General features: G+C 72.8%; 46 protein-coding genes, 1 pseudogene and 1 riboswitch. Of the genes and pseudogenes, 27 read left to right on the plus strand and 20 right to left on the minus strand.

Translation table 11 applies throughout. The annotated features are described in order from the left end of the window. Positions 1 to 65 precede the first annotated feature (65 nt). On the plus strand, positions 66 to 524 hold the full coding sequence (locus IE217_RS23830) for a DoxX family protein (protein WP_190179974.1): 459 nt from the start codon (positions 66 to 68) through the stop codon (positions 522 to 524). Between the two features lie 18 nt (positions 525 to 542). Here the strand turns inward: IE217_RS23830 and IE217_RS23835 are convergent, their stop codons facing one another. After that, a complete protein-coding gene (locus IE217_RS23835; protein ID WP_229865549.1) occupies positions 543 to 1406 on the minus strand; it encodes a helix-turn-helix transcriptional regulator in 864 nt (287 codons plus the stop codon). A gap of 101 nt (positions 1407 to 1507) precedes the next feature. On the opposite strand from IE217_RS23835, the gene IE217_RS23840 reads away from it, so the two are divergent. Then, positions 1508 to 2059 (plus strand): GNAT family N-acetyltransferase, encoded by a 552-nt coding sequence (locus IE217_RS23840; RefSeq protein ID WP_190179976.1) that lies wholly within the window; start codon positions 1508 to 1510, stop codon positions 2057 to 2059. Positions 2060 to 2165: 106 nt separating this feature from the next. Here IE217_RS23840 and IE217_RS23845 read toward each other — a convergent pair whose 3' ends face one another. The 7 genes from IE217_RS23845 to IE217_RS34905 all read right to left on the minus strand — a co-directional run bounded on the left by IE217_RS23845 (position 2166) and on the right by IE217_RS34905 (position 9865). Beyond that, entirely contained in the window at positions 2166 to 2948 is a 783-nt protein-coding gene (locus IE217_RS23845) for an ABC transporter permease (RefSeq protein WP_190179977.1), read from the minus strand. Continuing rightward, positions 2945 to 3982, minus strand: coding sequence for an ATP-binding cassette domain-containing protein (locus tag IE217_RS23850; protein ID WP_373298122.1), 1038 nt, complete (start codon positions 3980 to 3982; stop codon positions 2945 to 2947). Before IE217_RS23850 ends, IE217_RS23845 begins: the two co-directional genes overlap by 4 nt. 71 nt (positions 3983 to 4053) lie before the next feature. After that, positions 4054 to 4896, minus strand: coding sequence for a DUF4097 family beta strand repeat-containing protein (locus IE217_RS23855; protein WP_190179978.1), 843 nt, complete (start codon positions 4894 to 4896; stop codon positions 4054 to 4056). A gap of 125 nt (positions 4897 to 5021) precedes the next feature. After that, a complete protein-coding gene (locus IE217_RS23860; protein WP_190179979.1) occupies positions 5022 to 5543 on the minus strand; it encodes a hypothetical protein in 522 nt (173 codons plus the stop codon). A gap of 370 nt (positions 5544 to 5913) precedes the next feature. Next, positions 5914 to 7437 (minus strand): chitinase, encoded by a 1524-nt coding sequence (locus tag IE217_RS23865; RefSeq protein WP_190179980.1) that lies wholly within the window; start codon positions 7435 to 7437, stop codon positions 5914 to 5916. A 261-nt stretch (positions 7438 to 7698) separates the two neighbouring features. Beyond that, positions 7699 to 8556 carry a dioxygenase family protein gene (locus IE217_RS23870; protein WP_190179981.1) on the minus strand — a complete coding sequence of 286 codons (858 nt, stop codon included), beginning with the start codon at positions 8554 to 8556 and terminating at the stop codon, positions 7699 to 7701. A gap of 40 nt (positions 8557 to 8596) precedes the next feature. After that, positions 8597 to 9865 carry a helix-turn-helix domain-containing protein gene (locus IE217_RS34905; RefSeq protein WP_229865552.1) on the minus strand — a complete coding sequence of 423 codons (1269 nt, stop codon included), beginning with the start codon at positions 9863 to 9865 and terminating at the stop codon, positions 8597 to 8599. Positions 9866 to 10037: 172 nt separating this feature from the next. Here IE217_RS34905 and IE217_RS23885 point away from each other — a divergent pair, with 172 nt between their 5' ends. From IE217_RS23885 to IE217_RS23895, 3 genes are all read left to right on the plus strand, one after another. Then, positions 10038 to 10997 carry a LysR family transcriptional regulator gene (locus tag IE217_RS23885; RefSeq protein WP_190179982.1) on the plus strand — a complete coding sequence of 320 codons (960 nt, stop codon included), beginning with the start codon at positions 10038 to 10040 and terminating at the stop codon, positions 10995 to 10997. Positions 10998 to 11130: 133 nt separating this feature from the next. Beyond that, positions 11131 to 12483 carry an alpha-lytic protease prodomain-containing protein gene (locus IE217_RS23890; RefSeq protein WP_190179983.1) on the plus strand — a complete coding sequence of 451 codons (1353 nt, stop codon included), beginning with the start codon at positions 11131 to 11133 and terminating at the stop codon, positions 12481 to 12483. A gap of 331 nt (positions 12484 to 12814) precedes the next feature. Further along, a complete protein-coding gene (locus IE217_RS23895) occupies positions 12815 to 14098 on the plus strand; it encodes a phosphatase PAP2 family protein (RefSeq protein WP_190180118.1) in 1284 nt (427 codons plus the stop codon). Positions 14099 to 14274: 176 nt separating this feature from the next. On the opposite strand, the gene IE217_RS23900 is transcribed toward IE217_RS23895, so the two are convergent. The 5 genes from IE217_RS23900 to IE217_RS23920 form a co-directional block, all read right to left on the minus strand. Next, on the minus strand, positions 14275 to 16077 hold the full coding sequence (locus IE217_RS23900; protein ID WP_190179984.1) for a carbamoyltransferase family protein: 1803 nt from the start codon (positions 16075 to 16077) through the stop codon (positions 14275 to 14277). Beyond that, the gene (locus IE217_RS23905) at positions 16074 to 17027 is read right to left on the minus strand and encodes a TauD/TfdA family dioxygenase (protein ID WP_190179985.1); all 954 of its coding nucleotides are present in this window, start codon (positions 17025 to 17027) and stop codon (positions 16074 to 16076) included. Before IE217_RS23905 ends, IE217_RS23900 begins: the two co-directional genes overlap by 4 nt. Positions 17028 to 17121: 94 nt before the next feature. Continuing rightward, on the minus strand, positions 17122 to 18468 hold the full coding sequence (locus tag IE217_RS23910; protein WP_190179986.1) for a KamA family radical SAM protein: 1347 nt from the start codon (positions 18466 to 18468) through the stop codon (positions 17122 to 17124). Then, positions 18465 to 24266: a non-ribosomal peptide synthetase gene (locus IE217_RS23915; protein ID WP_190179987.1), complete on the minus strand. Its 5802-nt coding sequence runs from the start codon at positions 24264 to 24266 to the stop codon at positions 18465 to 18467. Before IE217_RS23915 ends, IE217_RS23910 begins: the two co-directional genes overlap by 4 nt. A gap of 46 nt (positions 24267 to 24312) precedes the next feature. Further along, positions 24313 to 27372: a non-ribosomal peptide synthetase gene (locus tag IE217_RS23920; protein WP_190179988.1), complete on the minus strand. Its 3060-nt coding sequence runs from the start codon at positions 27370 to 27372 to the stop codon at positions 24313 to 24315. 245 nt (positions 27373 to 27617) lie between these two features. On the opposite strand from IE217_RS23920, the gene asnB reads away from it, so the two are divergent. The 10 genes from asnB (at position 27618) to IE217_RS23970 (ending at position 39928) form a co-directional block, all read left to right on the plus strand. Next, positions 27618 to 29489 carry an asparagine synthase (glutamine-hydrolyzing) gene (gene asnB, locus IE217_RS23925; protein ID WP_190179989.1) on the plus strand — a complete coding sequence of 624 codons (1872 nt, stop codon included), beginning with the start codon at positions 27618 to 27620 and terminating at the stop codon, positions 29487 to 29489. 61 nt (positions 29490 to 29550) lie between these two features. Further along, on the plus strand, positions 29551 to 31563 hold the full coding sequence (locus IE217_RS23930; protein ID WP_190179990.1) for an SGNH/GDSL hydrolase family protein: 2013 nt from the start codon (positions 29551 to 29553) through the stop codon (positions 31561 to 31563). Between the two features lie 30 nt (positions 31564 to 31593). Next, on the plus strand, positions 31594 to 32679 hold the full coding sequence (locus tag IE217_RS23935) for a MupA/Atu3671 family FMN-dependent luciferase-like monooxygenase (RefSeq protein WP_229865554.1): 1086 nt from the start codon (positions 31594 to 31596) through the stop codon (positions 32677 to 32679). Further along, entirely contained in the window at positions 32669 to 33928 is a 1260-nt protein-coding gene (locus IE217_RS23940) for an MFS transporter (RefSeq protein WP_229865556.1), read from the plus strand. Before IE217_RS23935 ends, IE217_RS23940 begins: the two co-directional genes overlap by 11 nt. After that, the gene (cuyB, locus tag IE217_RS23945; RefSeq protein ID WP_229865559.1) at positions 33925 to 34704 is read left to right on the plus strand and encodes a cysteate racemase; all 780 of its coding nucleotides are present in this window, start codon (positions 33925 to 33927) and stop codon (positions 34702 to 34704) included. Before IE217_RS23940 ends, cuyB begins: the two co-directional genes overlap by 4 nt. Continuing rightward, entirely contained in the window at positions 34701 to 35993 is a 1293-nt protein-coding gene (locus IE217_RS23950; RefSeq protein ID WP_190179991.1) for an ATP-grasp domain-containing protein, read from the plus strand. Before cuyB ends, IE217_RS23950 begins: the two co-directional genes overlap by 4 nt. A 202-nt stretch (positions 35994 to 36195) precedes the next feature. Continuing rightward, complete coding sequence (locus tag IE217_RS23955) at positions 36196 to 36615, plus strand: YciI family protein (protein ID WP_190179992.1); 420 nt, start codon at positions 36196 to 36198, stop codon at positions 36613 to 36615. A 44-nt stretch (positions 36616 to 36659) separates the two neighbouring features. After that, positions 36660 to 37805 carry an RNA polymerase sigma factor gene (locus IE217_RS23960; protein ID WP_190180122.1) on the plus strand — a complete coding sequence of 382 codons (1146 nt, stop codon included), beginning with the start codon at positions 36660 to 36662 and terminating at the stop codon, positions 37803 to 37805. A 271-nt stretch (positions 37806 to 38076) separates the two neighbouring features. Then, on the plus strand, positions 38077 to 38619 hold the full coding sequence (locus tag IE217_RS23965; protein WP_190179993.1) for a transglycosylase SLT domain-containing protein: 543 nt from the start codon (positions 38077 to 38079) through the stop codon (positions 38617 to 38619). A gap of 73 nt (positions 38620 to 38692) precedes the next feature. Further along, complete coding sequence (locus IE217_RS23970; protein ID WP_190179994.1) at positions 38693 to 39928, plus strand: epoxide hydrolase family protein; 1236 nt, start codon at positions 38693 to 38695, stop codon at positions 39926 to 39928. 93 nt (positions 39929 to 40021) lie between these two features. Here IE217_RS23970 and IE217_RS23975 read toward each other — a convergent pair whose 3' ends face one another. The 5 genes and pseudogenes from IE217_RS23975 to IE217_RS23995 form a co-directional block, all read right to left on the minus strand. Continuing rightward, positions 40022 to 40450 (minus strand): hypothetical protein, encoded by a 429-nt coding sequence (locus IE217_RS23975; protein ID WP_190180141.1) that lies wholly within the window; start codon positions 40448 to 40450, stop codon positions 40022 to 40024. A 187-nt stretch (positions 40451 to 40637) separates the two neighbouring features. Continuing rightward, positions 40638 to 41487: pseudogene (locus tag IE217_RS23980) on the minus strand (class I SAM-dependent methyltransferase); the annotation flags it as partial. 200 nt (positions 41488 to 41687) lie between these two features. Further along, on the minus strand, positions 41688 to 42158 hold the full coding sequence (locus tag IE217_RS23985; RefSeq protein WP_190179995.1) for an iron chaperone: 471 nt from the start codon (positions 42156 to 42158) through the stop codon (positions 41688 to 41690). Positions 42159 to 42279: 121 nt separating this feature from the next. Further along, a complete protein-coding gene (locus IE217_RS23990; protein ID WP_190179996.1) occupies positions 42280 to 42711 on the minus strand; it encodes a response regulator in 432 nt (143 codons plus the stop codon). A gap of 3 nt (positions 42712 to 42714) precedes the next feature. Further along, complete coding sequence (locus tag IE217_RS23995) at positions 42715 to 43086, minus strand: hypothetical protein (RefSeq protein ID WP_229865560.1); 372 nt, start codon at positions 43084 to 43086, stop codon at positions 42715 to 42717. 135 nt (positions 43087 to 43221) lie between these two features. Here IE217_RS23995 and IE217_RS24000 point away from each other — a divergent pair, with 135 nt between their 5' ends. Both IE217_RS24000 and IE217_RS24005 read left to right on the plus strand, forming a co-directional pair. Continuing rightward, positions 43222 to 44799, plus strand: coding sequence for a sensor histidine kinase (locus IE217_RS24000; protein WP_190179997.1), 1578 nt, complete (start codon positions 43222 to 43224; stop codon positions 44797 to 44799). After that, complete coding sequence (locus IE217_RS24005; protein ID WP_190179998.1) at positions 44796 to 46016, plus strand: PP2C family protein-serine/threonine phosphatase; 1221 nt, start codon at positions 44796 to 44798, stop codon at positions 46014 to 46016. Before IE217_RS24000 ends, IE217_RS24005 begins: the two co-directional genes overlap by 4 nt. On the opposite strand, the gene IE217_RS24010 is transcribed toward IE217_RS24005, so the two are convergent. Further along, entirely contained in the window at positions 46000 to 46314 is a 315-nt protein-coding gene (locus IE217_RS24010; RefSeq protein ID WP_190179999.1) for a DMT family transporter, read from the minus strand. The two genes, IE217_RS24005 and IE217_RS24010, sit on opposite strands and share 17 nt — an antisense overlap. 10 nt (positions 46315 to 46324) lie before the next feature. Continuing rightward, positions 46325 to 46391, minus strand: a riboswitch (guanidine-III (ykkC-III) riboswitch). 166 nt (positions 46392 to 46557) lie between these two features. Between IE217_RS24010 and IE217_RS24015 the strand changes: the two genes are divergently transcribed. The 8 genes from IE217_RS24015 to IE217_RS24050 all read left to right on the plus strand — a co-directional run bounded on the left by IE217_RS24015 (position 46558) and on the right by IE217_RS24050 (position 55693). Then, complete coding sequence (locus tag IE217_RS24015; protein WP_190180000.1) at positions 46558 to 47565, plus strand: LacI family DNA-binding transcriptional regulator; 1008 nt, start codon at positions 46558 to 46560, stop codon at positions 47563 to 47565. A gap of 250 nt (positions 47566 to 47815) precedes the next feature. Then, positions 47816 to 48385: an ATP-binding protein gene (locus IE217_RS24020; protein ID WP_190180001.1), complete on the plus strand. Its 570-nt coding sequence runs from the start codon at positions 47816 to 47818 to the stop codon at positions 48383 to 48385. A gap of 17 nt (positions 48386 to 48402) precedes the next feature. Then, entirely contained in the window at positions 48403 to 49587 is a 1185-nt protein-coding gene (locus IE217_RS24025; protein WP_190180002.1) for a helix-turn-helix domain-containing protein, read from the plus strand. After that, complete coding sequence (locus IE217_RS24030; protein WP_190180003.1) at positions 49571 to 49759, plus strand: DUF397 domain-containing protein; 189 nt, start codon at positions 49571 to 49573, stop codon at positions 49757 to 49759. The genes IE217_RS24025 and IE217_RS24030 overlap by 17 nt, the downstream gene beginning before the upstream one ends. A gap of 126 nt (positions 49760 to 49885) precedes the next feature. After that, the gene (locus IE217_RS24035; RefSeq protein ID WP_190180004.1) at positions 49886 to 51229 is read left to right on the plus strand and encodes an FAD-dependent oxidoreductase; all 1344 of its coding nucleotides are present in this window, start codon (positions 49886 to 49888) and stop codon (positions 51227 to 51229) included. A 191-nt stretch (positions 51230 to 51420) separates the two neighbouring features. Beyond that, a complete protein-coding gene (locus IE217_RS24040; RefSeq protein ID WP_229865561.1) occupies positions 51421 to 54282 on the plus strand; it encodes an AfsR/SARP family transcriptional regulator in 2862 nt (953 codons plus the stop codon). 101 nt (positions 54283 to 54383) lie between these two features. Beyond that, the gene (locus IE217_RS24045) at positions 54384 to 54728 is read left to right on the plus strand and encodes an STAS domain-containing protein (RefSeq protein ID WP_190180005.1); all 345 of its coding nucleotides are present in this window, start codon (positions 54384 to 54386) and stop codon (positions 54726 to 54728) included. Continuing rightward, positions 54725 to 55693, plus strand: coding sequence for an anti-sigma factor RsbA family regulatory protein (locus IE217_RS24050; RefSeq protein WP_190180006.1), 969 nt, complete (start codon positions 54725 to 54727; stop codon positions 55691 to 55693). Before IE217_RS24045 ends, IE217_RS24050 begins: the two co-directional genes overlap by 4 nt. A gap of 100 nt (positions 55694 to 55793) precedes the next feature. On the opposite strand, the gene IE217_RS24055 is transcribed toward IE217_RS24050, so the two are convergent. Beyond that, positions 55794 to 56261 carry a peptidoglycan-binding protein gene (locus tag IE217_RS24055; protein WP_190180007.1) on the minus strand — a complete coding sequence of 156 codons (468 nt, stop codon included), beginning with the start codon at positions 56259 to 56261 and terminating at the stop codon, positions 55794 to 55796. Positions 56262 to 56540: 279 nt separating this feature from the next. Here IE217_RS24055 and IE217_RS24060 point away from each other — a divergent pair, with 279 nt between their 5' ends. Then, positions 56541 to 56918, plus strand: a complete 378-nt coding sequence (locus tag IE217_RS24060) for an NUDIX hydrolase (protein WP_190180008.1) — start codon at positions 56541 to 56543, stop codon at positions 56916 to 56918. Positions 56919 to 57394: 476 nt separating this feature from the next. Next, positions 57395 to 57661: a hypothetical protein gene (locus IE217_RS24065; protein ID WP_190180009.1), complete on the plus strand. Its 267-nt coding sequence runs from the start codon at positions 57395 to 57397 to the stop codon at positions 57659 to 57661. Positions 57662 to 57671: the final 10 nt, after the last annotated feature.

The raw sequence follows: 57671 nt of genomic DNA on the forward strand, positions 1-57671 counted from the left end.
GACAGTCCGGACAGTCCCCGCCGGGACGAACCGGAACCGCTTACTCAAGGATTAGGAACCGATCGATGGAAGCACTGGAGAGAAGCAGAGAGCACGTGCTCGGACTCTTCCGGATCGTCGTAGGGCTGCTGTTCGCCTGCCATGGGGCGGCGACGCTGTTCGGCGTGCTCGGCGGCCCGCACGGAAGCGCTCCCCGTCCGGCCGAATGGCCCGGCTGGTGGGCGGCCGCCTTCCAACTGGTGGGCGGCGCACTGGTCCTGTGCGGCCTCGGGACCCGCGCCGCGGCCGCGCTGTGCTCGGGGTCCATGGCGTACGCCTACTTCGACGCGCACCAGCGGCACGCGGTCCTGCCCATACAGAACGGCGGCGAACCGGCCGCGATGTTCTGCTGGTCCTTCCTGCTCATCGCCGCCCTGGGTCCGGGTCGCTGGGCCGTGGCGTCCCTGGTGCGCCACCGGCGGCGGGACGGCGGACGGCCCGTCCCGGCGGCGCCCATGCCCACGGACACGCCGTCGTCGGCCTGAGCAGGCGCCGGCACCGGCTCAGTGGGCTGCCGGCCCGGTGAGGTCCTGGGTCCCCACGACCGCGAGCAGGTCCAGCAGGCCGGCGCTGTCGGTGCCGACCGCCGGCGTGAACCAGAGCAGCCGCTGACGGCCGTCCTCGCTGAACAGGTTGAGGCAGTTGACCTCGACCAGGCCGAGCGCGGGGTGGTTGAGGCGCTTGCGGTCGTCCCGCCGGAAGGCCACGTCGTGCTCGGCCCACAGCGCGGCGAACTCCTCCGAGAGCTCGAGCAGCGAGCCGATCAGCGCTCTCGCCTCCGGGTCCTTGGCGTCCCGGCGGGCCGCGGCCGCGCGCAGGTCGGCGACGAAGGCGCGGGACTGGGCCGGGTGATCGGCCTCCGGGTACAGCTCCCGGGCCCCGGGTTCGGTGAACCACCGGTACACGAAGCTCGCCCGGGCCCCGCGGAAGGCGGACTGATCTCCCAGCAGGGCCCGCGCCAAGGGGTTCTGCACGAGGGTGACGTGCAGGTCCGTGATGACCTGCGCGGGTGTCGACGTCAGCCGGTGCAGCAGGTCGAGCATGCCCGGGTGCACGTGGGAGGCGGCGTTGCCCTGCACGGGCACCGGCCGGCCGGCCAGGTGGTACAGGTGGTCGCGCTCGTCACCGGTGAGGCGAAGCGCCCTGGCAAGGGCGGCGATCATCTGCTCGGAGGGCTGGGAGCCGGCGCCGCGCTCGAGCTCGTTGTAGTAGTCCACCGACGCCCCGGCGAGCTGGGCGACCTCGTCGCGCCGGAGCCCCGGCACCCTGCGGCGGGGCCCGGTGGGCAGCCCGACGTCGGCCGGCCGGATGCGCTCGCGCCGCGACCTCAGGAAGGCGCCCAGCTCCGTGTACTTCGCAGAACCCATGACCACCATTGTGGGCTCGGCGGGCAGGCGGACACAGGGGACGCCATCCCATGTGTCCGCCGGCCGGATGCCCCGTGCGCCCGCCCCGCTAGGCTGGCGCGATGCCTGACCTGCGAACCGACCGGCTTCTGCTCCGCGAGTGGCGAGAGTCCGACCTCGGCCCCTGGGCGGCCATGAACGCCGATCCCCAGGTCCGGGAGTACTTCCCGGACGTGCTCACGCGGGAGCAGAGCGAGGCGTCCGCGGCCCGTTTCCAGGCCGGGCTCGAGCGGCGGGGCTGGGGATGGTGGGCGGTCGAGGTGAAGAAGACCGGCGCGTTCGTCGGGTTCACCGGACTTGATCCAGTGGAGGAGGACATGCCCTTCACGGGAGTGGAGGCCGGCTGGCGCCTGGCCCGGCCGGCGTGGGGGCACGGTTACGCCACCGAGGCCGCCCGCGCCGTGCTCGCCTTCGGCTTCGAGCGGCTCGGGCTGCCCGAGATCCTCGCGATCACGGTGGCCGGCAACCTCCGCTCCCAGGCGGTGATGCGCCGCCTGGGCATGACCCGCGACCCGTCCGTCGACTTCCACGACCCCACCGCCCCGGACGGCCCGCTGCGCCACAACGTGGTGTACCGCCTCCGGGCCGAAGATCACCGCCTCGCGGGGGCGTAGGGGGCGCCCTTCAGGCGGTCGTGCTTCAGGCGGGAGCCACCGGCGGCAGCCACCCGCATCGTGCGCCGGTGGCAGGCCAGGGCCTCTCTGGCCCGCCACCGCGATCTCAGCGCTTGGGGGTGCTGTCGAAGCGGGCGCGGGACCAGAGGTAGCCGGTCAGGGTGATGACGGTGCACCAGGCGAGGGAGACCCAGGCGTTGCCGCCGATCGCGGAGCCGGTGAGCAGGCCTCGCAGGGTCTCGGTCATCGGTGTGAAGGGCTGGTACTCGGCGAACCAGCGAAGGCCGGGTGACATCGAGTCGGCCGGCACGAAGGCGGAGCCGAGGAAGGGCAGGAACTGGACCAGCAGTGGCTTGTTGCTCGCCGACTCGACGGTTTTGGAGATCAGGCCGAGCGCCGCCGACAGCCATGTCACCGCGAACGCGATGGCCGTGAGCAGGCCGGCCGCCGCGAGCCACTCCAGCGGGCTCGCGTCCGAGCGGAAACCGACCGCGAGGGCCACCCCCACGACCAGGACGACGCTCGCCATGGTCTGGATGAGGCTGCCGACGACATGGCCCGTCATGAACGACGAGCGGGTGATGTCCATCGTGCGGAAGCGGTTGACGATGCCCTCGGTCATGTCGGTGCAGACCGCGATCGAGGTCGACATCGCCCCGGACGCCACCCCCATGATGATGATGCCGGGTGTCAGGTACTCCAGGTAGGCGTCCCGGCCGCCGCCCATTCCGGCGCCGATCGAGCCGCCGAAGGCGTACACGAACAGCAGCAGCATCAGGATCGGGTTCAGCGCGGCGCCGAGGGACACGGACGGGTAGCGGATCGCGTGCTTGAGGTTGCGCCGCAGCATGGTCGCCGAGTCGTGCACGGCGTGGGCGAGGGTGCTCATCGCCGGGTCTCCTTCGCGTCGAGTGGGGCTTCGCCGGCGTCGCGTCCGGTCAGGGCGAGGAACACGTCGTCGAGGTCCGGGGTGTGCACGGAGAGGCCGGCGGCCCTGATGCCGGCCGCGTCGAGCCGGTCGAGCAGGGTGCGCAGCGCGTCGAGGCCGCCGTCGCCCGCCACGCGCAGTGCGAGGCCGTCGTCGTCCCGGGCCGCGCCGGGGAAGGCGCCGACCGCACGCTCGTACTCGGCCGCGTCCGTGAACCGCACCCGTACGTGGCTGCCGGGGATCTGCGCCTTCAGTTCGTCCGCGGTGCCCTCGGCGACGATGCGGCCGCCGTCGAGGACGGCGATCCGGTCGGCCAGCTGGTCGGCCTCCTCCAGGTACTGAGTGGTGAGGAAGACGGTCGTCCCGCCCGCGACCAGTGAGCGCACCGTGTCCCACATGGTGCGGCGGCTGCGCGGGTCGAGTCCGGTCGTCGGCTCGTCCAGGAAGATCACCCGCGGGTCGCCGACCAGGGTCATGGCGATGTCGAGGCGGCGCCGCATGCCGCCGGAGAAGGTCGCGGCCCGCTGGTGCGCGGCGTCCGCGATGCCGAACCGCTCCAGCAACTCCGCCGTTCGCGAACGCCCTTGGCGCTTGCCGAGGCTCAGCAGATCTGCCATGAGGAGCAGGTTCTCCTCGGCGGTGAGGAGGTCGTCGAGCGCGGCGAACTGCCCGGTGACGCCGATCGCCGCGCGCACCCCGGCCGCGGCCGTGTGGATGTCGTGCCCGGCGACCTGGGCGTGACCGCCGTCGGCCGCGATGAGCGTGGACAGGATCTGCACGGTGGTGGTCTTGCCGGCGCCGTTGGGGCCGAGCAGCGCGAAGACGGAACCGGCCGGAATGCGCAGATCGATGCCGTCGAGCACGGTCTTGCCGCCGTAGGACTTGCGCAGGCCGATGGCGGAGACGGCGGCGGGCGGGTGTGGGGCGCCGTCCCGCCCGTGCCCCGGCCCGGATGCCGGATCCGGGGCGGACATGGGCATGACAGACGAAGGCATGGGTGCCTCCCGTTCGGATGAAGGGTGAGGTCGAAGTGGTGTGGGCGGTAAGGCGATTGAGGTGCCGGTGCTCAGACGCGGGCGCGGCGCACGTCGATGTTGCCGTAGCGGGTGCGCGCGCGGATCTTGACCGTGTCCTCGCTCTCCCCCGGCGCCTCGGACGCGGCGAGCGTGTTGCGCACCTGCCCGTGGTCGGAGCCGGCGTCGAGCCAGGCGGCGGTTCCCTCGCGGATGCCGATGTCGATGGCGCCGTAGGAGGTCTCCAACTGGACGGTCCCCTGGGCGACTTCGCCGACGCGCAGGGTGCCGTTCGCGGTGGTGGCGGTGACCGAGCTCTCGGCGCGCGCGATGTCGATGTCGCCGTGGGCGCCGCTCACCCGCAGCTCGCCGAGCGCGGCGGCGACGGCCGTGGTGCCGTGGGAGTTCTTCAGCACGGCGGAGCCCTCGACGGTGCCCACGCGCACGCTGCCGAAGCTGGCGGTGATCTCGGCGGTGCCCTCGACCCGGTCCACGGTGATCGAGCCGTGGGAGACGGCCAGTTGCAGGGGACCGGTCACGTCGAGGCGGACGTCGCCGCCGGAGGTCTTCACCCGGACCTCGCCGAGCCGGCCCTCGCCCAGTACCTGGGTCCAGGAGCCGGTGGTGTCGACGCGGGAGCCCGTGGGCAGTTCGACCGTCACGTCGACGACGCCGGACGGGCCGATCATGCGCCGCTCCTTCGTCCTGACGGTCAGCACCCCGTTCGCGTAGGTGACTTCGGTCTGCTCGGCGGCCCGTACGTCCTTGTCCCGCTCGGGGTCGCGGGGCCGCACCTCGACGACCGTCTCGGGGCGGTCGGCGGCCGTGTACCGGATGGAACCGGCGCCTACATGGGCGGTGACCGAGATCGGCGCGGGTGTGTCGAAAGAAGGCATGGCTGTACCGTCCTCTTGGCTCGTGGGGGCGTCCCCGCTGGTGGGACGCGGTGTGAGTGGAAGTGGCGTGAGCGAAGTGGTGCGGATGATGCTGGGCGGGTGAGGTGGCGCGCGCGTGGGCGCGGCTAGCGCACCCAGCCCGTGAAGCTCTGTCCGATGGTGCGGGCCCTCTCCGCCGTACGCGGCCGGGTGCCGCCGTCGACCGCCGCCGACACGGCCCGCACCAGCCACGCGTTGACCGACAGGCCTTCGCGGTTCGCGGCATCCTCGGCACGCGTCTTGAGGTGGGCCGGCAGACGCAGGTTGACGCGGGCGGTGCCACCCTCGTCGGCGTCGGCGGGCGCCGGCGCCTTGAGCGGCTCGGCGACCGGCGCGACGGCCGTTTCGGCGAAAGCGTCGCCGGCGGGCGGCGGAGTCACCACGAAGTCGGGGTCCAGGCCGCGCAGCCGTACGTCGACCGAGCCGGGGGCGAGTTCGCGGGTGATCTCGTCCATCGCGGCGGAGAGCACGTTGAGCATGGTCAGGCGGGCCGCCGACTCCAGAGGAGCGGTGAGCCGCTCGGCCAGCTCGCGGGCGTCCTTCCCGCCGGCTTCGGCGGCCACCGCGAGTTCGCGACGCAGGGTGTCGACATACGGAGTGAGGTCCATGACGCCATCATGGCACCATCATGGCGCCACGCGCAAGGCTCATAGGACCCCACGGGACAGATTCAGGAGAGCAGGCACCCTGACCTGCGACGATATCCGAGGCACGGCGTGTGCCACGCGGGGCACCACATGGCACCGGGCGGTGTCATGTGGTGCCCTGTGGCACCGGGTGGCGCCATGTGGTGCCAGCACGCACCCTCCGGTGCCACGGCGGCGGCCCCCGCCGGCCGGACACGAGGCGGCCACCCGGCGGGGGTGTTCGCCGGGTGGCCATGGACTGCGGGTGTGGTGTACGGAACTGCGGGACTACGGAGTCACGGGTCTACGGAGTCACGGGTCTACGGAGTTGCCGGTCTACGGCGCCGGAGGGTCAGCAGGCGCCGAGGTCCTGCCAGACGCCCCACTGCCCGGTGGTGCCGGGCTCCTCGCCCAGGGTCCACCACTTGGCCTTCCAGTTGTGGCCGTTGTGGGAGACCTGCTGGCCGCCGGTGTAGACCTTGTCCTTGGCCCAGGGTGCGGCGGTGCACTGGTTGCCGTTGCCGCCGGTGATGGTCAGGGCGTATGTCGCCGAGTGGCTTCCGGAGGTGCCGGCGCCGGTGACGGTGACGGTGTAGGTGCCCGAGACCGCCGCGGAGGTGGTGCTCAAGGTGAGCGTCGAGGTCCCGCCCGCCGTGACCGACGCGGGGCTGAGGGACGCGGTGGCGCCGGCCGGGGCGCCGCTGACGCTGAGGTCGACCTTCTGCGCCTGGCCCGTCGTAACCGCCGTCTTCACCGTGGCGGTGGCCGACTGGCCGGCGGTCACGGTCGCCGCGGCCGGGCTGAGCGCGACGGAGAAGTCGTTGTCAGGGGTGGTGGTGCCGCCCGTGAAGGGCGCGAAGACGTGGCTGAAGTCCCAGGTGTTCTGCTGGATGCCCGAGCAGTTGTCGGCCGCCGCGCCGCCGGGGCAGCCGCCGTTGTCGCGTTGCAGCGCCCAGAAGGAGAGGGTGTTGATGCCCTTGGCGACCGCCCAGTCGTAGACCGTACGGGCGTTTGCGAGGCTGAGGGTCTCGGCGGGGCCGAAGTCGTCGACGCCGATCATCTCGGTCACGCCGACCATGTTCCACAGCTGCGCGGAGGACTTGTCCGGGTAGAGACCGGCGAGGGTGTCGTACAGGCCCTGGGCGGCGGTCTTGGTGTCGGCCGCCATGTCGTGCGGCTGGTTGTCGTAGTAGTCGAACGTCATGAGGTTCACGACGTCGACCCGGGCGCCGTTGCTGACGGCGTTGCGCAGCAGTGCCACGCCGTTGTCCGCCAGGCCGTGGGTGGTGGTGGGCAGCGTGTAGGAGACCTCCACCTTGCGCCCGCCGGCGGCCGCCCAGTCCTGCACGAGCTTGATGGCCTTGTTGCGCCGGTCGATCCCGGCGGTGTTGTCCAGCGAGTCGACCTCGACGTCCATGTCGAGGCGCGAGATGTCGTAGGTGGTGATGACCTTCTCGTAGGCCGCGGCGATCTGCTGGACGTCGGTGCAGCTGTCGGCGATCTCGGTGCCGGTGGTGTCGGCGGTGTAGCCGCCGAAGGAGGGGATGACGTCTCCGCCGCGCTGCTGGATGGTCCTGATGTCGCTGCCGAAGGTCGCCGACGAGATCGGCATGCCGGTGTCGCCGTTCCAGTACGGCGTGCAGGATCCCTTGGACGCGGTCTGGAGGAACGCCATCGTGAGGTGCTTGGTGCCCGACTGGGCGGCCAGGTTGGCGGGGCTGTCGCCGGTCCAGGCCTCGAAGTAGGGGGCGAAGACGTGGGACGGCAGCGGTGTCGCCGCCTGGGCCGCGCCGGCGCCCGACAGGGCGAGGCCCACCGAGGCCGCGGCCGTGGTGGCCGCGACGAGGGCCGCGCGGAAGGAGCGCATGAGTCTCATGTCAGTCCCGGTGTGAGAGGGGGGTGGTTTCGCCGATTGCCGTACGGTGCTGCTTGGTTGACGCCTGTATGGGATAGCGGTCGCCGACCCGGCGGGTCAATGGTCTGGACCAAAATGGGACTAGACCAATTTCCGGGAACCTGGCGCTCATCCGCTGGACAGGCCCGCGTACGCCCCCTCGACCACGCCCGGGGAGAGCTGAGGAGCCGGTGCTGCGGACGCCCCCCGACGCCTCCCTCGCAGCACCGGCCGCATCATTCCTCAGGCGGCTCGCCACAGGGCGGGGACCGAGGGGGGTTCCCAGCCGGGCTGGGCGGTGTGGGCCTGGAGGCACACATAGGCGCTGCCCCCGTACGTCACCCGGTCCCCGGCCCGGTAGGCGGTGCCCGCGGCCCAGGTGCCCCCCGTGGGCGGCGGGGTGGTCGGGGGCGGAGTGGGGTTCTGCGGGACGTCGAGCACGAAGTCGAAGGACGCCTCGCGGCCGCCGTTGCCGTCGCGCACGTTCATCAGCAGGCGGGCGTCGAAGATCGCGTCGGTGTTGTTGCGGGGTTCGCCGGGGAAGTACAGCTGCGTCGTCAGCAGGGGGCGGCCGGGGGCCTGCACCTTGACGTGGATGTGCCGCGTGCGGCCGGGGTACAGGCCGGGGACGATCGTGGTGAGCGCGAACGCGCCGCCGGAGTCGGTGTACTGGTGTCCGCGCAGCCGGAAGCCGGTGTTGTCGTAGTCGCCGTTGTCGTCCGCCTGCCAGAAGTCCAGCAGGGCGCGGCTGACGGGCATGCAGGCGCGGCCGAAGACGTAGCCGCTCACGGTGAGTCGGGTGCCCTGCATGCCGGGTTCCAGCAGGGTGGCCCGCTCGGGCGAGTTCGGTTTGAAGTACGGGCCCTCGATCTGCTCGGGCGTGGGGTCGTCGCCGTCGTCGCAGGGCGGGGTGAGCGGGACGGGGGTGTCGGCGGAGGTGAAGGTGCGTGCGAGGGCGGGGCCGCCGATGAACGCCGCCGGGATCGCCGCTCCCACGGCGAGCGCCGCCCGCAGGACGGTCTTGCGGGGCACGAGCGTCGGCGAGTCCGGGGAAGAGGACCGGGGTGAAGACGGGGAAGAGGACTGGGCTTCGCTGTCCATGCCTGCTCCTTGTGGGGGGGTCGTCGGACCGGCAATGAACCTAGGCGCGCGTTCCCGTCGCCGCGATGGACTGGTGGTGGTGCCTGTGGTGTTTTCGGAAGTCCCCCGGGCTGGTGCCGGTCTCCCGGCGGAAGAAGCGGCAGAAGTAGGCGGGGTCGGTGAATCCGGTGCGGGCGGCGACCTGCCGTACCGGCAGGTCGGTGTGGGCGAGCAGCCGCTGGGCCTGGTACACGCGGGCCTCGATCAGCAGCCGGCCCGGGCTGCGGCCGGTGGCCGCGCGCACGGCCTGGCCGAGGTGGCCGGGCGACACCCCGAGCCGCCCGGCGCACTCCCGCACCGACCAGGCCACCGCTTCCCCGTGGGCCGTGAGGCGGGCGAACGCCTCGGCGAGCGCCGGCGGTCGGGCGGGGGCCGGGGCCGGATTCGGGGCGGATCCCTGCCCCGCCCCGGGCACTCGCCTCTTCGCGGTGTCGCGCTTCGGTTCGGGGTCCCGGCTCTGCCCCGGCCCCCGCCCCGGTCCTGACTTCCGCCTCCGCTCCGGCTCCCGCCCCGGTCCTGACTCCCGCTTCCGCCCCGGCTCTTGCCCCGGCCCCGACTCCGGCTTCCGCTCGGGCTCCTGCCCCGGTCCCGGCTTCCGGCCGGGCCCGGACTCGCCCTGCGCTGCGGACTCCCGATCCTCCCCCTCCCCCGCCCCCATCCGCGCCCCGCGCCGCCAGCCGGCTGCCCGCGTCGGACCGCCGACCGGCGCCGGCCCGCCGGCACCGCCCTGCCCCAGCATCCGTGCGGCACGCACGACGAGGACGTGCAGCAGGGCCCGTAGGACGCTCTCGTGGCCGGCCGCCCGCTGCCGGTGCTCCGCGGCCAGGTCGGTCATCAGCCGGCCGATGGCCTCGTGCTCCTCCGGGTCCAGGGCGAACCAGCACGTTCTCCCGAGCCGGCGCAGCAGTGCGCGGTCGCCGGGATGGTCCAGCAGGAAGTCCTCGGTGAACAGCGCGAGCGTGCCGTCCACTTGGCGGCCGCCCTGCCAGTGGTGGATCTGTCCGGGCAGGATCACGGCCAGGTGCGGCGGCCGCACCGGCCAGCGGGCGAAATCGACGACATGTGCGCCCGAGCCGGCGGTGACGTGCACGATCTCGTAGAAGGTGTGGCGGTGCGGGTCGCCGGTCCTGGACAGCGGGCCCATCTCCTCGAACGACCCCGCGGCGAACGGTGCCGCGCCCGGCCCGGGTAACTCCAGCCGGTGCAGGGGCGGTTCCCCGGCGGACGGGGCGGCGCAGGGGGTGCCCGGCAGGACAGTGGTGCCGCGCATGGGATCCTCCTCCAGGATTGGTCCAGACCGATCGCGTTCGGTGGGTCACCATGCCACAGCACTCCGGTGGCGAACACCGGTTCGCCCCCGCCGGGTCTGCGGACGGCCGGATCGCCCATCAGGTCCGTACCAACCCCTTGCCCCGTACTCCCCCGCGTCGCAAGCTCCCCTCATGGAGCTGGAGTTGCGTCATCTACGGACCATCAGGACGATCGCGGAGGCGGGCAGTCTCACCAAGGCCGCCTCGCTGCTGGGGCTCGCGCAGCCCGCACTGAGCGCGCAGCTCAGGCGGATCGAAGGGGCCCTGGGCGGCGCGCTGTTCGAGCGGGGGCGGCACGGTGTGCGGGCGACCGCCCTGGGCGAACTGGTGCTGGAGCGCACCCGGATCGTGCTGCCGGTGGTGAGCGAACTCCAGGAGGACGCCGTCCGGTTCGCCGGCCGGTTCGCCCGGAGCGGCCCCGCTCCGGAGCGGCTCCGGCTCGGCGGCACGCACGGGCCGCTCCTCGGCGCGCTGCTGGACCGGCTGGCGGGGGCCGTGCCCGGCTCGACGGTGACGACGTACGTGTCGTGGTCCGAACGGGAGTTGGGCGAGCTGCTGACCGAGGGGCGGCTGGACTTCGCCCTGGCGGGCACGTGCGGTTCGGCCGCGCCGCCCGGCGCCACGCGTCTGGTCTGGCGCGAGATCGCGGTGGACCCCGTGTTCGTCATGCTGCCCGAGAGCCATCCGCTCGCCGCGTGCCCGGAGGTGGAACTGTCGGCGCTGGCCGCCGAGGAGTGGGCCTGCGTGCCCGGTGACGGCTGCTTCGCGGACTGTTTCACCGCGGCCTGCGCACGGGCCGGGTTCGGCCCCCGGCGCATGTACGAGACGGACACCGCCTCCTGTGTGCACCTGGTGCAGGTCGGCCGGGCGGTGGGGCTGTGCCGGGCGACGTTCCCCACGACGCCCGGCCTCACGACCAGGCCGCTCGCCGGCACCCCGCTCGTCTGGCGGCACGTCCTCGGCTGGCATCCGACGCTTCAGCAGCCGGACACCGCGGCCACCGTGCTCGCCGAGGCACGCGGCGCGCACGCCGGCGCGGCGGCCCGCAGCGACAGTTTCACCCACTGGCTCGCGGAACGCGGTGAGCACTAGGACACGACCGGGTATGCCGCCGCGGCAAGCGCGTTCCATAACACCGGGGCAGGGGGTCGACTGGCTTCTTACGCGGGCCGATCGGTGTTCCCTACGGTTTCGGGCACCCCCACCGGAACCCGAGGAGATCCCCATGCTCCACAGACAAGCCGCCGCGTGCTGCGCCGCGTTGGCGGCCACCGGCTCGCTGCTCGTGGCCGGGCTCAGCGGCTCAGCGAGCGCGAGCGGTGGTGCCGAGGTGGCGCGGCCCCTTACCGCCGTACAGACCCTGCGTACCGCCGACGCCCCGCCCGCCCTGCTGCACGCGATGGAGCGGGATCTCGGCCTGAATCAGCGGCAGGCGCGGCACCGGCTTGCGAACGAGGCGGAAGCGGGCGCCACGGCGGGCCGGCTGCGCGCGGACCTGGGCGCGGACTTCGCGGGCGCCTGGGTCGGGGGCGCCGAGTCGGGGACGCTGACCGTGGCGACGACCGACTCCGGTGATGCGGCGGCGATACGGGCCCGCGGGGCGCGGCCCCTCGTCGTGTCCCACTCGCTGGCCTCGCTGGACGCGGCCAAGGCCGGGCTGGACCGCGCCGCGGCCCGGCACGCGACCACCGACACCCCGGTCTGGTACGTCGACGTCCGTTCCAACTCCGTGGTGGTGCAGGCGGTGCGCCCCGCCGCCGTGGGCCGCCTGCTGGCGGCGGCCGGGGTCGACCGGTCCCTCGTACGCACCGTGCGGTCGGCCGAGCGGCCGCGGCCGCTGTACGACCTGCGCGGCGGTGACGCCTACTACATCGACGGGCGCACCCGGTGCTCGATCGGCTTCCCCGTGACGCGGGGCACCCAGCAGGGATTCGCCTCGGCGGGCCACTGCGGCCAGGCCGGCAGCACCACCACCGGCTCCAACCAGGTGGCGCAGGGCACCTTCCAGGCGTCGATCTTCCCGGGCAACGACATGTCCTGGGTGGCCACCGACTCCAACTGGACGGCGACCCCGTACGTCAACGGTTCCAGCGTGCAGGTCGCCGGGTCCACGCAGGCGACGGTGGGCGCCTCGGTGTGCCGTTCCGGCTCGACCACCGGCTGGCACTGCGGCACCGTCCAGCAGCTGAACACGAGCGTGACCTACCAGGAGGGCACCGTCAGTGGTGTCACCCGCACCTCGGTGTGCGCCGAGCCCGGCGACTCCGGCGGTTCGTTCATCTCCGGCAGCCAGGCGCAGGGCGTCACCTCGGGCGGGTCGGGCGACTGCACCAGCGGCGGCACCACGTTCTTCCAGCCGGTCAACCCGATCCTGCAGACCTACGGGCTCACCCTGGCCACCGCCGGCGGCCCCGGCCCCGGCCCCGGCAACCCGGGCGGCACCTGGTCCGCCGGCACGGTGTACCAGGTGGGCGACACGGTGACGTACGGCGGCGCGACGTACCGCTGCCTCCAGGGCCACCAGGCCCAGCCCGGCTGGGAGCCGCCGACCGTACCGGCCCTGTGGCAACGCGCCTGACGTCCCTGCCCGGCACCTGAACCGCGGACACGGCCGGAATCCGTGCCCGTGCCCCTCCACCGCGGGCCGCTCCCCGAACCACGAGGGAGCGGCCCTTGGGCATGCCGTCTTACAGGAAGGCGAAATCGCGAACAGCTCTCGGATAACATACTCGAACTGACGATCACCCGTATCGCCGTCCCTTTACTGGAAAACATGTCATCCAGCACGACGAGCAGCAAATTCGACCAAAACTAACAAATCGGCCAGACAATTGACATCCACAATATCGCGGGAACATCCGCGAAAAGAAGGCGGAACAGAGCCCTCCATATGGAGGCAGCCACGGACGATCCTGTGGACCGCGGTGGGAGTGGTGGCCGTCGGGTTCCTGATCGCACTGGAGATCGCGGCGCGTCATTACGGGCAACCCGGGCCTATCACCAATCAGGCGAAAGAGGTGGTGTTCCGCCCCAAGTCGGGGCCGCTGCTGTACGGCAGCATGGCGTTGATGATGGTGGTGCTGCCCTGGCGGCAACGGCTGATCGCGGCCGGAGTCGCCGTCGGCATCGACCTGGTGTTCTGGCTCGTGCGGTGGGCGGCCGGCGTCCACTCGGCCGAGGGCCACGCCTTCGGGAACGGCGCGCTGTGGGTCATCGTCGGATGCACGGTCGTCGCGATCACGCGCCGCGCCGGTGAGGAACGCGTCCTGCTGCTCAAGGGTGTCGGGCTGGCCCTGCTGCTGGTGGCGGGACGCAAGACGGGCGACGCCTGGCTGCTGATCACGTCCAAGACGCGTCCGTCGGTGCTCGACCAGTACGCGGCGAGCGCCGATCACGCGCTGGGCGACCCCTCCTGGCTCGCGGGCCGGATCGTCGGGGCCACCGGGACCGTCGGCGCCCACGTCCTCGACTACGTCTACATCCAGCTCGCGGTCGCCGCGGTCGTCGTCACGCTGTACCAGCTGCGCAACGTGGCGGCCGAGGGGCGCTTCCCCCGCCACCACCTGGTGCGCACCTTCCTGATGATCGGCCTGCTCGGGCCGGGCATCTACATGCTCTTCCCGGTCGTCGGGCCGATCTTCGCCTACGGCGCCGACGGCGGGCACTGGGCGGTGGCCGACCTGTGGCCGAACACGCCGCCGCCCACCGGGACACCGCACCCGATGCCGTTCGACGCGATCACCCCGCGCAACTGCATGCCGAGCCTGCACACGGCGTGGGCCACGGCCATCTTCATCCACTCCCGCAAGGGCCCGAGAATCCTGCGATACGCGGGAACCTTCTGGCTGATCGCCACCCTCGGCGCGACGCTCGGCTTCGGCTACCACTACGGCACCGACATCGTGGCGGGTGTGGTGTTCACGCTCACGATCGAGGCGGCCATGCTCTCGCTCGCGCGCGGCTGGGACCGGTCGGGGGTGAACCTGGTCGCCTACGGCACGGTGGTCTTCACCGCGCTGCTGGTGTCGTACCGCTTTCTGCCGGTGCCGATGGCCAGGCATCCGTGGGTGTTCGGGCCGGTGATCCTGCTGGCGATGGCCTCGGTGATCCAGGGCTACGTGCGCACCACCAGGCAGTGGGAACCCGACGCCGCGCCCGCGCCCCAACTGGAGCCGCAGCCCGAACCGGTGTGACCGCCGCCGCCCCGAAGGCCGTCCACGGTGATGTCACCCGCGCACGCGGCGTGGCCCCGGTGCTCAGGCGCTGCCGCACCGCCTGAGCACCGGGAGCGACCGCTGACACTCGCCGATTCAGGCGGGTTCGGCCCGGGCCCGGACTCCTTGCTCGGGCAACGGAGTGCCCCTCACCGTCAAAGCAGGGTGTAGACGCTGTCGCTCACCCGGCTCCGGCGCGGTGGCCGGGTGCCCTTGAACCACGTCACCCAGGACTGCGGGAGGGCCTCGCGGTCCAGTACGAAGTCGTCGAGCACCAGGCAGTCGATGTCCGACCTCAGGAAGCAGAGGAGGGCGTCGACGGGGGTGTGGACGATCGGCTCTCCCCGGAGGTTGAACGACGTGTTCAGCAGCAGCGGGCAGCCCGTGCGGTCGGCGAACGTCCGGATGAGGCGGTAGAAACGCCCGTTCGTCGCCTCGGTGACGGTCTGCACGCGGGCCGACTTGTCGACGTGGGTGATGGCCGGCAGCGACAGCGGCGACACGACCTCGCAGGTCTCCAGCATGAACGGCGACTCGTGGTCGAGCCGGAAGTGCTCGTGCGCGTGCTCGGCCAGCACGGCGGGCGCGAACGGCCGGAAAGCCTCGCGCATCTTGACCGAGGCGTTGATCCGGTCCCGCGTGTCGTCGCCCCGCGGGTCGGCCAGGATGGACCGCCCGCCGAGCGAGCGGGGCCCGAACTCCTCCCGGCCGTGGTACCAGCCGATCACCTTGCCCTCTGCCAGTCGCCCCGCGACGGCGTCGAGCAGACCCGCCTCGTCCCCGCGGAAGTCCGCGAAGGACCGTCCGGCGTATGCGCCGAGCAGCCGGGCGATGCCGTCGGAGTCCGTGCCGGAGCCGAGGAGCACCGAGGTCAGCCGGTCCTGCCGGGGCCGCTCCCCGGTCAGGCGCTGGTGGGCCACCGCCGCGCACCCGAGGCTGCCGCCCGCGTCACCGGCGGCCGGCTGCACGAACACCCTGGCGAAGGGGCCCTCCTCGACGATGCGGCGCACGGCGACGACGTTGAGGGCCACGCCTCCGGCCATGCACAGGTTCTCGCTGCCCGACATGCGGTGGGCCTTGTCGACCATGCGGAGCAGGGTTTCCTCGGTCACCACCTGGAGGCTGCGCGCGAGGTCGTGGTGGACCTTGCCGATCTCCGACTCCGGCACCCGCGGTGGCACGCCGATCAGGGACGTGAAGCGCTCACCGAGCATGCCGTCCGGGTCGGTGAAGTCGAAGTAGTCCAGGTCGAGCCGGAACGACCCGTCCTCGGTGACGTGGATCAGCCGGCCGATCTCGTCCCGGAACCGCGGTTCCCCGTAGGGGGCGAGCCCCATCACCTTGTACTCGCCCTCGTTCACCTCGAAGCCGAGGTAGCCGGTGACCGCGCTGTAGAGCAGCCCCAGGGAGTGGGGGAACTCGACCTGCTCGACCAGTTCGAGCGACGCGCCCCGGCCGATCCCCCAGCTGGTGGTGGCCCACTCGCCGACGGCGTCGACCGTCAGCACGGCGCTGTCGTCGAAACCGGAGAAGTAGTAGGCGCTCGCCGCGTGGGAGAGGTGGTGGTCGACGAACTCGACCCGGCCCTCCCAGCCCAGCAGGTCCCGGATCTCCCGCAGCGGCCGGTCGGCGTCCAGGCGGTACAGGGCGCTCGCGCTGCTGTCGGGGAAGGCCGGCAGCCCGGTCCACAGCTGGCGGTGGAGCTTCTTCGCCGGGTCCTCGTAGTAGGCCACGCAGTCCACGTCGGTGATGCGCAGACCGGCTTGGTCCAGGCAGTCGCGCACGGCGTCGATGGGAAGGTCGGGATCCTGCTTGCGCCGGGTGTAGCGCTCCTCGTGGGAGGCGGCCACGAGCCGGCCGTCGACCAGCAGCGCCGCGGCCGAGTCGTGGAAGTGGGCCGAGATCCCGAGGACCACGGGTCCGGCGGCCGCCGGGGTACGCGTGTTCTGCGCGCTCATCGCGGGTCTCCCTGTCCGGCGGTGTGCGGTTCCGCCATCGCCACCGCGATCTTCCGGTCGCCGGTGAAGGGCTCCCGGCCGTGGCTGGACAGCATGTTGTCCACCACGAGGATGTCGTCGCGCTGCCAGTCGAAGCGGACCCGGCACTTCTCGTAGCAGCTGCGCAGGTGGGCCATCACGTCGTCGGGGATGCGTCCGCCGTCGCCGTAGTACGTGTTCGTGGGGAGGCCGTCCTCGCCGAACAGGGCGAGCAGGCCCTCCTGGACGTCCTCCGGGAGCGTGGTCACGTGGAAGAAGGTGATGTGGTTGAACCACACGTCCTCGCCGGTGCGCGGGTGGCGGTGCAGCGCCTCCCGCACCACGCGGGTGCGCAGCCCGTCCTCGCCGGTCCACTCGGGGATCAGCCCGTGCTCCTTGCAGTAGGCCTCCACCTCGGCCCGGCTGTCGGTCCCGAACACCTTGGGCCACGGGACGCCGAAGTTCGGGTGGTAGTTGCGCACCAGACTCCAGCGCCGACGCGTGAACTCCTCCCGGACGGCCACGTCGATCGCCTCGTACAGCCGCCGGGTGTCGGCCAGCGGCGTCGATCCCAGCGTCCGAGGCGCGCGCAGGCAGTAGAAGTACAGCGTCATCGGCCAGGTGTCCTGATAGGAGCACTCGTTGTGGAGGAAGATCTCCTCCTCGGCCGGGTGGTCGGTGGACGTGTACACATTGCCCTGGATCGAGGTGCGCGGTGAGGAGGCCTCGGTGTAGGTGAGCGTCTCCCCGGACAGCGCGTCGACGGTCGACTGCAGTCCGTCGACGCCGTCGATGTCGAATCCCCGGAAAAGGAGCGCTCCATGGGTGTGGAGCGCCGCGCGGAGTTCGTCCCGATCGTGCTCGATGAGGTCTACGAGGTCGGTGGTGGAACCTGCTTCCACCACCAGCGGCAGCGCTGCCGGCGCGGACATACGGTCTCCTGACATAGCGGTGTTGCGAGCGGGCACAGTGGTCGGACGGGCCGGTGCGGGACGTTCGGGGCGGCCGCCGCCACCCCGGTGGGGTTCAGGGCCCGTCCGTGATCCGGTCCGCCGGACGGGCTCCGGCCGTCTGGTCCAGGAAGGGCGCGTCCGACGGCGACAGCGGCCGCAGGTCCGTCACCCAGGTCGCCCGCGGGTCGAACCGTGCGAAGAACGGCCGCCCGACCACTTCCGGGTCCCTGGCCTGCAGATAGCGCAGTGCCAACGCGGACTGTCCGGCGACCTCCGTCACCCCGTCGACGACCACCTTGCCGCGGGTGGCGGACATGGACGGGCCGCGCACCGTGCGCGCCAGCCCGGTCACGGACGACAGGGCCTCCCGGTAGATCTGCCAGGCGCGGACGAGCGGAACCTCGAAGTACTGACGCGGGCCGGTGTCCCGCTCCACGAACATGTAGTAGGGCACGGCGTCGAGGGCGACGGCGCGCGTCCACATCTCCCGCCACACGCCGGCGTCGTCGTTGATCGACCTGATGAGGGGCGCCTGGGTGCGGATGACGGCGCCCGTCGACCGGATCCGCTCGATCGCGCGTCCCACGGGCTCCGGGTGGAGCTCGCGGGGATGCGTCACGTGGGCCATGACCGCGAGGTGCCGGCCGCCGTCGCGGACCTCCTCGAACAGGCGCATGAGGTCGTCGGCGTCCTCGTCGTCGGTGAACCGGTAGGGCCAGTAGGTCAGTGCCTTGGTGCCGATCCGGATGTTCCTGATGTGCTCCATTCCCGGGGCGAGGAAGGGCTCGAGCGCGCGCCGCAGGTTGTCGGTGCGCATGATGAGCGGGTCGCCGCCGGTCAGCAGGATGTCGGTGATGTCGGTGTGGTGGCGCAGGTAGGCGGCGAGGGCGTCGGCGTCGTCCTTCTCCGCGGCCATCTTCAGCTCGGGCACCCCGACGAACTGTGCCCAGCGGAAGCAGTAGGTGCAGTACGCGTGGCAGGTCTGGCCCTGACGCGGGAAGTAGAGCAGCGTCTCCCGGTACTTGTGCTGTACGCCCGAGAGCCGCTGCCCCTGCCAGAGGGGGACGTTCTGGTCCGTCTGGCCCGCAGGGTGCGCGTTCATCCCCGCGCGGATCTCCCGCACGGCGGGCGCGAGACGGGCGGGGCCCGCCTCCTCGCGCAGCAGGTCCGTCATGGTCTTCAGCTCGTCCGCGGCCAGCATGTCGGGCTGCGGAAACACCAGCCGGAAGACGGGGTCGTCGTGCACGTGGTCCCAGTCGATGAGCTCGTCGACCACATACTGGTTGGTCCTGAACGGCAGGATGGCGGCCACGGCCCGTATCTGGAGCTTCGTTTCGGCGTCCGCCCCGCACCGGTCCAGCAGCGCGTCAAGATCGCGTGCCGAGTACGCCCGGAAGCGCGGCGGGGTCACGGCGTTCATCCGCGCCCCTCGTCCTGGCCGACGGTGCCCGGCGCGACCGCGCGGGCGATCTCCTCGGCCGTGACCGCGGCATGGGACCGCTGGACCAGGGTGAAGTGGTCGGCGCCGGGCACGGTCCGGGTCTCCACCGGCGTGCCCAGTGCCTCCTCCCAGCCGAGGGCCGGGGGCGTCCCCTCCGGCCGCGCCTGGTCACCGGCGAGCAGCAGGGTGAGCCGGGTGTCCCTGAGGCGGGCGCGCCGCATCCGGTAGTTGACGAGCGCGGTGGCGTTGGCGTCGAAGACCGTGTACCTGCGGCGCAGCGACTGCTGTTCCTCGCCGTCCGCCGGCCGGTCGCCGCTGAGCAGCGCGGTGTCGACCCCCTCGCCGGTCATGCGCTCCAGGTCGCGAGCGAAGGACGCCACCCGGTCGGCGTCGGGTCCCGCGAAGTGCTCGAAGGCCTTCGAGCCCGGCGCGTAGCTGTCCAGCAGCACCAGGGAGGCGGTGCGCACCCCCTCGAAGGAGAGCTGGCGTGCCATCTCGTAGGCGACGGCGCCTCCCATGGACCAGCCGGCGAAGTGGTACGGCCCCTCGGGCTGCACCTTGAGCACCTCGTGGAGGTAGGCGGCCGCCATCTCCTGGACCGAGGTGAACACGGTGCCGCCGTCCAGGCCGGGAGAGCGGACCCCGATCACGGTGAACTCGGCGGGCAGCGCGGAGGCCACCTCCCGGAAGCACATCACGTCGCCGCCGACCGGGTGCACGAGGAACAACCGCGGTCCTCCCGCCGTGCCCTGACGCAATGTCAGCAGCAGTTCGCTCGCCTGGTCGTCGGACTCCTTGCGCAACTCGCGTACGGACGCGGCAAGACGGTCGATGCGCGGACCCTCCAGGAGCTTGCGCAGCGAGAGCGACAGGCCGGTCTTCTTGCGGATCCGGGTGAGCAGGATGGTGGCGAGCAGCGAGTGCCCGCCGACGGCGAAGAAGTCGTCGGTGACGCCGATGTCGTCGTGGCCGAGAAGCTCGGACCAGATGGACCAGATCAGGGTCTCGGTGTCGTCCCGGGGCGCGACGCGCTCCTGTGCGGCCGGGGACGAGGCGCCCCGCAGGGAGGAGCGGTCCAGCTTGCCGTTGGGCAGCAGCGCGAACCGGTCGACGAAGAGGAACAGCGAGGGGACGACGGCCAGCGGCAGCCGCTCGCGCGCGTGGCGGCGGAGTTCTTCCGTGGTCAGGGCGGAGCCGGGCGAGCGCAGGACGTACGCGACGAGCGAGCCGTCCGCCTCCTTGTCCTGCTCCACGTGGACCTGGCGCACCTGCGGATGGGTGGTCAGCTCGGCCGCGACCTCCGCGGGGTGCACCCGGACGCCGCGCACCTTGAGCAGATCGTCGCTGCGCCCCTCGACGTGGATCTCGCCGAAGGCGCCGACCACTGCGAGGTCTCCCGTGTGGTAGACGAGGTCGTCCGGGTCGTCGGACAGCGGGTTGGGGCGGAAGTTGGAGGCTGCGCGGGCGTCGTCGAGGTAGCCCAGGGTCCGGTACGGCGTCCGGATGACGATCTCGCCGCGTTCGCCGGGGCCGCGGACGGAGCCGTCCGCGCCCAGGACGACCGCCTGGGCGCCGGGCAGCGGGCGTCCGACGGGCACCGGTCCCGGGTCCTGCTCGGCCGTCACCCGGTGAAAGGTCTTGATCATGGTCGTCTCGGTGGGCCCGTAGAAGTTGACGACCTCGGTGTCCGGGCCCAGCAGCCGCTCACGCAGTTCCTGGACGAGCCGGCCGGTGAGGGGCTCGCCCGCGAGGCAGAGCAGCCGCAGGCCGGTGAGGGGCGCGGTGGCCCGGTCGGTGTCCCGCAGCCATGACGCCACCACGCTGGGTGTGGTGTGGACGATGGTGACGCGCTCGCGTGCCAGCCAGTCCACCATCCGTGCCGTGTCGTCCAGGGCGCTCGTCGGCGGCAGGCACACGGTGGCCCCCTGGGTGAGCGGCACGAGGACGTCGCGCAGGACCGCGTCGAAGGAGAGCGTGGTGAGCTGCGCCACGCGGTCCCCGGCGTGCACGCCGAACTCCGCGGTCTCCCAGTCGATGAAGTGGTCGAGGCCGCGGTGCGATCCGACGACCGCCTTGGCCTCGCCGGTCGTGCCGGAGGTGAAGAAGACGTACGCCGGTTCCAGGGGCCGGGCGGGGACGGGGTGGAGCGGCTCGTCCGTGCGCTTGGCGAGCTCCTCGAAGGTCAGGCGCCGCACGGTGGCGTCGCCCGGCGCCTGCGTGGCGGTCGACGGCTCGGTGAGCAGTACCTGCTGGACGCCGGCCTTGGCCACCATGGCGGCGCGCCGCGGTTGTGGCAGACCGTCGTCCAGGAGCACCGCGGTGGCGCCGGCGCCGAGCGCGGCGACGAGGGCGGCCACGGTGGCGGGCGACTTGCCGCCCAGAACACCGACGCGCTGCCCCGCCCGGAGCTCCTGCGTGGCGCCCGCCACCGCTGCGGCCAGCTGACGATAGGTCACCTCGCCTTCCGCCCAGGAGACGGCGACGGCGTCCGGGGTGGCCGCGGCCCGGCGCCGGAAGCGCTCGGCGACGGGGACGAGGTCCCGCGCGGGAAGCGGCTCGGCGAAGGGGTGGCCGGCGCGGTCGGCGTCGGCCAGCGGACTCGTCGGCTGCTCGGCGGCGAAGCGGAGCAGGCGCGTGAACCGCTCGCCGAGCGCGGCCGCGAACTCCCCCTGAACCGTGTCGGCGTCGTACTCGAAGTCCAGGACGGTGCCCGCCTCTGCGGGGCGCACCACCACGGTGAGGTCGAATTTGGCCGTCGGCGCCGAGCCGGAGCCGTCTCCGGCGGCGGCGACCACGTCGACGGGACGCAGGAGGGCGGCCTCACGCGGCAGTTCCTCGCGCGGCGGCATCCGCAGCATCACGGAGAACAGCGGACCGCGGTCCCCGTCCCGGGCGGCGGCGACGGCCTCCACGACCTGCGCGTAGGACACGTCCCGGTGCCCCGACGCCTCGACGAGCGTCGACCTGACCCGGCCGAGCGCCTCCTCGAAGGTCGGGTCGCCCGCCATGTCGAAGCTGTAGGCGTGCGTCCGGACGAAGAACCCGATGACGTCCTCGAACTCCTCGCGGTCCCGGCCCACGCTGTCGCTGCCGATGACGACCCGGTCCTGCGCCGCCGCCCGGGACAGGGCGTGGGCGAGGACGGTCATCATCGCCATGTACTCGGTGGCCCCGGACTTGGCGCACTGCTCGGCGAGGCGGTCGGTCACCTCGCGGTCGACCGGGACGCGCAGCACCCGCGCCTGGTGCGGCCGTTCGCCGGGCACGGGACGTCCCCACGGCACGTCCGGGACGGGGGTACCGGCGAGCAGGTCGCGCCAGTAGGCCAGGTCGGTCTCGGCGCGCTCGTCGGTCGTCCGGCGTGCGCGCCAGGCCGCGTAGTCACCGAACTGGAGCCGGGGCGTGTCACCGTCCAGGTGCGTGTGCCGGTCGGTGCCGGCGAGCAGCTCGTCGGCCTGCTGGGCGACGAGGCTCCACGACACCCCGTCGCAGCACAGGTGATGGATGGTCAGGCCGACGAGGAGCTCGTCGTCCGCGACCCGGACCGTCCGGACTCGCACCAGCGGGCCGGTGACCAGGTCGAAGGCGTCGGCTGCCGCCTTCGACAGGGCGGCCAGGCCTGACGGCCGGTCGGTCACGGACGGCAGGGCGGTGAAGTCGACGGCGGCCTCGCCCACGGACTGCACGGGGCGCCCGTCGACCTCGCGGAAGCGCAGCCGCAACGCCTCGTGGCGGCGGCACACTGTGAGGAAGGCCGTGCGTACGGCCTCCTCGTCGACGTCGGTGGGCAGCCGGAACACGCCGGCCATGTTGTAGGCGGAGCTGTGGGGGTCAAGCTGCTGGAGGAACCACAGGCCCTCCTGCTCGGGGGAGAGCGGCTGGTCGGCCTCGCGCGGGACGGGCGCGGGCGCCGGTTCCTCCTCGGCCCTGGCGCCCTCCCGCAGCGCGCCGTCCACGGCCTGAGCGAGCGTGGCGATCGTCGGCGACCGGTACAGGGTCGGCAGATTCAGGTCGGCCTCGAACGTCCGGCGGATCCGGGCGAGGAGCCGGGCCAGCATCAGCGAGTGGCCGCCGAGATCGAAGAAGTTGGCGTGCCGGGAGGTGATCTCCTTCTTGAACGCCTCGGACCACAGCTCGGCCACGCGCCGCTCCGTCGCGGTCCACTCGCCCTCGTCCGCCGCCTCCCGCTGCGTCTGTTCGGCGATGTCGTCGGGGTCGGGGAGCGCGGACCGGTCCAGCTTGCCGTGGCCGGTCAGCGGCAGCCGCTCCAGGAGGACCACCTGGGCCGGGACCATCGCGTTGGAGCCGGCCGCGGCCACGTGCCGCCGTACGGCGGAGGCGTCCACGCCCGCGCCCTGGACGGGCACGACGTAGGCGACGAGGGCGGGACCGTCGTCCCCGGCGCGGACTACGACGGCCGCGTCCTCGACCTCCGGCATGCGGGTGATCACCGCGCCGACCTCGGCCGGGTGGACCCGGACGCCGAAGATCTTGACCTGGTCGTCCACCCGGCCGTGGATCTCCAGGTCGCCCTGGGGGCCGATGCGGCCCAGGTCGCCGGTCCGCTGCACGAGGTCGGTGGGGTCGTCGGGGTTGAGCGGGTTCACCTCGAAGAGCGGGGCCTCTCCCGCGGCCGGGCGCCAGGTGCCCCGGGTGAGGTGCGGGGTGCGGATCAGCACGTGGCCGGGTTCGCCGACGCCGCACCGCCGGCCGCGGTTGTTGACCACGAGCAGTTCGGCGCCGTCGATGGCCTTGCCCACGGGCAGGATGCCCGCCGGGACCTCGCCGTCCGGGACGGGATACCAGGACTTGAGGATGGTGGCCTCGGTCGTCCCGTAGAGGTTGACGAACCGCGTGCCCGCGTCGCCGGTCGCCTTCCGCCAGCGGTTGACGAGGCTGCCCGCGAGCGGCTCACCGGAGAGACAGATCAGGCGCAGCGCCGGGAAGCCCGCACCGGCGGGCTGTTCGGCCAGCAGCGTGGACAGCACGCTCGGCACCGTCTGCAGGACCGTCACCTCGTCCTCGCGCAGCCAGGCGAGCACCCGCGCCACGTCGACGAAGGGCCGGTCGGTGGGCGGCAGGCACACGGTGGCGCCTCCGATGAGCGCCGGGAACAGGTCCTTGAAGACCGCGTCGAAGGTCAGCGCGGCCATCTGGGCGACGCGGTCGCCCGGGCCGATGGCGAGGGCCCGCCGTTCCCACGCGCAGAAGTGGGCGAGCGCCCCGTGCCAGCCCAGGACACCGCGGGGCTCGCCGGTGGTGCCGGACGTGAAGCACACGTACGCGTCCGCCGCGGCGTCCACCGCGGGCAGCTCCACGTCGCCCGCCGTCGACCGCTCCAGCTCGGCGAGCCGGACCACCGGCGTCGAGCCGGCGTCCGGCTGCCACGCCTGGTCGGTCGTGTCGACGAGCAGCGACGGGCTCGCCCGTTCCAGCACGTCCCGCACCCGGCCCTCCGGCTGGGTGACGTCGATCATCACCAGGACCGCACCGGCCCGCAGGACACCGAGCATGGCCACGACGGTCTCCGGCGACCGGCCGCCACGGACCGCCACCACGTCCCCAGGGGCCACCTGCCGTGTCCGCAACGCCCGGGCCGTCGCGGAGAACCGCTCCACGAGCTCCTGGTACGTGTGGGACCGCGGGCCCCGGATCAGTGCGACGGCGTGCGGGAGCCGGGAGGCCGTGGCCTCGATCAGGGCGGGGACGGTGGTGCTCTCGACCAGGTGCCGTGACGGCGTCGTCGACGCGGTGGGGTGGTCGTCGGCGTACGTCATCTCAGTGTGAGTCCAATCGTGTGGTCCGGATTGCCCCGGGGGCCGGTCAGAGGGCTATCTCGTCGACGTACGCGTCGGGCTTGTCCACCGCGGCCTCGACGAAGGAGGCGAGCTGGCCGGCCATGAGCGCGGCGCGTTCGGTCGAGATGCGGCCCCGGGCGTACACGAGACGTGCCTCGTAGCCCTCGGTGAGCGGGAAGACCTCGAACTTGAGGTCGTAGTGCGTGTGCCGGGGCGGGAACTGGTGGACGCGCACGGTGACGCCGTCGGCCCGCCGTTGCCACGCCGGCATGTTCTGGAAGGCGAACAGGTTCTGGAACAGGGGCAGCCGGTCGGCGCCCCGGGCCGCTCCGACCTCGGCGACGATGCGCTCGATGGGCACCACCGAGTGCCGCTGGCCCGTCACGACGGAGGTCCGGGCGCGGTCCAGGACCTGTGCGACCGTCGCGTCCTCGTCGATGTCCAGGCGCTGCGGGACGGTCGTGACGAAGTAGCCGGCCAACCCGGCGACCCAGGGCGGCGTCCGGTTCGCCATGGGAGTGCCGACGACCACGGTCTCCTGGCCGGAGAGCCGGGCCAGCCATGCCGTGTAACCGGCGAGCAGGGCCATGAACTCGGTGATGCCGTGCTCGCGGCACAGGCTCTTCAGCCGGGCCGGGAAGTCGGGCGACCAGCGCAGCGCGACACTGTCGGCGGGCACGCTGAGGGAGGGGCCGCGCGGTTCGTCCAGCGGCAGGTCGAGCCCGTCCGGCGCGTTCGCCAGCACGGTGCGCCAGTGCCGCAGCGACTCCTCGACGGCCGCCCGGTGCTCCCGGCGGGTCTCCCGCGTACGCTGCCAGACCGCGTGGTCGACGATCTGCGGGCGTGCGTCCTCGGGACCGGGGTCCGGTCCGGTCAGCAGCCGGCTCAGCTCGTCGGTCAGCAGCGACCAGGTCCAGCCGTCCGTGATGATCTGGTGGGTGACCATCACGAGCAGGTGGTCGGCCGGCCCGAAGCTGACTCCGTGGGCCCGCAGCGGTGGTCCGGCGGCGAGGTCGAACGGCTCGTACGCCGTCTGCGTCACCCATCGGCGCACGGCCGCGGGATCCGCCGGCACCTCGACCGTCCAGTCCAGGGGCGGGGGCTGTGCGCCGACGACGGCCCGCGGCTCACCGTCCACGGAACGGAACGTCGTCCGGAGCACCTCGTGCCGCCGCACCAGAGCGGCGAACGCCTCCGACACCCGCTCGGCGCTCACCCCGGTGATCCGGAACGCGGTGGGGGCGCTCATCGCGGTGCTTTCGGGCTCCAGCTCCTGGAGGAACCAAAGGCGTTCCTGGTAGCGGTTGAGCGGCAGCTCACCATCGCGCGGCACCCGCGACGGCATCGTGTCCGTGTCCGCGGCGGCGAGCAGGGCGCGCAGCCGGTCGAGGGTCGGTTCCGCGAAGAAGTCGGCCAGGGTGACGGTGCGGCCGAACTCCTCGGCGACGTCGGCGAGCAGCCGCACGGCGTGCAGCGACGTGCCGCCCGCGCGCAGGAAGTGCGGCTCGGTGGTGCCGAGCACGCCTGCCCACAGGCGTTCCAGTGGGTCGGCGGCGGCGGCCTGGCCGCTCCGCTCGGACCGCCGAGCCAGGATCGCGTGCAGTGCCGCCACGTCGGTCTTGCCGTGCGCGGTCTTCGGCAGGGAGTCCACGGGTGTGAGGCCGGCCGGTATCGAGCCGGCCGGCAGGATGCCCAGCAGGTCGTCGCGCCATCCGGACCACGGCACACCGGGGACCAGGACGGCGAAGGCCTCCAGGCGTGCGACGCCGGCCGCGTCCTGACGCGTGACCACGACGCACTCCTCCACACAGGGCAGCGACTGCAGGGCGGCTTCCACCTCGCCCAGTTCGATACGGACGCCGCCGATCTTCACCTGGCGGTCGTTGCGGCCGTGGTAGAGGTACGCCCCGTCCGGACGCCGGCTGGCCAGGTCGCCTGTGCGGTACATGCGCCGGGCCGGGTCGGCCGGGTGGGGGACGAAGCGCTCGGCCGTGACCTCGGGCAGATTGAGGTAGCCACGGGCGACGCCCGCGCCGGCGATGCACAGCTCACCGACCTCGCCCGCCGGCACCGGGGTGCCGTCCTCGCCGACGACGAGCAGCTCGATGCCGGTGATGGGGTGGCCGATGGGGACCGGTGCGGTGGGCGAGGCGTCCGCGGCGCACTGCCAGTGGGTGACGTCGACGGCGGCCTCGGTGGGGCCGTAGAGGTTGTGGAGTTCGGCGTGGGGCAGCCGCTCGAAGAACCGCCGGGCCAGCGACGGGCCGAGCGCCTCGCCGCTGACCATGACCGAGCGCAGGCGCGGGCAGTCCCCCGGCCGCACCTGGCGCAGGAACTCCGTGAGCATGCTCGGCACGAAGTGCGTGACGGTCACCTGGCGGTCCGTCAGGAACCGTGCCAGATAGGCGGGATCCCGGTGCCCGTCGGGAGCGGCGAAGGCCAGTTCCGCCCCGGTCATCAGGGGCCACATGAACTCCCACACCGAGACGTCGAAGGTGTACGGCGTCTTCTGTGCGACCACGTCACCGGGTCCGATCCCGAAACGATCCTGCATCCACCGCAGGCGGTTGGCGATGGCGGCGTGCTCGATCAGTACGCCCTTGGGACGGCCCGTGGAGCCGGAGGTGTAGATGACGTAGGCCAGGTGGTGCGGCTCGGCCGAGTCGATCGGCGGCGCCTGGCCGGACGCGCGGTGTCCGCGAGGAGTCAGCCGCGGCATGCCGTCGGCGAGGGACCACAGCCGGGACGAGTCCTCGGTCACGACGGCCGCGGGCGCGGCGTCCCGCAGCAGAGCGAGGATCCGCCGGTCCGGGTCGGTGGTGGACAGCGGCAGCCATGCCCCGCCCGCCCGCACTATCCCGACGATCGCCACGGCCAGGTCCACGGAGCGCTCCAGTTGCAGCGCCACGATGCGATCGGGCCCCACCCCCGCCGCCACGAGCGCCTCGGCCAGCGCGGCCGAGCGGGCGTCGAGTTCGCGGTACGTCAGGACCTGCCGGTCGTCGCGGACCGCTCGGGCGTCGGGTGTCCGGCGGAACTGCTCGACGAGCGCCGCAGCCAGCGACCCCGGACCGGTACGACACACGGTGTTGCCCCCCTCGTGAATACCCTGCCGGCGGGCCGAACAAGATCGCCCCAGCGACACACGAGACGGGACTGTGGCACATCGGAGGCGCTTTAGGAAGATTCATATTTGGTCAAGGAATCTTTCCTTGCGTTGATCAACTGGTGATGTAATCTGCCTCAGTCCCGGCCGCGGCAACCTGCCGTACCAGGGCGGGCGTTGACCTGTTGACGGAAGCCGTACCGACTCTGGAAAGGGTGTTGACGGTGTGTGGACTCGCGGGCTTCGTCGGGCCACGACACGATCCCCGGGCGGCGCGCGCAACACTCGACGCCATGAGCGCGGCCATCCAGCACCGGGGGCCGGACTCCGCCGGATTCCATGTCGACGACAGGGTGGCGTTCGCGTTCACCCGGCTGGCGATCAACGACCTCGGGGCCGGCGACCAGCCGATGTACGACGAGAGCCGGCAGATCGTCGCCATGACGACCGGCGAGATCTACAACTACCGCGAACTGCGTGACCTCCTCGTCAGCCGGGGCCACACCCTGCGCACGCGCTGCGACACCGAGGTGGTCCCGCACCTGTACGAGGAGTTCGGCCGCGACTTCGTCAGCCGACTCGACGGGCAGTTCGCGGTGGTGCTCTACGACCACCGCGAGCAGCTCTTCATCGGCGCCCGCGACCACTTCGGCGTCACGCCGCTGTTCTACGCCCACCAGGGCGGCGAGCTGGTCTTCGGCTCCGAGATCAAGGCCATGCTGGAGCACCCCGCGGTGCCGCGCCGCGTCGACCTCGTCGGCCTGGACCAGGTGTTCACCCTGCCCGGTCTGGTGAGCCCGCGGACCATGTTCGAGGGCGTCCACAGCGTGCCGCCCGGCACCGCCGTCGAGTTCCGCCCCGGCGACCGGCCCAAGGTCTGGACGTACTGGGACCTCGCGTACCCGCGCACCGACGAGGACGTCGAACGCCACGACGAGTCGTACTACGTCCGTCGGGTCGAGGACCTGCTGGTCCGTTCCGTCGAGAAGCGTCTGCAGTCGGACGTCGAGGTCGGCCTGTACCTGAGCGGTGGACTGGACTCCTCCCTGGTCGGCGCGATCATGCGGCATCTGATGCCGGACGCCGAGATCCAGTCGTTCGCGGCGGCGTTCCCCGAGCGGGAGCTCTCCGAGAGCGACTACCAGCGGCTGATGAGCGGTGTCCTCGACACCCGCCACACCGAGCGCTTCGTGCACGGCGAGGAGATAACCTCCCGGCTGCGCGCGGTCGTTCGGCACACCGAGTGCCCGCTGAAGGAGTCGTTCAACTCGGCCGCCCACGCGCTGTCCGAAGCCGTGCACCGCGCCGGGGTCAAGGTGGTGCTCACCGGGCAGGGCGCGGACGAACTGTTCGGCGGCTACATCGGCTACCGCTTCGACCAGGTCCGGCGAACCCGGGCCGCGGGCGGCGTCACCGACCTGCGGGAAGCCAGGATGCGCGAGAGCCTGTGGGGTGACGAGAACTTCTTCTACGAACGCAACGACGCCGGATTCGGGGCCACGAAGGCCGGGCTCTACTCGGCGCCGGTGCGTGAGCGGCAGGGCGAGATCGACTGCCTCGGCCATCCGCTGGTCGACCGCGAGCGCCTGACCGGCCTGCACGATCTGCACCGCCGTTCCTACCTCGACCTCAAACTCCGGCTGGCGGACCATCTGCTCGGCGACCACGGCGACCGCATGGTGTTCGCCAATTCGGTGGAGTCCCGCCATCCGTTCCTCGACCGGGAACTCGTCGAGTTCCTCGCGACCGTGCCGCCCGAGCTGAAGCTGAAGGGCCTGGAGGAGAAGTACCTCCTCAAGCAGGTCGCCCGGGAGTGGATTCCGCGCCGGATCGTGGACCGCGAGAAGTTCGGCTTCACCGCGCCGGGCAGCCCGCACCTGATCCGGCAGGACGACCCTGCCATCGAGGCCCTGCTGTCCCGCGAACGCATCGAGGCGGACGGCTACTTCGATCCGGACCGGGTGGAGCGGCTCGTCCGTGAGTACGCCACGCCCGGGTTCCGCATCAACGTTCCTTTCGAGACCGACCTGTTGATGACCGTACTCACCTTCAACCTGCTCCTCGACCTCTACGACCTGCCCGCATACGCCGCCTGACGGCAACTCAGGCGGGCGCCGGGCAGCCCTGCCCGGACCCACATCGCCAGGGGGACAACGGATGCCGACCGATCCGACTCACAGCATCACCGAGCGACTCAGCCGCTCCCTGTCCGGGCCGGAGGGAACCCTCGCCCTGGCCCGGATGCAGGTGCTGGGCCGGCCCGCCGAGCGCTCGACGGAGCTGACCGCGCCCACCCCGTCGGGAACCGGGGTGGGCGTGTGGCGCCTGACGGACGGGCAGTTGCGCCGGGACACCGGGCGCCGGGACGAATGGCGCTACTGGGCCGACCTGCCGGAGATGCCCCTGCGCCCCGGACACCGCCGTATCGCCGTGCTCGGGGAGTCCGCGACCCGGGGGTACTTCTTCGACCCGGCGTACTCGCTGGCCGGCCTCGTCGGCACCGCCCTCGACGGCACCGGCGTGGACGTCCTCGACCTCGCCCGCACCAACTGCTCCCTGGCGGAACTCCTCAAGACGGCAGCCGAAGCCCTCGCCCTCGGCGCCGACGCGCTCGTGGTGCACGCCGGGAACAACTGGAACAACGTCGACCCGACGCCCGTGGAGCGCCACGAACTGGCCCTGCTGCTCGAAGAGGGCGGCTTCCCGGCGGCCGCGGCGTCCTTCCGGGATCTCGTCACCGAGGTCGCCGCGAGCGCGCTGGACCTGCTGCGCGAACTGGCGGGAGAGGTCCCCGTCGTCCTCGTCGTACCGGAGTTCAACCTGGGCGACTGGACGGACGAGCCGATCCTCGACTGCCCCGCCCTGCCCGCCGGGCGGATGCGGCGCTGGCTGAGCGCCCGGGACGAGGCCGAGCGGGCCCTGCGGGACGGCGACCTCGCCGGCGCCCGCACGCTCGTCGCGGAGATGACCGCCCTCGACGGCGGCTCCAGCCCTGTCTCCCACCGCCTGGCGGCACGCTGCGCGGCCTCGCCCGACGAGGCGCTCACCGCGCTGCGGGCGGCCAAGGACGCGGTGGTCAGCCCCTTCGCCATCCACTCCCCGCGCACCCTGGCCTCCGTGCAGGAGGTGATGCGCCGCAAGGCCGACGAAGCCGGGTTCCGCCTGGTCGACCAGGCGGCCCTGTTCCAGATGGACGACGCCGGCGCACCCGGCCGCCGGTACTTCCTCGACTACTGCCACCTCACCTACGACGGACTGCGCACCACGGCCCTGGCCGTGGCGGAGGCCCTCGGTACCGCGCTGGAGCTGCCCCAACGGCCGGACACCGGCGGCGTACCGGTCCGGGCCGCCGCCGACCGGCTCGCCCTGGCCCATTTCCTCGCCGCCGTCCACAACGCCCACTACGGCCAGCCCGAGGACGTGCTGCGCCACCACCTGAACCGGGCGCTCGACGCCGACGCCTCGGTCGCCGACCGCTTCGAGGACTACCTCGACTACCAGACGAGGACCGCCCCGAACTGGATGTGCTCCTCCTACGAGCGCTCCACCCAGGACCCGGCGTTCCGGCGCTACATGGTGGTCGGCGACGGCCGGCTCAACGGCAAGCTGGCGGACCACGGCCTGCGCGAGGTCATGCTCGACGCCCTCGAAAGCAGGGGCGTCCCGGCGCGCCGGCGCTACGAGGACCTGCTGGTCGCCGAACACTCCGGCGGCACCGACCTGCTGGCCGACGCGAACCTCGCCACCACCTTCAACGAGCGCCGTGAGGCCGGCGTCGGCCCGCGGGTGGCATACCTGCGGGCGAGCTCTCCCCGCACCCGCTCCACCCTGGTCGTCGACGAACCGGCCCCGCTCGTCCTCGAAGTGACGTGGCGCCTGCCGGCCGGAGTGCCGGTCGCGTCGGTGCCGGTCGTCGTGAACGGACACACGGTGGGCACGGCCGAGGTGGGCACGGCGTGGACGACCCGGGAGTTCACCGTGGTCCCGGACATCCTGCGCCGCGGCCGCAACACCGTCGAGATCCGCTGGCCGGAGGGGGGCGACGGCACCGACGCGCTCGTCGCCGGGGCCCCGGCCCGCCTGGAGTGCGGCGAGAACGTCCCGAGCCATCCGGTCCACGGCCACATCCACGGCTGGTCCGCGACCCGGCTCGTGCCCGCAGCGGTCTGACCAACCCCACCGAAAGACAGGAGAGTCCCCTTGCGCTTCAGCGTCATGTTCTTCGCCTCCGGCGAGGCGGCCCCGCAGGAGACCTGCCGGACGGTGCTGGAGACCAGCCGCTTGGCCGACGTACACGGCCTGGACGCGGTGTGGACTCCCGAGCGGCACTTCGACCAGTTCGGCAGCGTGTTCCCCAACCCGGCGCTCACCAGCGCCGCGCTGGCCACCGCGACCGAGCGCATCCAACTGCGGGCCGGCAGCCTCATCTCGCCGCTGCACCACACGGTGCGCATCGCCGAGGACTGGTCCGTCGTCGACAACTGGTCGTCCGGCCGTGCGGCGGTCTCCTTCGGCTCCGGCTGGAACGCCAACGACTTCGTGCTGGCCCCCGACGCCTACGCGTCGCGGCACCAGGTCATGCTGGAGCAGATCGACACGGTGCGCGCCCTGTGGCGGGGGGAGGACGTCGAGCTCCCCAACGGCACCGGGCAGCCCTTCGCGGCACGCCTGCACCCCCGGCCCGTCCAGCCGGAGCTGCCGATCTGGATCACCTCGTCGGGGAACCCGCGGACCTTCCAGGACGCCGGGGCCCGCGGCCTCAATGTGCTGACCCACCTGATCGGCCAGAACCTGGACCAGCTCGCCGAGAAGGTGGCCCTCTACCGCAAGGCCCGCGCGGACGCCGGCTTCGACCCGGCCACGGGGACGGTCTCCCTGATGCTGCACACCCACCTGGACGTCGACGCGGCGGCCGCCGAGGCCCGCAGCCGCGCACCGTTCCGCGACTATCTGCGCTCCGCGGTGAAGCTGGAACTCCGGGCGGCCCAGGGCGGCGGCACGATCAGCGGCGGGCACGTCCTGCCCGACGACGAGATCCCCGAGGACCTCCTCGAGGAGTTGCTGGACGCCACCTACGAGCGCTACCTGGAGGGCGGCTCCCTGATCGGGTCCCCTGACACCTGCCGGGGCACGGCCGGCCGGGTGGCGGCGGCGGGTGTCGACGACATCGCCTGTCTTGTCGACTTCGGCGTGCCCAGCGAGCGGATCCCCGCGGTGATCCCGCTGATCGCCGAGCTCGCCGGCGACCGCGGCCCCGGACGCGAGGTCGTCGAGAGTGAGCACTGACCTCGCCCGGTGGGCACGTCTGCGCGACGTGCTGATGCTGCAACGGCGTGAGACCAGACTGCTGCTGGCGAGTGTGACCGCCGACTCCTTCGGCACCGGCATCTTCACGGCGACCTCGGTCCTGTTCTTCACCACCGTCCGCGGGTTCAGCGTCTCCGGCGTCGGCCTGGCGATCTCCCTGGGCAGCCTCTGCGCGTTCTTCCTCGGCCCCCGCATCGGCGCCCTCGCGGACCGGGTCGGGCCGCAGAAGGGCCTCATCGTCCTGTTCGGCGTACGGGCCGTGGGCTACGGCCTGTACCTGCTCGCCCATCAGTACTGGCTGTTCGTGGTGCTCGCCTGCGTCGTGACCACGGCCGACCGGGCCAGTCCCGCCATCAACCAGGCCCTGATGGGCCGGCTGTTCGAGGCCAAGGACCGGGCGACGATCCTGGGCACCGTGTTCTCGGCGCGCAACGGGGCGATCGTGCTCGGGTCGCTGGCCGCCACCCTGCCCGTCGTCACCGGCTCCAGCGCCCTGTACCTGGTGGGGATCGGGATCAACGCGGCGTCCTTCATCGTCGCCGCGCTCCTCGTGGCCCGGCTGCACGTCCCGGAGGCGGAGCCCGCGGCCACCGGACGGGACAAGGAACGCGGCGGCGGGGCCTCCCCCTTGCGCGACCGCCGGTACCTGGCCATCACGGTCGTCAACGGCGTGGCCCAGACGCACAACACGATCCTGTCCCTGGTTCTCCCCCTGTGGATCGTCCACGCCACCAACTCCCCCAAGTGGAGCCTCACCGCGCTGCTCGCCCTCAACGGCGCCCTGGCCATGGGGGCTCAGGTACCGGTGAACCGGATGTTCGCCGACTTCTCCGCCGCCCTGCGCGCGTCGGCGCTCGGCGGTGTCGCCGTCTGCGCCGCGTGTCTCGCCTACGCCGGGGCCGGGGCGGTGGGCGACGCCTGGGTGGCGCTCGCGGTCCTCGTGGTCGCCATGCTCGCCCACACCGCCGGCGAGAGCCTGTTCATCGCGAGTACGCCGCTGTCCTTCGAGCTCGCCCCGAAGGAGTCGCTCGGACGGTACCTGTCCTTCTACAACCTGGGCCGGGTGGGCCAGGACCTCGTCGGGCCGCTGCTGATCGTGGGGCCGCTCGTGGACCGGGGCACGCCCGTGTGGCTGCTGGTCGGCGTGGTCGTGCTGCTCGGCGGCCTCGTGCCCTGGGCCCTCCTCAAGAACGACGCGCTTGCCGTCGACGGGCGGTCGGCACGGTGAGCGCGGTCACCTCCGGGTACCGGATCGCGGCGCCGGCACCCGATCCGGCGGCCTCCGGCATCGTCGGTGTGCTCGGTGGCATGGGGCCGGCCGCCACGGCCGACTTCTTCGCCAAGCTGGTCCGGGAGACACCCGCCGTCACTGACCAGGAGCACCTGCGGACACTGGTGTGGTCCGACGCCACCGTGCCGGACCGCACCGACGCCATCCTGTCGGCCGGCCCCAGCCCGCTCCCCCGCCTCCTCGAAGGCGTGCGCCTGCTCCAGTCGGCGGGGGCCGCGATCATCGCCATGCCCTGCAGCACCGCCCACGCCTTCCTCCCGGACCTGCGGCGGGCCTCGGCGGTCCCCATCCTCAGCATGATCGACGCCAGTGTGCGCCGGCTGCGCGCGGCCGCGCCGTCGGTCTCCCGGGTGGGGCTCCTCGCCACCACCGGCACGCTGGTGACGGGCCTGTACCAGGAGGCTCTGCGCGAGCAGGGCATCGACGCGGTCGTCCCCCCGCCGCTGCTGCAGCAGCGGTCCGTGATGCGGGCCGTGCGGCTGATCAAGGCCGGCGAGCCGGAGGTCGCCGCGCAGGCACTGGCCCCAGCGGTCAGGAGCGTCGCCGGGGCCGGAGCAGGCATGATCGTCGCAGCGTGCACCGAACTGCCCCTGGTGCTCGGTCACCACGCCGAGAACCTCCCCGTCTTCGACACCACCACGGCACTGGCCCAGGACGCCGTGGCCCTCGCCCGGCGTCTGTCACGCCCCGATCACACGAAGGAACGACCATGAACACGCGTGTCTGTCTCGTCTCGCCCAAACCGCCGATGCTCCAGCGGGCCAGGCGGCTGAAGCTGGACGTGGTCTGCGTGTACACCCCCGAGGAGTTCCGCAAGCTCCCCGTCGACGCCGTGCACGACGAGATCTGCCTGGTGCTCCGGCACCAGTCCGACCCGCGGGAGCTGGTGGACTCCGTTCGCGCGCTGCACGACCGTACGCCGTTCACGGCCGTGCTGACCGTCCAGGAGGAGGGCGTCATCACCGCCGCCCTGCTCAACGACGCGCTCGGCCTGAACGGTGTCTCCTCCGAGACCGTGGCGCTGCTCACCGACAAGTGGCGCATGCGCCGGCACACCGCGGAGCGCGGCGTCAGCGCCGTGCGGGCGGCCGTCGCGTCGAGCCTGGCCGATATCAAGGAGTTCGGTGCGGCCCATGGCTACCCGTTGATCGCCAAGCCGCTGGGCGGCTCTGCGAGCGTCGGCATCCACAAGATCGAGAGCGCCGAGGCGGCCGAGTCCGTGTACGCCGCGCTGAGTGAGCTCGACCTGAGGCAGTTCCTGCTGGAGGAGTACCTCGAAGGCCCGGAGATCAGCGTGGACGCTCTCTCCTTCCACGGCCGTCATGTGCCGATCGCCATCGCGGACAAGATCACCGGGACGGGATTCGTCGAGTTCGGACACGCCATTCCCGCCCAGCTGGACCCCTCCCTGGAGGAGGAGGTGTGCCGCACGGTGTCCGAGTTCCTGGACGCGGTCGGTCTGCGCGACGGTCTGTCGCACACCGAGCTGAAACTCACGCCGGCCGGGCCCCGGGTGGTCGAGGGCCACAACCGGCGTGGGGGCGACCGGATCAACACCATGACGCACGCCGTGCACGGCATCGACCTGGAGGAGGCCGGCCTCGCCTGGGCCGCGGGTCTGCTCGAGCCGCTCACCGGGCGTCCCGCGGCGAACGGCGGTGCGGCCGTCGTCTTCTTCGAGGCCGAGCCCGGCCGCCTGGTCGCCATCGAGGGCGCCGATGAGGCGCGCGCCCATGCCGGTGTCGTCGAGTTCCACCTCAACTTCGAGGTGGGGCAGCTCATTCCGCGGGTCCGCTGGTCGCTGGACCGGGCCGGGTACGTGGTGGTGACGGCCGAGACGGCACAGGCCGCACGGGACCTGGCCCAGTCGCTGGCCTCCCAGGTGCGGTTCGTGACCGAGCCCGACCCGGCGGCCGAGGAGGACGGTGCGCGGGCACTTCGCCGTTACCGCGACCTCGTGGCGGAACTGAATCAGGTCCCCGACGTCGATGCCCTGACGTAACGAGAGTGACTCGCGAACCGGGCGGGGCACCACCCTTCCGAGGGGTCGCCCTGCCCGGTCCGCCGCCGCCGGCGCGCGTGTCGCGCTGCCGCTCGGCGAGGGCCTCGCCGAGCCGGCCGGACGTGTCGAGAATCCGTGGGCTGCTCCGTCCCAGGGGTGAAGGCGGCCACAATGGGTCGCACCGGGACCGAGGAGAACGACGATGGCCAAGTACCTGCTGCTGAAGCACTACCGGGGCGCCCCGGCGGCGGTCAACGACGTGCCGATGGACCAGTGGACGCCCGAGGAGATCACGGCGCACATCCGGTTCATGCACGACTTCGCCGCGCGGCTGGAGAAGACCGGTGAGTTCGTCGACGGCCAGGCGCTCGCCCCCGAGGGCGCCTGGGTCCGCTACGACGGCGAGGGTCGCCCTCCGGTCACGGACGGTCCGTTCGCCGAGACCAAGGACCTCATCGCGGGGTGGATGGTGATCGACGTCGACACCTACGAGCGGGCCGTCGAGCTGGCCGGGGAGCTCTCGGCCGCCCCGGGCGCCGGCGGAAAGCCGATCCACGAGTGGCTCGAGGTGCGCCCGTTCCTGGCCGCGACGCCCGCCGCCACGGAGTGCCCGCACTCGTGACCTCGCAGCCCGCCCCGCACACGGCCTCGTCCATGTCCACGTCCATGGACGAGGCCCTGCTCAGGAGCCTCACGCCGAGCGTGCTCGCCGTCCTCGTCCGCCGCGGAGCCGACTTCGCGGCGGCCGAGGACGCCGTCCAGGACGCGCTGCTGGAAGCGGTCCGCGTCTGGCCGGCCGACCCCCCGCGCGACGCGAAGGGCTGGCTGGTCACGGTGGCCTGGCGCCGGTTCCTCGACGCGGCCCGGTCGGACTCCGCCCGCCGCCGCCGTGAGGACCGTACGGAGGAGGAACCGCCGCCCGGACCCGCGCCCTCGGTGGACGACACGCTCCAGCTGTACTTCCTGTGCGCCCACCCCTCGCTGACACCGTCGTCCGCGGTCGCGCTCACGCTGCGCGCGGTCGGCGGCCTCACCACCCGCCAGATCGCCCAGGCCTACCTGGTGCCCGAGGCGACGATGGCCCAGCGCATCAGCCGCGCCAAGCGCACCGTGTCCAAGGTGCGCCTCGACCAGCCCGGTGACGTGGCCACCGTGCTGCGCGTCCTGTACCTGGTCTTCAACGAGGGCTACTCCGGCGACGTCGACCTCGCCGCCGAGGCCATCCGGCTCACCCGGCAGCTCGCGGCACAGGTCGACCACCCCGAGGTGGCGGGGCTGCTCGCCCTGATGCTGCTCCACCACGCCCGGCGCGCCGCCCGTACCGCGCCGGACGGCAGCCTCGTGCCGCTCGCCGAACAGGACCGCGGCCGGTGGGACACCCGCGCGATCGCGGAGGGCGTGGGCATCCTCCAGGCGGCCCTCGCCCGCGACCGGCTGGGCGAGTACCAGGCCCAGGCCGCCATCGCGGCACTCCACGCGGACGCGCCCACCGCCGACGAGACCGACTGGGTGCAGATCGTCGAGTGGTACGACGAGCTCGCGGCCCTGACCGACAGTCCTGTCGTCCGGCTCAACCGCGCGGTCGCCATCGGCGAGGCGGACGGACCGCGCGCCGGGCTCGCGGCGCTCGCCGCGCTGGACGACTCGCTGCCGCGCCACACCGCGGTCGCCGCCTACCTGCACGAACGCGACGGGGACCTCACGACGGCGGCCCGGCTGTACGCCGAGGCGGCCCACAAGGCGCCCACTCTCGCCGAACGCGACCACCTGACCCACAGGGCCGCCCGGCTCAACACCCACCGGGACCGCTGAGAGACCCCCTCCCGGGCCCTTTGGCAGCCTGCGCGTGTGATGCCACCCATAGGAGCCAGATCACCTCCTAAGGCGGGCCGTAGGTCCAGACCGCCCCGAGCAGCGTCAATTCCCATCAAACTGCACCTTTCGGACAATAACTCCTAAGTGGGGTAGTACGTCACATCATTGCGCCGCCCCGCGGCCGCCGCTAACCATGGCTGTCGTCGCCGAGCGCCGCGATCCACCGCGGCCGGCATGTGACCACCACCCCACAGGAGATTCCTTCCGTATGACCGCGATCACCAGCACCAGCCGCCTCGCCCGCCTGCGCACCCTCACCCTCACCGGCATCGCCACCACGGGCGCCGCTGCCGTCGCCCTGACCCTGATGCCGGCCCCCGCACAGGCCGCCGAGGCAACGCAGGTGAAGACCGCCGTGGTCACGGCTTCGGCCCACGACACCCAGGCCGGCCAGAGCGGCACGGCCGGCAAGGGCAGCGCCTCCGGCACGGCGGGCAACCTCGACGGCTGGATCAAGCAGTCACTGGCCATCATGAAGGCCAAGGGCATCCCGGGCAGCTACGACGGTCTGCGCCGCAACATCATGCGCGAGTCCGGCGGCAACCCCAACGCCCAGAACAACTGGGACGTCAACGCCCAGAAGGGCACCCCGTCCAAGGGGCTGCTCCAGGTCATCGACCCCACCTTCAACGCCTACCACGTCGCCGGCACGGCGAGCAGCGTCACCGACCCGGTCGCCAACATCACCGCGGCCGCCAACTACGCCGCCCACCGCTACGGCTCGATCGACAACGTCAACTCCGCCTACTGAGCCGTCGGATGACCGCGCCGGGTGCCAAGGTGGTCAGTGACACCGCTTCCTCCTACGCAGAAGGAACCACGGCATGGCCACCCCGCGCCCCTTTCCCCTGGAGCCGACCCCGATCCATGTGCCGGACGAGGTCCTCGACGACCTGCGCGCCCGTCTGGCACTGACCCGTTCCCCACTGGACGAGGGGAACGAGGACTGGTCCTACGGCGTCCCGGCCGGCTACCTGCGTGAACTGGTCGCCCACTGGCGCGACGGCTACGACTGGCGCAAGGCCGAGGCCGCCATCAACGCCCACGAGCACTACCGGGTGAGCGTCGCCGGTGTCCCGGTGCACTTCCTGCGCGAACCCGGCCGCGGCCCGCGCCCGGTTCCGCTGATCCTCACCCACGGCTGGCCGTGGACCTTCTGGCACTGGTCGAAGGTGATCCGCCCGCTCGCCGACCCCGCCGCGTACGGCGGTGACCCGGCCGACGCGTTCGACGTCATCGTGCCGTCGCTGCCCGGCTTCGGTTTCCCCGGCCCGCTCACCGGCTTTCCGGACGTCAACTTCTGGAAGGTCGCCGACCTCTGGCACACCCTGATGACCGAAACCCTAGGCTACGAGAAGTACGCCGCCGGGGGCTGCGACATCGGCGGGATCGTCTCCAGCCAGCTCGGCCACAAGTACGCCGACGAGCTGTACGGCATCCACATCGGCTCCGGGCTGCCGCTCGACTTCTTCACCGGGCCCCGCGCCTGGGACTTCGCCAGGAACCGGCCCCTCACCGACGACCAGCCCGCCGACGTCCGCGCCCGCGTCGTCGAACTGGACCACCGCTCGGCGTCCCACCTCGCCGTGCACACGCTCGACGGCGCCACCCTGGCCCACGGGCTGAGCGACTCCCCCGCCGGACTGCTCGCCTGGCTGCTGGAGCGCTGGAACGCCTGGAGCGACAACGGCGGCGACCTCGAATCCGTCTTCACCAAGGACGATCTGCTCACCCACGCCACCATCTACTGGGTGAACAACTCCATCGCCACGTCGATGCGTTACTACGCCAACGCCAACCGCTACCCCTGGACCCCCGCCCACGACCGCACCCCCGTCGTGCAGGCCCCGGTCGGCCTCACCTTCATGACGTACGAGAACCCGCCCGGCATCCACACCACCGACGAACGCGTCCGGGCCTTCAAGTCCGGTCCGCAGGCGGGGTGGTTCAACCACGTCAACGTCAACGCCCACGACCACGGCGGCCACTTCATCCCCTGGGAGAACCCCGACGCCTGGGTGAACGACCTGCGCCGCACCTTCCACGGCCGCAGGCCCTGACCGGACCCGCCGGCCCGGCGAACCGCCTATGGCGGGCGGCGATGACGGGGTGAGGCGTCCGCCCCCGTCATCGCCGCCCGAGGGTACGCGGTCCTAGCGCTCCCGGCGGTGGTCGCGGATCCCCTCGCGGTCGCGGTCGCGGTCACGCTCGTGACGGCGGTCGTCGGCGTGGCGGCGGTCATCGCCGTGGCGGCGGCCCAGGTACCGGTCCTCGTGACCGAAGCGCCTGCCGTCACCGTCGTGATCACGGTCCCGGTCCCGGTCCCAGTCCCGGTACCGGTCATGCCGGTCCCCGTCCCGGTCACGGTCCCAGGCGTGTTGCCGGCCCAGGTGACGGCCGGCGTCACGGCGGTCGTCGTGGTCCCCGCCGAAGTGGCGGCCCTCGTGGCTGTGCGAGTAGCGCCTGCCGTCATGGTCGTGGCCGCCCCCGTCGGCGAGGGCCGGCATGGCGGCCGCCGCGACGAGGGCGCCCGACGCCACGCAGACGGCCATCAGGCGGGCCGCGGTGCGCGAAACAGACATGCATCCGTCCTCTCACGTTCGGGCACGCCGGCCCCGTCCGGAGCCGGTGTGCCGTCCCATCTCTCGGCCCGGTGCCGAGGCCCGCAACTCTGGCCGCCCTCGGGGCCGTCACGGTGGTGAAATCGCCCACTTTACGAAATATGGAGAGATCGGTGACCCGGTCGACGGACCCGCCGGGTCGGATGGCAGCCAGCAGGAAGTCCTCGCCGGTCGACGGGCGCAGGCCGTCCGGCCGGTGGGCGAAGTAGCGGTCGGCGAGCGACCTGCCCGCCACGTGCCGGGCGTCCGCGAGACCGGCCTCGCGGGCCAGGGACAGCATGTCGCCGGGGGGCGTAGAAGCTGATGAACGGCGTGCCGGACGACCGGGCGCCCTCCTGGCTCGCGCGCTGGCCGGGGCGGTCGGAGGCGTCGAGGTGCTCGGCCGGCAGCAGGAAGGTCATGGCGAGCGTCGAGCCGGGGGCGAGCGTGACGATCTCGCGCAGTGTGGCCGCGGTGGCGTCCCGGGTGAGGTACATGGTGACGCCGGTGGAGACGACGACCGCGGGGCGGCGGGCGTCGAAGCCGGCCCCGGCCAGCCGCCCCAGCCACGACTCGCCCGCCTCGAAGTCGACCGGCACGAAGTGGAGGCGGCCGGGGGTGTCGTAGCCGAGTTCGGCCAGGCGGCGGCGCTTCCAGGCCTGGGTGCCCGGCTGGTCGATCGCTAAGACGCGCAGCCGGGAGGCGATCTCGGGCCTGCGCTGGGCGAAGGTGTCCAGGCCGGCTCCCCGGACGACGTACTGGGTGACGCCGAGGGCGGCCTGCTCGGCCACCAGGTCCTCGATGAAGCGGGCGCGGGCCACGACGGCCGCGCGGAAGCCGCTGGCCGCCCGCGGCTCCATGTCCGGGCGGCTGCGCCGGCCCTCGCCGGGGGCCACCAGCCGCAGGCCGATCTCGTCCTCGAACACGTGCGGCGGTGCGTCGGCCTGGACGTGCGGCGCCCGCCACAGGGCAGTGCGCACCGCGGTGCCGTCGGGTTCGCTGGTCCGGTCGCCGGTCATGGGCCCCCTCTCGCCGCCGCGCCTCAGCATCCCGGCCGAGCAGTGGCATAGGCACGCGGGCGCCTTCGGGCACGTACGGCGAGCCCTGCCGCCTTCCGCTGCCGCGCGCCCGCTTCGGCGGCCGGCGCCGCAGGGACCGCGACGGCCGGCGGCGAGCCGGAACGGCTCACCGCCGGGTGAAGGCGCGAGCAGGCGACCGGTCAGCCGACCGCCGTGCGGATGAGCGCGCTGATCCGTTCCTCGTCGGCGGTGGTCAGCTCCCTGAGCGCGAAGGCCGTCGGCCACATGGCGCCGTCGTCGAGACGCGCCTGGTCGCTGAAGCCGAGCGTGGCGTACCTCGACTTGAACTTCTGCGCGCTCTGGAAGAAGCAGACGACCTTGCCCTTGTTCGCGTAGGCGGGCATGCCGTACCAGAGCCTCGGGGTGAGGTCGGGCGCGGCGGCCCGGACGAGGGCGTGGATCCGCTCGGCGAGGACGCGGTCGGCCTCCGGCATCTCCGCGATCTTGGCGAGCACTTCGCCCTCGGGGTCGGCCTGCGTGCCGCTCCCCCGGCGCGCGGCCGCCTTGACCTCCCGCGCGCGTTCCTTCATCGCGTCGCGTTCCTCGTCGGTGAACGTGCCGTTCTGCTCCTGGCCGATGCCGGTGTTCCTGGCGGACGTCCGCGTGCCCATGCCGGTCTCCTTCTCGTTGCCGCGCCTGACGGGGTGCTCCCATGCTAGGAATCCCCGGCGCCCCGGCGCTTCTCGAAAAGTGACCGGCTTGCGGGACCTTCGGGAGAGGAGCCCTCGGGGGCTACTCCTTGGGGGGCTTGACGGCGATGTCGAGGTAGAAGGCGTCGATGCTGCGGACCGCGGCCTCGAACTCCTCGAGGTTCACCGGCTTGGTGACGTAGGCGTTGGCGTGGTGGCGGTAGGCGCCGGTGACGTCGTCGGGTGCGGAGGACGTGGTGAGGACGACGACCGGGATGGTCCGCAGGTCGGGGTCCTCCTTGACCACAGCCAGGAACTCACGCCCGTTCATGCGCGGCATGTTGAGGTCGAGCACGATGAGGTCGGGACGCTCGTTGTCCGCGTCGCGCAGGTAGTCCAGGGCCGCGATGCCGTCGGAGACCTGGGTGAGGTTGCGTGTTCCGCGCTCGGCCAGGGCGTCCTGGATGAGCATGGCGTCGGCGATGTCGTCCTCGACCAGCAGCACGTCGTGGGGGCGGGTGGTGGCGGCGGACATGAGTCACGGGCTCCGGGGGGTGGGTCGGTGCGGGGCAGGATGGTGTGTGCTGCTGGTGACGAGTCCGGGCCAGCGGCGCCGGGCTCCTTGACGGCTCATGCTGACGGCCCGGCCGATCTCGGGGTACCCGGCGCCGCTGGCGGCCGCGGCGTACGCCGCCTGGTCCTCCAGGTTCCGTACGGCCTGCTTGACGCCGGCCAGCACGCGCAGGCGCACCAGCGCGTAGTGCCGGGCGTCGTCGGCGGTGTCGGGGGGGCCTTCGGGCGCCGTGACGCTCTGTCCGGCCAGCCGCCGGGCGAGTTCGTCGACCACCTGGGTCACCAGCGCGGCGGTCTCGCCGCCGGGCGGACGCGAGGGGAACGGCGGACCGGGCATGCCGCCACCCTACGGCGTTGATCGCACAGGGGACAACATACGTTGTCAGGGCGCGGGTACAGTGTGCTTGCCACGCGGCCGGCCGTGACCGGAACGGCCAGGAGCCGAGTTGGAGAGGGAGGGATCGCGACCGCGATGAGCAGTGAGCCGTCCGGCACCGCGAGTGCCTTCTCCGGCTGGTCCACCCGGCGCTGGCTGCGCACCGGAGTCGCCACCACCCTGGCCGTCCTGGCCGTGCTGGGGTCCGTGGGCGGCTGGGCGATGTGGCGCACCTCGCAGATCACCACCGAGCTGGTCGACCGGCGCTCCCCCGCCCTGATCGCGTCGATGCGGCTGGAGCAGTCCCTGGTCAACCAGGAGACCGGCGTGCGCGGCTACGGGCTGTCGGGCCGCGCGGACTTCCTCGAGCCGTACGCGCAGGGCGTGAGCGCCGAGCGGACCGCGCTGCGGCGACTGCGGCCGCTGGTCGCCGGCGACGCCCAGGCCTCCGCCGACCTCACGGCCGTGGAGAAGCTCGCCGGCACCTGGCAGGAGCGGATCGCCCGCCCCGTCTCGTCCGCCCCCGCCGCGGAGGCCGTGCGACTGGCCACGCAGCGGGCGACGGAGGGCAAGGCCACCTTCGACTCGCTGCGCCGCGCCATGGCGCGGCAGCAGGCCCACCTGGAGGGCGAGCGCGCCGCGGCCAGTCGTGACCTGCGGCACGCCGTCACCCTGCGGAACTGGGTGTTCTCCGGCATCGCCGTGGTCATCGTGGCGGTGGCGTGCCTGGTCTTCGAGGGGCTGCGCCGCGGCATCACCGCCCCGCTCGGCCGGCTCGGCGTGGCCGCCCGTGAGGTGGCGCAGGGCCGCTTCGACCGCTCCCTGGAGGGCGCCGGGCCCGCGGATCTGCGGCGGCTGGCCGGGGACGTGGACTCGATGCGCCGACGCCTGGTGGAGGAGCTCCAGTTCAGTGAGGCGTCCCGCACGCTGCTGGACGAGCAGGCCGCCGACCTGAAGCGGTCCAACACGGAGCTGGAGCAGTTCGCCTACGTCGCCTCGCACGATCTGCAGGAGCCGCTGCGCAAGGTGTCCAGCTTCACCCAGCTCCTCCAGCGGCGCTACGGCGGCCAGTTGGACGAGCGGGCCGACCAGTACATCGCCTTCGCCGTCGACGGCGCCAACCGCATGCAGGTCCTCATCAACGACCTCCTGGCCTTCTCCCGGGTCGGCCGCGTCCACAACGAGCACCGCACCGTGGACCTGGAGGAGGTGCTGGACAAGACGCTCGACGCCCTCAGCGTGGCCCTGGAGGAGAGCGGGGCGGAGGTCACCCACGACCCGCTGCCCACCGTCGTCGGGGACAGCACCCAGCTGGGCATGCTGTGGCAGAACCTGCTGTCCAACGCCGTCAAGTTCCGCAGCCCCGACCGGCCGCCGCGCGTCCGGATCAGCGCCGAACTGCTCGGTGACACCTGGGAGTTCGCGGTGACGGACAACGGCATCGGCATCGCCCCGGAGTACCGGGAGAAGGTCTTCGTCCTCTTCCAGCGGCTGCACACCAAGGACGCCTACCCCGGCACCGGCATCGGCCTGGCGATGTGCAAGAAGGTCGTGGAGTTCCACGGCGGCACGATCGGAATCGACCCCGGCCACACGGCGGGGACCCGCGTGGTCTTCACCCTCCCCGCCGCCGCGCAGGAGCCCGCGGCCCCGGACAGGAAGACGCAGCCGTGAGCGAGCACCCCGCGGGGCAGGCGGAGCGGTACCGCATCCTGCTGGTCGAGGACGACGACGGGGACGCCCTCCTGGTGGAGGAACTCCTCTACGACACCGACCTCCCGCACACTCTCGCGCGCTGCCGCACGGCCGCCGACGCGCGCGACGCCCTGGCCTCGCGGCCGGCCGACTGCGTCCTGCTCGACCTGCACCTGCCCGACGTGTCCGGAGTGGAGACGGTCCAGGCGGTCCAGACCGGCACCGACGCCGCGATCATCGTGCTGACCGGGCTGGAGGAGCCGCGCGCGGGAGTGGAGGCGCTGGCGGCCGGCGCCCAGGACTACCTCGTCAAGGGCAAGGTCGAACCGGACCTGATGCAGCGCGCCGTGCGCTACGCCGTACAGCGCAAGCAGGCCGAGCGGACCAACGCCGCGCTCCAGATCGGCCGGCTGCGGGCGGAGGAGAACGCACGCCTCGAACGCGGCCTGCTGCCCCAGCCCCTGCTCGGCCCGGCCGCCGTCACCGCCTCCAGCCGCTACTACCCCGGACGCGCGCAGGCCCTGCTGGGCGGTGACTTCCTGGACGTCGTGCAGACCGACGACGGGCACGTCCACGCCGTCATCGGGGACGTCAGCGGCCACGGCCCGGACGCGGCGGCGCTCGGCGTGTGCCTGCGCATCGCCTGGCGCGCGCTGACCCTCGGCGGCCACCGCGACGAGCAGCTGCTCCATCTGCTGGAGCGCATACACATCGCCGAACGGGCCGGCAACGACCTGTTCACCACCTGCACCCTGATCACCCTCAACCCGGACGCGGCCACCCTCACCCTGCACCTGGCCGGTCACCACGAGCCCCTGCTCATCACCGCCGAGGGTGCCCGTGAGGTCACCGCCGCCCACGGGGTGGCCCTCGGCATCGTCCCCGGCCTCGGCAAGTGGCAGCCCACCACGCTCGCCCTGCCCGCCCGAGGCGCGCTCATCGCCTACACCGACGGACTCGTCGAGGGCTACGCGGGCCGGGCCGACGACCGGCTCGGCGTGGACGGGCTGCTGCGCGTCATCGACACGATCCGCACCGACGATCCGGGCGCCCACCTCGACCAGCTCATCGCCCGCACCCGCACCCTCAACGCCGACCGGCACACGGACGATCTGGCCGTCCTGCGTCTCGACTGGGACTTCGGTGCGCCCGGGAGCGCGCCCGGGAGCGGCGGGGCCCTCAGCGCACGGCCTTGAGGCCGACGACGCCGGCGACGATCAGGGTCAGGAACAGCACTTTCAGCACGGACACCGGTTCGCGGCCGGTGAGCATGGCGTACAGGACGGTGAGCACCGCGCCGATGCCCACCCACACCGCGTAGGCGGTGCCGGGGGGCAGCTCGCGCATCGCGTACGCCAGCCCGCCCATGCTTCCGGTCAGGGCCACGGCGAAGATCAGGGCGGGGGTGAGCCGGCTGAGGCCCGCGGAAGCGCCGAGGGCCGAGGCCCACACGGATTCCAGGACGCCCGAGACGACGAGAACCAGCCAGGACACGGCAGCCTCCAGCGGGCCGTCTTGTCGCACACCGGGTACGGCACCCCTCGTCCGGAAGCCCCCTGTCCGGGCTCCCGGCCAACGTTTCACACCCCGTGCGGGATGGCAAACCCCGCTACCGGGTGCGCGCGGAGGGCCGGTGCCGAGGGCCGCGCGCGAACCCTTGCCACCGGTCGGCCGCGCCGCGTATAACGATGGAAATCCTGGGCCCCGGGGCCCCTGCCCGGATCCGGAAGGAGCCTCGTGCGGGTGAGCCTCAAGGACGTCGCGCTGCACGCGGGCGTCTCCGTCAAGACCGTCTCCAACGTCGTCAACGACTTCCCGCACGTCACCGAGGCGATGCGGGCGCGCGTGCAGAGGTCGATCGACGAGCTGGGCTACCGACCGAACCTGACGGCCCGTCATCTGCGCAAGGGCCGTACCGGGATCGTCGCACTGGCCCTCCCGGAGCTCGGCAACCCCTACTTCGCCGAACTGGCCGCCGAGATCGTCGACGCGGCGGCGGCGCACGACTACACGGTCCTGCTCGACCACACCGGCGGCCGCCGGGAGCGGGAGATCCTGGTCAGCCAGGGATTCCGCACCCGCGTCATCGACGGTCTCATCCTCAGCCCCATCGAACTGGAGGCGGAGGACCTCGAGGAGCGGGCGGAGCAGGTGCCGGTGGTCCTGCTCGGCGAGCGGGAGTACGACCTCCCCTACGACCACATCGCCATCGACAACGTCGCCGCCGCGCGCGAGGCGGTGCGCCATCTGCTGTCCCTGGGACGGCGCGACGTCGCCTTCCTCGGCGCCCGCCGCGGCAGCAGCCAGCCCGCCCGGCTGCGGCTGCTCGGCTGGCGCCAGGCCCTGGACGAGGCCGGACTCGTCGCCGACGACCGGCTGATCGCCGCGACCGACGGCTGGGGACACGCCGACGGCGCCGCCGCCATGGCCGCGCTGCTGGACGCCGGCCACCGCCCCGACGCCGTCTTCGCCTACAACGACCTCATCGCCATCGGAGCCATGCGCGTCCTGCACGAGCGCGGACTGCGCGTACCCGAGGACGTCGCAGTCGTGGGTTTCGACGACGTGGTGGAGGGGCGGTTCGGAGCCGTCACCCTCACCTCCGTCTCCCCGGACAAGGCCTTCATCGCCCGGCAGGCGGTGGAGTCGGTACTGTCCCGGCTGGGCGGCGCCCGGCACGAGCCGCGCCGCATCCACGCCGGCCACTGCCTCGTACGCCGCGAGAGCACCCTCGGCCGCGTCTAACCGGCCTCCCTCCTGAGCTGCGCACTCGTCCCACCCGGCGTCGCGGATACCGCCGGTATACCGCCGCTCGGCCCCGGCCGTGAAGGGTGGGCCCGGACGCCGCGGTGGAGCCGCCGCCTCGGTGCACGGCCGTCGGGAGGGCACCCATGCCTGCAATCGCGCGGAACGAGCGTTCCTCGCTGGACGCACAGGGCCCGGGACCGGGCACCGGTCCGGCCGTCGCGGGCACGGTACGGCGGAGGGGAACAACGTGACGTACCTGCATGAACCGCATCGCCGGGCGGCGCACGAGGACGCGGTGCCGCCCGCCGTCACTGGTCACGGCGACGGGGGCCACGGGGGCGGGAGTCACGGGTACGGGGGCCACGGCGGGGGCGGCGGCCGGGCCGGCGGCCCGCCGGGGCTGGAGTGCGAGGACTGCGACCTCGCCTTCGGCCGCCACGTGCACCTGCATCTGCGGCCCATGGCGGCCGAGGTGGGCAGGGTGCGCGCGGTGGTGGGCACGGCCCTGACCGCGTGGGGCTGCCCGCCCGGGACGGTCGACGACGGCCGGCTGCTGGTCAGCGAGTTGGTCGGCAACGCGGTCAAGTACGCGCCCTGCACACCGATCACGCTGGACCTGATGCAGATCGGCGACCGGCTGCTGATCGAGGTCACCGACGGCTCCGGGGCGCAGCCGGTGGTCCACCGGGCGGATCCCCACCAGGAGCAGGGCCGCGGCATGTTCCTCGTGCAGGCGATCGCCTCGGCCTGGGGCGCGCGGCGCGACCGCCGCGGCCGCAAGACGACCTGGTGCACCCTCGCGGTCGGGCAGCGGTGAGGGGAACGGTGGACGGCGTGAGCCAGGGCCAGGGCCGGGGCGCGCCCGTGGCCCCGGACGACGGCAGCCTGTACGGGTGGGAGGTGCACCAGGTCTGCGACAGCAGGCATCAGCAGGGGCCGTGCGGCACGTGTACGACGGAGCAGAGCGCGCGGTCCTGCATCGAGGCGGCCCTGTCCGCCGGAGCCCGTCCGGGCGTGCACTCCTGGGGGTTGCTCAGCCGTGTGCCGGCGGGCCCGGACCGGCCGGGTCCGGCGGCGCCGGCGGTGCCGATCGCGCGGGCCGCGCTGGGGCCGGACGGGACGGTGGCCTGGCAGGCGCCGGGCGGCCGGGGGCCGGCTCTCGCGGCGGAGGCGCAGGAGGCGGTGGCCGTGGGGGCGCGCGGGGGGAGCCTCGTGTCCGTACTGGACCGGTTCGGCGGTGAGTTGCGGCGGCACCGGCTGGCCGCCGGGCTCACGCGGCGGGAGGTGGCCGAGCGGCTGCGGTGCGCGGAGGCGGTGGTCGAGCGTACGGAGGGCGCCGGGCGGATGCCGTCCCGTGGCTTCGCCGTGGAGGCCGACCGGGTGCTCGGCGCGGGCGGCGCGCTCGCGGCGCTGTGGCCCTCGCTGGTCAAGTCGGCCTACCCGGACTGGTTCTGGCAGGTCGTCGAGCTGGAGCAGCAGGCGAGTTTCGTGCAGGAATTCGAGACCGTCGCCGTTCCCGGCCTGCTCCAGACGGAGGACTACGCGCGGGCCGTCTTCACCACCGCCCATCCGGTGGCACCGGCGCTGCGGATCGAGCAGTTCGTGGCCGCGCGGATGGACCGGCAGCGCATCCTGGAGCGGCGGGATCCGCCGCAGATCATGATCGCGCTCGACGAGGGGGTGCTCCGGCGCCGTGTCGGTGGCGGCCGGACCATGCGCGAACAGCTCGGTCACCTGCTGGCCGTGGCCGAGCTGCCGAAGGTGTGCCTTCAGGTGATCCCGTTCAGTGTGCGGGAGCACCCCGGGGGCATGACGCCGTTCCGGATCATGGGGTTCCGGGAGGGCCCGGACGTCCTGTACGGCGAGTCGTTCATCGGGGGTCAGGTGACCAGCGATCCCCGTCAACTCAGGCAGCACCAGCTGGCGTTCAACCTGATCCAGGCCAACGCGCTGTCGCCGCACGGCTCACGCGTGCTGATACGCCGGCTGAGAAGGGAAATCGATGACGGACCGGAGTGAGCCGCGCTGGCGCAGGAGCAGCCGCAGCATGGGCAACGGGGGGAACTGCGTGGAGGTCGCCGACGACGGGCACGTCGTCCACGTCCGGGACAGCAAGGACCCCGAGGGTCCCCGGTTCCGCTGCGGGGCGGGGGCCTGGCGGTCGTTCCTCGCGTCCCTCGCGGACGGCTGAGGACGGTTGACGACGGCTGAGGGCGGTTGAGAACGAGTGACACAGGCCACACCGCCCTTCTAAACTCCGCCCCGGCGCCGTGAACGATCGCGGCGCCGGCGCGGTGCTGTGCGGTGGGGAGGGCCCATGGGTTCGGTCGGTGCGCATGCGGTGGTCATCGGCGGGTCGATGGCGGGGCTTGTCGCGGCGCGCGCCCTGGCCGGCCGGTTCGACCGGGTGACGGTCCTGGACCGCGACACGCTGCCGGACGACGCCCGGGACCGGCGCGGTGTGCCGCAGGGCGGCCACGCGCACGCGCTCCTCGTCAGCGGCCAGAACACCTGCGAGGAGCTGTTCCCCGGTCTCACCGACGAGTTGCTGGCCGGCGGGGCCGTGCCCTTCGACCCCGGCGCGGACGTCCTCTTCCACCAGATGGGCGGCCACCGGCTGCGCCTCGACACCGGTCTGCGCGGGATCAGCCTCAGCCGCGCCTTCCTGGAGTACGCGATCAGGTCCCGCGTCGCCGCCCTGCCCGGCGTGCGGATCCGCGACCGTATCGCGGTGAGCGGGCTGACCGGGAACGCGGAGCGGGTGAGCGGGGTCGAACTGGACGGGGGTGAACGGCTCGCCGCCGAACTGGTCGTGGACGCCACCGGACACGGCGGCGCCCGTACCGACAAGTGGCTCCAGGCCCTGGGCGCTCCGGTGCCCGAGGTCGCCACCGTCAAGGTCGACGTGGGGTACACCACCCGGCTGCTGCGGCGCGGCCCCGGCGAACGGCTGCGGGACGGCGCGCTGTTGTACCTCATAGCCGGGGTGCCACCGCACGACAAGCGGGCGGCCGCCGTCCTGCCCGTCGAGGGCGGCCGGTGGATGGTCACCCTCGCCGGCTGGCACGGCGCCCACGCGCCCGTCGACCCGCAGGGGTTCGCCAAGTTCGCCGCGGAGCTGCCGACCGGGCACATCGGCGAACTGGTCGCCCACGCCGAACCGCTGGAGGAGGGCGACGCCCGCAGGTTCACCCATCCGCGGTCCCGCAGGCGCCACTTCGAGCGGCTGCGGCGGCCCCCGGCCGGCCATGTCGCCATCGGGGACGCCCTGTGCAGCCTCAACCCCGTGTACGGGCAGGGGATGAGCGTCGCCGCCCTGGAGGCGGTGCGACTCGGCCGCTGCCTGGACCGCTTCGGTACCGCCTCCTCCGCGATGGCCCGCGCCTACTACCGTGCGGCCGCCAAGGTGATCGCCGGGCCCTGGCAGGTGGCCACGGGCGGCGACTTCATGTACCCGGAGACGGTCGGCCACCGGCCGCCAGGCACCGACCTGGTCAACCGCTACGTCCGCCAGGTCGTGCTGGCCAGCCATGTCTCGGCCGGCGCCCATCGCGTCGTACTGGACATGCAGCATCTGCTGGCCCCGCCCGGCTCGGCCCTGCGGCCCGCCACCGTCGTGCGCAGCCTGCTCGCCGCCCGCCGCTCGCCCGCCCGCCCTTAGACCCTGGAGCGGGCACGACGGCAACTTCCTTGCGCCGTACAGGGATTGCCCCCAGGATGTTCGAACCCCACGCCAGGCGTTCACGTACCACTTGGTGGGCGCCGGGCCGGCGGCCCCCGGCCGGTTCACCGGCCGGCGCACGAGTACGGTCCCACGACACACCCCTTCCGGGCCGCACGGGAAGGAGACGAGTGACGGAGCACGACATGCGGTACCGGGTCCTCGGTCCGCTCGGGCTGTGGCGCGGCGGCGAGGAGATACCCCTCGCCCCGGCGAAGTGGCGGATGCTGCTCGCGGTACTGCTGTGCGACGCCAACCAGGTGGTCTCCACCGACCGGCTGGTCGCGGAGCTGTGGGGCGCCCGTCCCCCGCGGAGCGCGGGCAAGATCCTCCAGCAATACGTCTCCCGGGTGCGGCGGGCGCTGGGGGACGAGTCGGGCCGGCTGCTGGTGACGCACGCGCAGGGGTACCGGGCGCACGGCTACCGGCTCATCGTGCGGCCCGGCGAGGTCGACGCGCACCGCTTCACGGAACTGGTCGACGAGGGCGGCCGCGAGCTGGCGCGCGGGGCTGCCGGGGCCGCCGCCGAACTGCTCGGCGAGGCGCTGCGGTTGTGGCGCGACGCACCCTTCACGGACGTACCGCCGACACCGGCCGTGGAGGCGGAGACGATGCGCCTGGCGGCGTACCGCACGCAGGCGCGGGAGTCGCACATCGAGGCGCGGCTGCGGCTCGGCGGCCACGAGGCGGTGCTCGACGAGCTGGACGCGCTGGTCAGCGAGCATCCGCTGCGCGAGGGGCTGCGGGGCCGGCTCATGCTGGCGCTGTACCGGGCGGGCCGGCAGGCCGACGCGCTGGCCGCCTACCGCGAGCTGCGGCACCTGCTGGCGGAGGAGCTGGGCATCGAGCCGGGGCCGCCCCTGCAACAGCTCCACCAGCGGATCCTGCGGGCCGACGCGTCGCTGCTGCTCGGGCCCGGACCACGGGCCGGGGCGGCGGAACCCGGTGAGCCGGGAGCCGGGACGCCCGCGCCGGGAGACCCGGTGAACGGCAAGCAGGAGACGGCGGAGGGCAGACCCGCCCTGGTGCCCAGGGAACTCCCGCATCTGAGCGCCACGTTCGTCGGCCGGGCCGGCGAGAGCTCGGTGCTGCACCGGCTGCTGACCGGCGGCGGCCAGGGGCAGGTGGCGATGGCCGTGATCGACGGGGCCGGCGGGGTGGGCAAGTCGGCGCTGGCCATCCACACCGCCCACCAGCTCGCCGACCGCTTCCCCGACGGCCAGTTCTACGTCGACCTGCACGGCGCCACCGCCGGACTGACGCCCCTGGAACCCGGCGAGGTGCTCGGCCGGTTCCTCGCCACGCTCGGCATACCGGACGTGGCCGTACCCGCCAACACCGAGGAGGCGGCGGCCACTTTCCGCTCGCTGGTGGCCGACCGCCGGATGCTGATCGTGCTCGACAACGCGGCCGGCGTCGACCAGGTCAGGCCGCTGCTGCCCGCCGGTCCCGGCTGCGCCGTGCTGATCACCAGCCGGGAGATGCTCACCTCCCTGGAGGGCGCCACCCACCTCCACCTCGGCGTCATGTTCCACGACCAGGCGACCGCCCTGCTGGAGCGGCTGGTCGGCGCGGAGCGCGTCGCCGCCGAGCCCGAGGCGACCGACGCGATCGTGCAGATGTGCGGCCGGCTTCCGCTGGCCCTGCGCATCGTCGGCGCCCGGATGGCGGGGCGCCCCGGCTGGCCCCTGAGCGCCTTCGCGGAGCGGCTGGCCGACGCGCAGAACCGGCTGGACGAGATCCGGGTGGGCGACCTGTCCGTACGGGCCAGCTTCCACGCCGGCTACGACGGGCTCTGTCAGAGCGAGCACCCCACGGACGCGGCCGCCGCGCGCGCGTTCCGCTTCTGCGGGGTGCTGCCCGGGTCGAACGTGAGCCTCCAGGCGGCGGCCGCGCTGCTCGGCATGGAGACCTGGCGGGCCGAGGACGCGCTGGAACGGCTGGTCGACGCGCATCTGCTGCACAGTCTCGCCCCCGGGCGCTACCAGATGCACGACCTCATCCGCCTGTTCGCCCGCGAGCAGGTCGACGCCCAGGAGCCGGCCGCCGAACGCGAGCAGGCCCTGCTCCGCGTGCTGCGCTTCTACCTCGCCACGGCCGAGCGGGCGGTGTCGTTCCTCGACGTGCCGCCGCAGTCGGCGTGGCGCCCCGGTGAGCCGTCGCCCGCGGGCGGCACCCCGCCGGCGGCTCCGCTCGCCGACCGGGAGCAGGCCGAGGCGTGGCTGGAGGCCGAGCGCGCCAACCTGATGGCCGCCGTCACGCACGCCGCCGCCCGGTCCGACGCCGCGGCCCGGCTCGCGGTGCGGCTCGCGCGGCCGCTGCACTGGTACCTCTACCCGCACGCCCGCGCCCGGGAGTTGCGCACCCTGGCCGACGTGGTGATCGCCACCGCCCGGCGCCTGGGCGACCGGGACAGCGAGGCCTGGGGCCTGGACCACCTGTCCGCGGTGCACTGGCTGCACCGGGACTACGACAGGATGCGGCAGTCCCTGGAGGCGGCGCTCGCGATCCGGCGGGAGACCGGCGACCGCGACGGCGAGCGCCGCGCCCTCGGCAACCTCGCGGACGCCCTCGCCGAACTGGAGCTGTACGAGGAGTCCGTCGCCGTGCAGCGGCGGCACCTCGCCCTCGCCGCCGAGGCCGGCGACCGCATGGCCCAGGTGACCGGCCTGGGCAACCTCGGCCGCGCCCACCTCGGCCTGGGCCGGACTGCGGAGGCGCTGTCCTGCCTGGAGGAGAGCATGACGCGGGCGCGGGACATCGGCGAGCGCGCCCTGGAGGGCCTCGCCCTGAACGAGATCAGCTTCATCCTGTTCGACGAGGGCAGGGTCCGCGAGGCGCAGGAGCACATGACACGCGCCACCCTCCTGCCGGACGCGAACGTCGGGGCGTACGTGCGCTGGCGCGGTTACGCCTGGAGCGCGTTCTTCCCCGCCTGCCTGACCCTGCGGGTCGGGCCGCCTCCGTCGCCGTCGGAGCGGCCGGTGGGCTGACGGACGTACGGGGTGCGTATACCGCCGCTATACCGGCCGCCCGCACACTGAAGCGGGCGAGTCCCTCCAAGAGTTCACCGACCCAGGACCTGGCAGGCCTCATGGAAGTCATTGCACACTCCGAGGAGCGCATGCTCCGGATCACGCCGATGGCCGATCCCCCCGGCCTCCGTCTGGAGGGCGAACTCGACGCCACACGGCACCAGGAACTCGTGGAGACGCTGTCCCCGCTGGCCGCCCGGGGCGGCGAGGTGCGCCTCGACCTCGCCGGGCTGCGCTTCATCGACCTCGGCGCGCTGCGCCTGCTGACCTGCCTGGTCGAGAGTTGCGGCAACGGCGTCCGGCTCGTCCTGGACAACCTGTCGCCGCAGCTGGAGAACCTTGTGCTGACCGTGAGTTGGGAACGTCTGCCCGGGCTCGTCCAGGGGCGGAAGGGGATGTCATGACCGCCGAGGCACCTGCTGACCAGCCGATGGAGGCCGGCCGGACGAGCGCGCGGCAGGGAGTCCAGCACTGCGCGCTCCTCTACGGGGACGACCAGGAGTTTCTCGCGGGCGCCCTGCCCCACCTGCGCAAGGGCATCGAGGCAGGCGACCCGGCGTTCGCGGTGACACCGCGCGAGGAGGCGGAGGTGCTGCGCGACTCGCTCGGCTCCGACGCCCCGGCGGTGCAGTTCATCGACCCGTCGGACTTCTACAGCACGCCCGTGCGCGCCATGGCCGGCATGATGGCCGTCGCCCGGTCGCTGGGCACCCGTCCGGCGTGGGTGGTGGCGTCGGCCGACTGGTCGAAGTACCCGGACGCGATGGAGTGGGTGCGCTACGACTCCATCTTCAACCTGGGCTTCGCCGACGCCGACTTCCGCGGCTACTGCTGCTACAACACCTCGGTGCTCTCCCCCGAGGTCATCTCCCTGGTGCGGCAGACCCACCCGAGGATCCACGAGGGCGCCCGCCTGCGGGAGAACCCCGACTACCGGGACCCGTACGACTTCGTCGCCGGCGTCGACAGCACGCCCCTGCCGCCCTCGCCGAGCTCCGCGGCCTCGATGGAGGTCCGGCCCACCGACCTGCACGCGCTGCGGGTCTTCGTCACCGAGCAGGCCCGGCGGTGCGCGATAGCGGGGGACGCGCTCTACAACCTCCTGGTCGCCGTGACGGAGGTCGCCACCAACGCCGTACGCCACGGCCACCCGCCCGTGACCCTGAGGGCGTGGCCCGACAACGGGCTGGTCTGCGAGATCACCGACTCCGGCCACTGGCAGCCCGAGGAGTTCCTGAGCTGGGTCCCCCCGCAGTCGGCCCTGAAGTCCGGGTTCGGCATCTGGGGCGTCGGCATGCTGTGCGACACCGTCCAGGTGCGCACCGGGCCGAAGGGTACGGCGGTACGGCTGCGGACCTGCGGCAACTGACGGGCGCCGCGCGCGTGATGCCCGGTGCCGCGGGCCCACAGGGACGGCCGGGGCGCCAACGACGCGCTCCGGCCGTTCCGCTTCGGTGGTCGGTCGTCGGCTAGTAGTTGGCCACGCACCAGTTGGCGAACGTGGCGAATGCCGCCTGGGTCCCGGACCCGGCGATTCCGTCGATGGGGCCGCTGTAGCCCCAGCCGTTGTTCTTCAGGAAGCGCTGGAGGGCGGACACCGTGCCGCTGCCGACGATGCCGTCGATGGCGCCTGTGTAGTTCCAGTACGCCTTGAGGTGGCGCTGCTCCGCCTTCCAGCTGTTGGGGCCCAACTGGCCGTCGATGGAGTCGTTGTATCCCCAGTTCGCCGCCAGCCAGCGCTGGAAGCCCTTGGCCTGGGTGGTGTTCAGGCCGAGGTTGACCACCGCGCTGGGCGCGGCGGCCCGGGCGGTCACGGCGTGCTGCTGGGCCGGTCCGGATGCCGCGAAGCCGGCACTCGCGTCCGCCAGGCTCCCGGCGGCCAGTGCCACGACCGCGCCGAGGGTGACGAGGGACCTTGCCGGCATTCTGCTTCGCATGCGTCTCTCCGTGAGGTGCGAGGTCCGAAGCCCCACGGCGTGGGGCTCTTCAGCTCTTCGGCTCTTCTCCCCTGTGCACGAACGGCATGGGCAAAGGTCCGTGCCAAAGGCCGATCCTGGCAGCGGAGTTCGAGCCTCGGCAGACGTCTTTCGGCCTTCCGCGAACCCCGTTCGGAATGGGCCGGCGAGGGTAGGGAATGGAAAGCTGCTCACCGGCACCGCCTCGTGCGGGCGCCAGCCGGGGCAGGTTTCGGTGGGCGGGAAAGGGGCTGGTGGGTCGTGGGGTCGGGAGATACCGTACGCGGCACGGTCGAGGCGGTCGTCGTCGACGACGGGCGTCTGCTGCTCGTGGAGCTCTCCGGCGGCTGGGGGCTCCCCTCAGGCAGCCCGGAGCCCGCGGAGAGAACGCCGGCCACCGCGGCGCGCGTGGTGTACGAGCTCACCGGTTACCTCGTCGACGGCTCCACGACGCTGCACTCCGAGGGGGCGGGCGCTCAGCCGTCGTCCGCGGTGGTGTGCCACCTGCTGAGCTCCGATCCGTCCTCGGAGGCACGCCTCGGCCCGGAGCAGGTCCGCTGGACGCCCTTCGAGGAGACCGCCGGGGCCGGGCTGCCCGAGGCCGTCCGGGACTATCTGGAGGGCCACACACCGGTGTGAGCGCGGTGCGCGCCGGCCGGTGTCCAGCCCGGCGGGCGGGTGTGGGTCAGGCTCAGGAGGGTCAGCAGGGCGCGGCGCAGTTCGTCGTCGCCGGCGTCGGCGTTGAGGCCGACGCGGACACCGAAGGCGGCCTGGCTGCGGCTGCTGGTGTACTCGTCGCCCGGTGAGACCAGTACGCCCGCGTCCCGCGCCGCTGTCCGCGGCCGTGGTAGGCACCGTGCTGGCGGTGGCCGGAGTGGGCTGTCTGGCCGGGTCGATGCCGACCCCGAGGCTCAACGCCCGGATCGGGGTCGGTCCGGCCATCGTGGTCGGCGCCGCCCTCAACGCCGGGTTCGTCGTGGCCGCCTGGGCCCCACGCACGGGAACCGTTCCCTGGCTCCTGCTCGGCTTCACCGTGACCGCCGTCGGGGTCAGCATCTGGAACGAACGCGGTCAGTCTGCGCCAGGCGACCACTCCGGACGGAATGCTCGCCCGGATGAACGCGGCGAACCGCTTCCTGATCTGGGGCACCATGCCGCTCGGCGCCGCGGCCGGTGGCCTGCCGGCGGGCCAGTTCGGGCTGCGTGCCACGGTGGCCGTGTGCGCGCTTGCCGCGCCCGCCTGCGCGCTGCCGGTGCTGCTCTCCCCCGTACGGAAGGTCCGGGCCATGCCCCAGCCGCCGGCGCCGGTCCGCTCGGGGGCGGCCACGGAGGCGGGGGCCGACGCCGGACCGCACCGACCGGCGGTGAGCACTGAGCGGTGAGCGCTGAGCG

Source organism: Streptomyces naganishii JCM 4654 (genome assembly GCF_014650575.1).
Taxonomy (GTDB): domain Bacteria; phylum Actinomycetota; class Actinomycetes; order Streptomycetales; family Streptomycetaceae; genus Streptomyces; species Streptomyces naganishii.

Coding starts and splice junctions, on each gene's coding strand:
- IE217_RS23830 (WP_190179974.1), top strand. CDS start 66: ATGGAAGCACTGGAGAGAAGCAGAGAGCACGTGCTCGGACTCTTCCGG.
- IE217_RS23835 (WP_229865549.1), bottom strand. CDS start 1,406: ATGGGTTCTGCGAAGTACACGGAGCTGGGCGCCTTCCTGAGGTCGCGG.
- IE217_RS23840 (WP_190179976.1), top strand. CDS start 1,508: ATGCCTGACCTGCGAACCGACCGGCTTCTGCTCCGCGAGTGGCGAGAG.
- IE217_RS23845 (WP_190179977.1), bottom strand. CDS start 2,948: ATGAGCACCCTCGCCCACGCCGTGCACGACTCGGCGACCATGCTGCGG.
- IE217_RS23850 (WP_373298122.1), bottom strand. CDS start 3,982: ATGCCTTCGTCTGTCATGCCCATGTCCGCCCCGGATCCGGCATCCGGG.
- IE217_RS23855 (WP_190179978.1), bottom strand. CDS start 4,896: ATGCCTTCTTTCGACACACCCGCGCCGATCTCGGTCACCGCCCATGTA.
- IE217_RS23860 (WP_190179979.1), bottom strand. CDS start 5,543: ATGGACCTCACTCCGTATGTCGACACCCTGCGTCGCGAACTCGCGGTG.
- IE217_RS23865 (WP_190179980.1), bottom strand. CDS start 7,437: ATGAGACTCATGCGCTCCTTCCGCGCGGCCCTCGTCGCGGCCACCACG.
- IE217_RS23870 (WP_190179981.1), bottom strand. CDS start 8,556: ATGGACAGCGAAGCCCAGTCCTCTTCCCCGTCTTCACCCCGGTCCTCT.
- IE217_RS34905 (WP_229865552.1), bottom strand. CDS start 9,865: ATGCGCGGCACCACTGTCCTGCCGGGCACCCCCTGCGCCGCCCCGTCC.
- IE217_RS23885 (WP_190179982.1), top strand. CDS start 10,038: ATGGAGCTGGAGTTGCGTCATCTACGGACCATCAGGACGATCGCGGAG.
- IE217_RS23890 (WP_190179983.1), top strand. CDS start 11,131: ATGCTCCACAGACAAGCCGCCGCGTGCTGCGCCGCGTTGGCGGCCACC.
- IE217_RS23900 (WP_190179984.1), bottom strand. CDS start 16,077: ATGAGCGCGCAGAACACGCGTACCCCGGCGGCCGCCGGACCCGTGGTC.
- IE217_RS23905 (WP_190179985.1), bottom strand. CDS start 17,027: ATGTCCGCGCCGGCAGCGCTGCCGCTGGTGGTGGAAGCAGGTTCCACC.
- IE217_RS23910 (WP_190179986.1), bottom strand. CDS start 18,468: ATGAACGCCGTGACCCCGCCGCGCTTCCGGGCGTACTCGGCACGCGAT.
- IE217_RS23915 (WP_190179987.1), bottom strand. CDS start 24,266: ATGACGTACGCCGACGACCACCCCACCGCGTCGACGACGCCGTCACGG.
- IE217_RS23930 (WP_190179990.1), top strand. CDS start 29,551: ATGCCGACCGATCCGACTCACAGCATCACCGAGCGACTCAGCCGCTCC.
- IE217_RS23950 (WP_190179991.1), top strand. CDS start 34,701: ATGAACACGCGTGTCTGTCTCGTCTCGCCCAAACCGCCGATGCTCCAG.
- IE217_RS23955 (WP_190179992.1), top strand. CDS start 36,196: ATGGCCAAGTACCTGCTGCTGAAGCACTACCGGGGCGCCCCGGCGGCG.
- IE217_RS23960 (WP_190180122.1), top strand. CDS start 36,660: ATGGACGAGGCCCTGCTCAGGAGCCTCACGCCGAGCGTGCTCGCCGTC.
- IE217_RS23965 (WP_190179993.1), top strand. CDS start 38,077: ATGACCGCGATCACCAGCACCAGCCGCCTCGCCCGCCTGCGCACCCTC.
- IE217_RS23970 (WP_190179994.1), top strand. CDS start 38,693: ATGGCCACCCCGCGCCCCTTTCCCCTGGAGCCGACCCCGATCCATGTG.
- IE217_RS23975 (WP_190180141.1), bottom strand. CDS start 40,450: ATGTCTGTTTCGCGCACCGCGGCCCGCCTGATGGCCGTCTGCGTGGCG.
- IE217_RS23985 (WP_190179995.1), bottom strand. CDS start 42,158: ATGGGCACGCGGACGTCCGCCAGGAACACCGGCATCGGCCAGGAGCAG.
- IE217_RS23990 (WP_190179996.1), bottom strand. CDS start 42,711: ATGTCCGCCGCCACCACCCGCCCCCACGACGTGCTGCTGGTCGAGGAC.
- IE217_RS23995 (WP_229865560.1), bottom strand. CDS start 43,086: ATGCCCGGTCCGCCGTTCCCCTCGCGTCCGCCCGGCGGCGAGACCGCC.
- IE217_RS24000 (WP_190179997.1), top strand. CDS start 43,222: ATGAGCAGTGAGCCGTCCGGCACCGCGAGTGCCTTCTCCGGCTGGTCC.
- IE217_RS24030 (WP_190180003.1), top strand. CDS start 49,571: ATGACGGACCGGAGTGAGCCGCGCTGGCGCAGGAGCAGCCGCAGCATG.
- IE217_RS24035 (WP_190180004.1), top strand. CDS start 49,886: ATGGGTTCGGTCGGTGCGCATGCGGTGGTCATCGGCGGGTCGATGGCG.
- IE217_RS24045 (WP_190180005.1), top strand. CDS start 54,384: ATGGAAGTCATTGCACACTCCGAGGAGCGCATGCTCCGGATCACGCCG.
- IE217_RS24050 (WP_190180006.1), top strand. CDS start 54,725: ATGACCGCCGAGGCACCTGCTGACCAGCCGATGGAGGCCGGCCGGACG.
- IE217_RS24055 (WP_190180007.1), bottom strand. CDS start 56,261: ATGCGAAGCAGAATGCCGGCAAGGTCCCTCGTCACCCTCGGCGCGGTC.
- IE217_RS24065 (WP_190180009.1), top strand. CDS start 57,395: ATGAACGCGGCGAACCGCTTCCTGATCTGGGGCACCATGCCGCTCGGC.